The sequence below is a fragment of the Streptomyces sp. A0592 genome, from assembly GCF_004795115.1.
GTDB classification, from domain to species: Bacteria; Actinomycetota; Actinomycetes; order Streptomycetales; family Streptomycetaceae; genus Streptomyces; species Streptomyces erythrochromogenes.
In genome coordinates, this window is sequence record NZ_SSBM01000033.1 from 1 (window position 1) to 57173 (window position 57173).

The following is a 57173-nucleotide window of genomic DNA, read 5'->3' on the forward strand; positions in this document are numbered from 1 at the left end:
CCACCGCGCAGGCCGGCGGCGGGCAGATGCGCCTCAAGCCGCACCCACTCCGCATTCGTCAGATCACCCCGCCCCATGCCCGACCTAACGACCGGACAAGCAGACAGTCACAAGATCCGCCGGACAGACCCTAGCGGCTGTCATCGGCGTCAGCCCGTGGGCCCGGCACCCGGGCCGAGCCGGGCTGGGCCCATCGCCAATTGGCTACAAAGGCCTCGCCCCCCAACCCCCCGCTCGCATGAAGGCGACGCCCTCAGGCTCGAAGCCTGATGATCCCGGTCCGCAGTTCGAAAATCCCTGTAAGTCGGCCTGATGCTGTGACTGCACCAGGCGGAGAGCATGGTTCGCCCAGCCCCCCGGGATGGCCCCGCCGGGCTCCGCGGCACCGCAAATATGGGTGTCAGCATGTATTGACGGGTAAGTTCCGCCCGCACAGACTCAGGCCGATTAGTTTTCGCAGGTCACCAGGGCTTGCGGCTATGGGGGGCAAGGGGGGATCCGCTGTGTCATGGGGCTGGCGGATCGTCGCGCAGGGTCTCGGCGACCCGTTGCGCTTCCGGCCCGGTCCGGCCGCGCCTCCAGGTTTCCGCCAGGCCGCGAACTTGGTCGCCGTCGTGGCCGCAGATGGCGGCTCGAGGTTATCTTTCGCACCCTGGACTGGCCGAAGCTGCTGACCCAGGTGCAGGCGATGCCTCACTCCTGTCCTGCCACTCCGAACATCCTGATCACAGATGACACGGCAATGAGTGCCGACGCAGGGCCAGGATCCCTCCATGCGACGTCACTGAGGTGTCCTCTCTGCAAGAGGGGCAGTTCGTACGCGGCCGCACCCGTAGGGGAGTGGCGGCCAGTACCCAGCGGACGTCGGGGCGCCCGGTAGTCCCACGCGCGTCCGCAGCGGTCCGGCAAGGCCGGACAAAGCCTCTCCATCCCTGAAAGCCCCCGGTCGTTGCTCGCCGGGAGGTGAATTCGGCCTGCCCACGCCCAGGAGGCGTCGAGTAGGCCGCCCACAGACCGTGTCGCTCTCACCCCACCGGCGGGAGCGGCGCCGGGACCGGACGCATGTGCGGTCCCACCAGCACCACCCGTACACGTATTAGGGGAGAAACGTGACACGCCAGATACCGGGGCCCGCATCAGGGTTCCGTGCCCGGCCAAGACGCGACCAGCGCACAGGACCGCGGACCGTCGCGGCCGGCGTCGCACTGCTGATGTCGGTGTCGATGCTCTACGGCGCCGAGTCCGCCATTGCCGCACCTTCCGGAACGGCGGCCGCTCAGGCCCCGAAGCCGCAGGCTGCGACCACTGCCGCGGACATCGCATCGGCCCGTGTGGCGGCCCGCCTGTCCGGGCAACGGGTCGAGGCGCTCTCGGAGCGCACCGAGACGTCGACCACCTGGGCGAACAAGGACGGTTCGCTGACCTCCGAGGTCGCGGCCGGGCCGATCCGATACCGCGACCCGGCCACGGGCCAGTGGCGTGACGTGGACGTCGACCTCGCCACGACGGCTGACGGTTCCGTGACCTCGAAGGCCCACCCCCAGGGGCTTCGGCTGTCCGGGAAGAAGGGGACGAAGGCGCAATCACTGGGCGCCGCCCAGTCCACTCCCGGTACCGACCTGGTCACGCTCGGCCAGGGTGACGAGGCGATCACCCTGCAGTGGCGCGGTGGCCTGCCCGCCCCGGTACTGCATGGCACGCGGGCGACGTACCCCGAGGCCGTACCGGGCGCGGACGTGGTGGTCGAAGCCACCCGTACCGGTTTCGAGCAGTTCGTCGAGGTCAAAGCCAAGCCGGCCGCCGGCTTCTCCTACACCCTGCCGTTGAAGACCAAGGGGTTGAAGGTCGAGCAGCAGCCCGACGGTAGCGTGCTCTTCACCGACAAGAAGTCGAAGAAGACGGCCACGATGCCCGCCCCCGTCATGTGGGACTCCACCGTCGACGAGGCTTCGGGTGAACACACCCGCCGCGCGAAGGTCGGCCTGAAGGTCGTCAGGACCAAGGACGGAGCCGACCTCGTCATCACACCCGACGCGGGCTTCCTCGCCGACCCGGCGACGAAGTACCCCGTGACGGTCGACCCGTCGACCTCGTCACTCGGCAACCTCTTCGACACCTACGTCCAGCAGGGCGAGACGGTCGACTGGTCCAACGACACCGAGCTCGACCTCGGCAACCCGGGCACCAAGAACGCCGACGGCACCTGGCGCACCGCGCGGTCCTTCATCACCTGGAACACCGCGCCCGTCGCCGACGCGCTGATTTCGAACGCCAAGCTCAGCCTGTGGAACTTCCACTCCGGCAACACCGACTGCACCGCCCAGCCCTGGGAGGTGTGGACCTCCAACGGCCCCACCACGGCCTCCCGCTGGACCAACCAGCCGGCGATGGTCACCAAGATGGCCACCTCCACCCAGACCAAGGGCAACCCGGGCTGCACCTCCCAGCCCGACGGCTGGATCGACGCCGATGTCACGAGCCTGGTCCAGCACTGGTCCAACAACAAGTGGACGTTCTCCAGCATGGGCCTGCGGGCCACCGACGAGAACAACATCAAGCAGTGGAAGCGGGTCAACTCCGCCAACGCGGCGACCAATGTCCCCAAGCTGACCGTCACCTACAACTACCGTCCCCGCACGGGAACGAATCAGGAGGCCGGACCGCCGTTCTTCTCCTACGGCGGCGCCTACACGGTCAACACGCTGACCCCGACCCTGCGTGACACCTTCGTCGACGCCAACGGCGACAAGGTCAACGGAACCTTCCAGATCTTCGACTCGGTCACCGACACCCAGGTCGGCAACGTCATCGTCTCCCCCTGGGTGCCCTCCGGACAGGCCGCCTCGGTCACCGTCCCCGCGGGTGTGCTGACGAACGGCAAGACGTACAAGTTCCGCACGAGCCCCTACGACGGCACCCACTACAACCTGGGCTGGTCCGCCTGGAAGACCTTCACGGTCGACACCTCCGCCCCTTCCGCCCCCACCGGCCTGACCTCGACGGACTACCCGTCGAACGCCTGGGTCAAGGGCAAGGGCAAGCCGGGCAACTTCACCGTCACCCCACCCGCGGGCGACCACAACTGGCTCGAATGGTCGCTGGACGGCACCACGTGGACGAAGGTCCACACCGGCGGTGCCGCCGGCGCCAAGACACTCTCGGTCACCCCGCCCACGGACGGCACCCAGACCCTCTCGGTGCGCGCAGTGGACAAGGCGGACAACAAGTCCGAGACCGCCGACTACACCTTCCACGCGGGCCCCGGCGGCTTCGTCCAGCCCTCTGAGGGAACACGCACCGTACGCCGTCTGCCCCTGCTGGCCGAGAGCGACGCAGCCAAGTACGACAAGGCCTCCTTCTCATGGCGGCGTTCCGACGCGGACGCCTGGACCCAGATCCCGGCCGGCCACGTCACCGCGAACGGCACGGCGCTGACGGCCTGGCCCATCCCGCTCACCGCCGGCAAGAGCGCCCCACTCGTGTGGAACACCACCGACACCGTCACCCCCGACGGCAGCATCCAGATCAAGGCCGACTTCACCGGACCGGCCGGAGCCACAGGAGCGACCGACCCCCTGGCCGTCGTGGTCGACCGCAACGCGGACGGCGCAGCCACCACCGAAGTCGGCCCCGGCAACGCCAACCTGCTCACCGGTGACTACCGGATAGCCGGTACCGAAGAGACCTTCTTCGGCGTCGGAGCCACCCGTACGGCATCCTCCCGCCGCCCCGGCGCGGGCGCGACGGCCAAGGGCCAGGTGCCGATCTTCGGCAATGAATGGGTATCAGGCGCTGTCGCGGAGACCAGCCAGACGGGCTTCACACACATTCGCAAGACGTCCGACACCTCGCTCGACGTGGTCATGGAAGACGGCAGCGCGATCCACTTCACCGCACAGACCGCTGCCGCCACGACATGGGTCCCGGAACCGGGCGCCGAGATGTGGACGCTGACCGGCTCCTTCGCCTCGACCTTCTCCCTGACCGGCGCAGACGGCACCGAGTCCGAATTCGGCAAGGTCGCCCCCACCGCAGAGACCTGGCAGGTCACCTCCTCCGGCAAGGCCGGAGTCGTCGACACCACCACCGAGGTCATCTCCGAAGCGGTCACAGTGGGCACGGAAGTCCTCGCCCGCCCGAAGATGCTCATCGCCCCGGGCAACAAGGTCCCGGCCCAGACGTGCGCCGCCACCCCGTCGACCAAGGGCTGCCGCCTGCTGGAGTTCGTCTACCCGCAGACCACCACGGCCACGACCCTGGTGTTCGGCGACTACAAGGACCGCGTTGCGCAGATCCGCCTGTGGGCCACCGAGCCCGGCGCCGCCAACTCCGTCGCCAAGACGGTGGGGCAGTACCTCTACGACAACAACGGCCGCTTGCGGCAGACCTGGGACCCGCGCATCAGCCCCGCGCTGAAGACGGCCTACGACTACGACTCGGCGGGCCGGGTCACGTCGCTGACCCCGCCGGGCGAGCTCGGATGGACCTTCACCTACGGCAACGTCGGAGGTGCCGCAGGCGGTGACGGCATGCTGCTCAAGGCCAGCCGCCCCACCCTCAAGCAGGGCAGCAAGACCGAGACCGACGGCACGGCATCGACCTCCTTCGTCTACAACATCCCCCTGACCGGGGCAGCCGCACCCAAGGCCATGGGCAGCGCAGACGTCGCCGCCTGGGGCCAGAGCACCGCCCCTACCGACGCCACCGCAGTCTTTCCCTCCGACAGCGTGCCCGCCTCCCACAACGGGGCGAGCCTGACAGCCGGCTCCTACGGCCGGGCCACCGTGCGCTACCTCAACGCCTCCGGCCTCCAGGTCAACACCCGCGACGAGGCCGGCAACATCGAGACGACGGAGTACGACCGCTTCGGCAACACCGTGCGCCGGCTGTCCGCCGGAAACCGCGCACTGGCACTCGGCGGCACACAGGAGGACACCGAGCGCCTCACCCGCCTGGGCATCACGGCCCTGAACCCCGCCGAGCGCGCCGAGCTGCTCTCCGAGCGTTCGATCTTCAGCGCTGACGGGACCCGCACGCTGGAGACACTGGGTTCGCTGAAGGAGGTGACCCTGGCAAAGGCGCTGACGGAGGGCTCCACGACGCTCGTCGCAGCCGGCAGCACAGTCTCGGCCCGTCCGTGGACGGTCAACACCTACGACGAGGGCCGTCCCACCGACGGCTCGGCCGTCGTCCGCAACCAGCTCACCAGCACGGTCAAGTCCGCCCAGCTGCGTGACCTTCCCGCCAAGCAGGCGGATGCCCGGCTGACCAGGAGCACCTACGACTGGGCCAAGGGCGTGGGAACCGCCACGATCGAGGACCCTGCCGGGCTCGCGATCACCACGAGCACCCAGTACGACAGCCGGGGCCGCGCGGTCAAGGCCGTACTCCCCGGCTCCAACGGCAACGACGCCGCCACCACCACGACCGAGTACTACACCGCGGACGGCACCGGCGCCTGCTCCGGCCGGCCCGAGTGGGTGGACCTGATCTGCCGCACCGGCCCGGCCGGTGCGATCACGGGCGGCGGTTCCAACCCGTCGGCCCTGCCCACCAAGACGTACGAGTACAACGTCTTCGCTCAGATCACCAAGATCACAGAGGTGTCCGGCGGAACAACGCGCACCACGAGCAGCACCTACGACAGCGCCGGCCGCCTGGTCAGCGTGACCGTCACCGGCGGTCTCGGCACCGCGGCACCCGTCTCGACAACCGAACACGACCCAGCCAACGGACGCGTCTCCAAGATCGTCTCGAACTCGGCCGGGACGGTTACCAAGCAGTACGACATGCTCGGTCGCATCGTCTCCTACGCAGATGCCGACGCCGGCGTCACCGCCACCGAGTACGACAGCCTCAACCGCCCGATCAAGGTCGCAGACTCCGTCCCCTCCACGGCAACCATCACCTACGACCACACCAAGGAACCCCGCGGCCTGGCCACTGCCATGGCCGACTCCGTCGCAGGCTCCTTCACCGCCGCCTACGACGCCGACGGCGCAGTGGTGAAGGAGACCCTCCCCGGCGGCTTCACCATGCGCCAGAACCTCGGCCGCGCCGGCGCGCTCCAGGAGCGCACCTACACCCGCGACTCCGACGGCATACTCCTGCTCGGCGACTCGGTCACCGAGTCCGTCCACGGGCAGCGCCTGACCCACACGGGCGGCGCCGGACACAGCGAACGACAGGAATACACCTACGACGCGATCGGACGCCTGACGAAGGTCGCCGACACCTACTCAGACGTGTGCACCGTCCGCGGCTACGGCTTCGACAGCCGTTCCAACCGGACCTCGCTCACGACGTCGGCCGGCACCCCCGGCGCGGACTGCCCCGCCACCGGCGGCACCACGAAGACCTCGGCCTTCGACTCGGCCGACCGGATCGTCGACGCGGGCTACGCGTACGACAAGTTCGGCCGCACCACCACCATGCCGGGCGGCGCAACACTCAGCTACTACAACAGCGACCTGGTCGAGCAGCAGACCCTGGGCACCTCCCGGCAGACCTGGAGCCTGGACCCCGCACAGCGGACCCGGACGTTCAAGACCGAGTCCAACTCCGGCGGCAGCTGGACACAGACCGCGTCGAGGACGAACCACTACGCGAGCGACGCCGACAGCCCCCGATGGATCACCGAGGACGCCGCCGGCCGCGTCACCCGCATGGTCCAGGGCCTGGCAGGCGGCCTCGCAGCCACCACCTCGGCCTCCGGGGACGTCGTCCTGCAGCTGTCGAACCTGCACGGCGACGTCAGCCTGGCCCTCCCGCTGGACGTCTCCAAGCCGCCGACCGCGCTGAGCTCCGACGAGTACGGCAAGGTCCGCGGGGACTCCCCGGCCACCCGCTACCAGTGGCTCGGCGCAGCCCAACGGTCCTCCGAAACCCTCGGTGGAACCATGCTGATGGGCGCCCGTGTCTACAACCCCGATTCGGGCCGCTTCCTGCAGGTGGACCCGGTTCAGGGCGGCTCGCGCAACGCCTACGAGTACGTCGGAGCTGACCCGGCCAACGCCTACGACCTCGACGGCCGCTGGACCTGGTCGCGTACCTTCTACCGCTCCTGGGGCAAGCTGGTCGCCCAGGTCTACATCCCCGGATGGGGCAGGAGCGCCGGCTACGTCGTGGCGACCGGATACTTCAACTACCGCTGGACCTGGCGCATCAAGGAATACTCGCACTACGCCTACGGCGTGGCTGCTGCCCTGTCCTCCGGCATCCCAACGGTCGGCTGGCTGATCGCTGTGGCCATCGGTGGCATGGGCGCGTGGATCCAGTACACGGCGCACAACGCGATCAACCGAGGAGGTCGTTGCCTGGCCGTTTCGGCGGGTGCGAGCATCTGGTTCCACAAGTACTGGAAGTACGTGCAGAACTACAACACGTCCTTCTTCCCGTGGCAGTACCGCTGCTGATCCAACACGAGGACGCCCGATGAAATACGACAAACGAGCGGCCCTGGGCCTGTTCCTCTGCGGAGTGATCAGCACCGTGGTTGCCGTGATCGTTGCTGTCCAGGACGGCCGCGGATCCAACACGGCCTTCCTGGAAGCCGCGGTCTTCTTCTTCGCCGCCTCCTGGATTGTTGAACGCTTCCACGGACGCAAGCACCCGTAGTCCCCTCTGGAGTTACGTCGGGGCCACAGCTTTCGGGCTGTGGCCCCGACGCCGTAGGCGAAGCTGCTGATTTTATGCAGAAGGCGAAATGAGTAGGTATCGGCTAACCCTGTTCTTCGTCATCCTCGTTCCCTTCATGACGGCAAGTGCGATGGACCGAGTTCCCGAAAGCGGGTGGCCCCAAGTGTGGGGGTTGATAGAAGCTGCCCTGGCCGTCGCCATCACGATCGGTGCCGCGAAGGAGATCAAGGACGGCTGGAAGCGCCGCCGCAGGGCTTCGGCCTAACGGGCAATTGCGGCTGCCCGCCACCGTGGAGGCTGGCCGCTTCGGTCATCCGTCTCCGAGAGCCACTGCAGACGGGTCTCGCGTATGGGGGGCGCGAGTCTGGATGTCCGCGGCCCCGCGCTCTCTCCGCGGGCGCCGTAGGCGGTAAACGCCGCCGGGGCGACGCACATCAGCGTCGGCCCGGCGTACTCGCGTAGCAGTAGAGAGCCAAACCAGGACGTGGGCCTCGAGAGCGTGCACGGTTTGGTGAGGGGGAGTGGCTGACGCGGCGGGGGTGCTGTGGCGTTTCGCCAGTGAACTGTGTGCCCGGGCGGGTGAACCCGGGCGCACAGGCCTGTTGGTGACGGTGTGAGGGCCGTTAGAAACGGTCCATGATGATCATGAAGCGGTCCGCTGTCGCCGCCGCCTTCGCTCTGACCCTCGCCGTGCCCATGCTCGCGCCCGCGGCCGCACACCCCGCCACCCCGGTGCAGCTCGGGGCATCGGGAGACGGGCACCACGCTGCTGCAGTCGTGCTGGTTTCATACGCACCCCCGCATACGAGATGTCATGGCGGACTGCCCCGCCTGCGCGCCTTGGACTGGCGGTGTCGCGTAGGCCAGCTCAGGCGGCGGCTTGGGCGAGGCTGCGGGCGCCGTGGCGGGTGAGGCACTGGCAGACGGTCATGGCGGTTTCCTGGGCGTCGGGGCCGGTGTGGTGGGCTTCGATCAGGACGTTGCCGTCGGGGGTGAAGGCGGCGGCGCGGACGGTGATCTGTTCTCCGTCGGTGGTGGCGTAGCCGGCCAGCGGGGCGTTGCAGAAGCCGCCCATCTCGCGCAGCACGGTGCGTTCGGCGGCTGCCAGGGTCTCGGCCGTTGGGTCGCTGAGGCCGGTGGCGATGTTCAGCGGGATCTCGTCGTCCTCGCGGCACTGCAGGACGACGGCGGCGGCTCCGAGGGGAGGGCAGACCAGCTCTGGCGGGATGCGGTGGCTGATGCGGTGGGCGAGGCCGAGGCGGTCCATGCCGGAGGAGGCGACGATCAGACCGTCGATCTTCCCCGCATCCAGGGCTGCAAGCCTTTCGTCTACGGGGCCGCGAAGGGGCGTGATCTCCAGTTCCGGCCGCAGGCGTCGGAGGTAGGCCCGGCGTCGGACGGAGGCGGTGCCGATGCGGGCGCCCTCGGGGAGCGTTTCGAGGGTCATGCCGGGGTCGCGGTGCACGAGAGCGTCGCGGAGGTCTCCCCGCGGCCGGAAGCCGCCGAGAACCAGGCCAGGGGTGTCGTGGGTCGGGGTGTCCTTCAGGCAGTGCACCGCGATGTCGATGTCACCGGCCAACAATGCCTTCTCGATCTCGTCCGTGAACACTCCGTCGGATTCGAGGGCGGTCCGCGCACCGCCTTCACGGTCTCCGCCAGCGTCGTAGAACGGGACCAGGACGGTCTTCGTCGGGGCGAGGGCGGACAGCAGGGGGGCGGTCTGGGTGAGGGACATGACCGAGGCGCGTGCGCCGATTCGGAGACGGGACATCATCCGGCCCTTCCATGGTGACAATCTGTCGGAATCTGCATTGTTCTGGTGCAAGTAGGATCCAGTGTCAACCCGCCTAAAGACGCGAGGAGTTGATCCGATGAGCACCGTCGTGACGATCGGTTCGAGAGCGAGCAAGCTGGCGAGGACGCAGGTCACGGAGTGGCTGACACCCCTTGCAGCGCAGTTCCCGGGCCTACGGTTCAAGCGGGAGATCATCCTGGAAGGCGGGGACCAGGACCGGATCACACCGACCCTCGCCGAGGTCGCGAAGACGGCGGGCGGCTCGGCTTTCTCCACCAACCAGGAGGCCGCCCTGGTGACCGGCCGGGTGGACGTCATCGTGCACTCGCTCAAAGACCTCCCAACCACCGTCCATGAGGGCACGATGCTGCTCACCACACCCGGCCCCCGCGAGGACGTACGGGACGTACTGTGCGGCGCGACGCTGGCGGAACTACCCCAGGGGGCCCGCGTCGGTACCGGGGCACCGCGCCGGGTCGCGCAGCTCCTCGCGCTGCGGCCAGACCTGGAGGTCCTGCCGATCCGCGGCAACGTCCCCGGGCGCCTGGCCCGGGTCAAGGGCAGGGACCGCCTGGACGCCGTGGTTCTGGCGGCGGCCGGCCTGAGCCGGCTCGGCATGATGCCCGAGGTCCACGAGGTATTCGACCCCGCCATCTTCCCCCCGTCGCCCGGTCAGGGCGCCCTCGGCATCCAGGTCCGCACCGGCTCCGAGGCCGCCCGGCTCCTCGCCGGAACCGGCGACGCCCAGGTGGACGCGTGCGTGCGGGCCGAACGCGCCCTTCTGGCCGAGCTGCACGGCGGATGCTCCGTCCCGGTCGGGGCGTGGGGCCGGATGGAGGAGGACGGACTGCTGCACCTGTCGGCGGCCGTCACCTCGCTTGACGGCTCCCAGCAGGTGACTGCGGCCGGAGCCGGGCCGGCGGACGACCCCGAGAAGCTCGGGGCGTGCCTGGCCGCCGAACTCCTCGCCCAGGGCGCGGCGGGCATCCTCGCGGAGATCAGGAAGCCTTGAGGACACGGGCGATGTCCAAGGCGCCATAGGTGATGATCCGGTCGGCCCCGGACCGCTTGAGAACCGTGTACGCCTCCATGAGACCCTTCACCTCCCGGCCGCCGTCGGGGGCCGGATCGGTCAGCCGCAGGTACTCGCCCGATACGGAGAACGGGACCACAGGCACCGGCACCTTGTCCTTGAGGTGCAGCAGGGTGTCGACTGTGTGCAGCGCCGGTTCGGTGAGGATCATGTCCGCACCCTCGTCCACCATCCGTCGGGCGGCGTGCACGGCCTGCTCCGGGCGACGGGGGCTGATCTGGAAAGCCCGGGTGCCTGAACGCGGGACCGCCCCCATCGTCGCCCGGTAGCCCTCGTACAGGGACGACTCGAAGATGAGGTGCGGCATGATCGCCACGTCTGCGAAGCCGCCCGCGTTCAGAGCCTCCCGTACCGCCCGGATGGAGCCGGGGATCATCGCCGCGGGGCCCACGATGTCAGCTCCGGCCTCGGCCTGCACGACGGCCTGGTCGGCCAGGACCTCCATGGTCTCCGACAGGTCCATCCGGCCCTGTGTATCCGCGAGCCAGCACTCCCCGGAGTCGTTGTGCGGGCACACGCACGTCTCGGTCATGACCGCCATGTCCGGCCGGGCCTTCTTCGCGGCGCGAATAGAGCGGGCCATGAGCCCGGTCGGAGAAGCGCTCTGGGAAGCACGGGCATCGCGCATCCGGGATCCGGCGAAGATCTTCACGCTCCGCACTCCCACGTCGTCCAGCGCGGCGACGATGCCGGCGATCTCGCTCACGACGAACGTCGGCATGGGATGTGGGGAGTCGTCGGCGTCCTCCCGCATCAGCAGCACCATGGTCAGGTCGGCGGGGGCCAGGGCGGGGCCTCCGAGGTAGTTCCGAACGGCTAAGCGGTGGTTCAGCACTTCGGTCTCCTTGAAGGTCAGCGGGCATCTGCCTGGCGTGGCACTTCGGGGGCGACGATCCACTCCACGCCGCCGCCCTCGGGCCGGAGGAACACGGCGCAAGGCATGACACGACGGGTCTGGGGGTCTTCGAACGGTCCGATGAACTGCACAATGGCCTCGCAGTCACGGCCGGGGTCGAAAACGCGGGCGCCCTCGTAGAGCCAGCCGGGGAGACCCCGGCGAGAGGTGGAGCGCGGTACGGGGGTCACTCTTCGGCCTCCTGCCGGATGCTGATTTCGCCGCGGCGCATGAACCGCCCCCACTCGTCGGCGGCCCTCATCCGAATGGACCAGCTCGGGTGCCCGGGCTGCGGCTCCGGCAGCGTGCAGGCGCGCTCGCATGCAGCAGGGGCGTTGCAGCGCAGTTCGGAGATGCTCATGCCGTTGCTCCTCTCCGACGGCAGCAGCGGGCCGCAGGTGCGACGTGGGGACGAGAGCCTGCGGCCCGCTGCGTAGGGGGAGCACTGCTCGGGCTTCGTGGCCCGAGGTGCGGTACCAACCTAGGAACGGGGGGTAGCCGGGCTCAACAAAGTTGCGCGATATTGCGCTCGCTCACCCCAGTGCGTCGACCGCCGCGTTGATCAGGGTGCGGGCGTGGTCGCCGTGGACGGCCATCTTCGACAGACCGGTGAACGCCTTCAGGTAGTCGGCGACTTCCCGGGGCTGGGTGACGTTGATCTCGGCCGTGAGCGTCTCCACTGAGGCATGCCGGTCGTCGAAGACGTAGAAGCCCTCCAACGGCCAGATGATGCGCTTGGCGGAAAAGGGGATTACGCCGAGAGAAACCGACGGCAGCGGCATCACTGTCAACAGGTGCCGAAGCTGCCCCCTCATCGCTTCCGCACCGCCGATACGGGCACGCAGCACCCACTCCTCAATGAGGACGACGAAGCGGTGCCCGCCCTCGTACAGGAACCGGCTGCGTGCAACGCGAGCAGCGACAGCCACGGCGATGTCATTGGGGGTGCCCTGGAAATCGGTGATCGACTGCATCAGAGCCGTGGCATAGGCAGGGGTCTGCAGGAAGCCAGGCACGGCATTGGAGACGTAAGAGCGACACAGAGCAGTCTGCTCGTGCCGGGTCGTCCAACTCTCCTGAGCCCTGCGCATCCCGTTGCGATGGAGCCGACGCCACTCGAGGTACATGGACTCGACCGCGCGGGACGCGGCGATCAGGTCGCCCGCCTGCTCCTCGGCGCCACAGGCCACACACCAGGCCCTGATATCGGAGTCCGAGGGGAGAGCCTCGCCCTTCTGGATACGGGTCGTCTTGGCGGGGTGCCATCCACACCGGGCGGACAGCTCCCGCCCAGTGAGACCGGCGTCCTTGCGAAGATGCGTCAGGCGTACGGCGAGCGCCACACGTGCCGCCTGGGCGCTGGACGACGGTGAAGACGGCATGAGCTGTCTGCCCGGCGTCAGACGGTGTACTGATCATGCGGGATGGCTCGCGCCCACACCGTCTCGAACGCCGCCGAGACCATCTTGACGACATCCGGATCCTCGTTGAACTGGTGGCCGGCCCAGGCGCCGTCACCGGTGAACCAGTGGAAGAGGACCAAGCGGTCGTCGATCAGCCACAGGTCGTTGCCCGGCAATGCGATGTCGGATGCGAGACGGCGGGGAAGCCACCGGACCTTCTCGCCCACAGCGACGTTGACGGCCGTCATGGCGTGCTCGTATCGGATGTAGTCCGTCACCGGCTCGGAGACGATCCGGGCCCGCCGCAGCTCGACGCCGCGGCCGACCGCCTCGCGGGCGATGGGAGTCCAGGCGATCCACTGCCTGGACACCGGATCGAGGTCGGCTTCCCCGGTCCGCAGGAAGTGCTCGAATGTCGCGGCCTCGTCACCCACACTGTAAAGATCGCGCATCTCCAGGTGGACGGCCGTGCGCTCGGCCCCTCGCAGCAGCTCAGCGAAGTCCGGAACGTTCTGCGACATCACACGCCTCCCTCAGCAACGGCACCATCCGGACCGGGACACGGACGACGGTCTCGTGAGCGGGGATACCGGCATCGTGTCCCTCCACCCAGACGGTGCTCGCAACCTCGGCGGTCTGTGCCTCGCCCAGCTTCCAGCCCTGGATGACGATCTCCTGCTTCTCCGCGTCCACCCACACCGTGGGCGAACCGCCTCCGGTGGTGTTGGGGTCCATCCCGATGAACCGTAGCGTCATGACGATCTCCCCTGTCGAGCCAGTTGCGGACTTTTGCACGACGATTTCGCTGGGTGCGGACAGCGTCAAGGTGCCCTTCGGCCAGACCTGTTGCGGTGCACATCCGCAGAGTGCAGTGGCGTTTCGCCGGTGAACCGGCTGGCTCGGGCGGGTGAACCCGGCTTGCAGGGACTATTGCTGATGGTGGCCGGCCAGTAGAAACAGCCCATGATGATCATGAAGCAGTTCGCCGTGGCGGCCGCCGCCCTTGCCCTGACCCTGTCTCTGCCCCCGGCCGTGCACGCGGCCGCAGAACCCGCGGCCCCAGCTTCGTCCGTCGTGCCGCAGGTCCTGCCGATCGGAGCCGCGGTCTCCGCGCTCCCGCTCGCGGTCGAGGACCGGACCGGCTACCAGCGCACCTCCTTCCGGCACTGGAACGCCGGCGACGTCCCGGCCGACGGCTGCAACACCCGCGCCGAGGTCCTCCTGGCCGAGGCGATCGTGTATCCGGAGATCGGCCCGGGCTGCACCCTGACCGGCGGGACCTGGTGGTCGTACTACGACGAGCGGGAGGTCACGCCGGCCGGGGCGCTGGACATCGACCACATGGTCCCGCTTGCCGAGGCCTGGGATTCGGGAGCTGCGGAATGGACGGCGGCGCGGCGTGAGGCGTACGCGAACGACCAGGGCCAGCCCACCTCCCTGGTTGCGGTGACGGCCCGTTCGAACCGGTCCAAGGCCGACCAGGATCCGGCGGAGTGGCTGCCGCCGTCGGCGGATGCGCTGTGCCGGTACGGAGCGGAGTGGACTGCGACGAAGCTCCGCTGGGGCCTTGCGGTCGACGAGGCGGAGCGGGACCGGCTGCTGGACATCGCGGCCGGCTGTGGCGGCACCGACGTGGAGTTCACCCCCGCGCCGTAGCCCGGGTGTCGCGGTAGAAGGAGCCGCCACCGTGTCAGGCCCTGCCTCGCGGTGGCGGTCTCATTGCGGTCAGCGGGTCGCCTGGGAGGTCTCCGTACGCGCCAGGATGGACCGGCAGACGTGCTGGATCTCCAGGTCAACGGAGACGTTCCATCCCCATGCGGTGCCCCCGCGGCGTGGCTGGGCGAGCGCAGACCGGATCTGGGGGAGGGCGGGGTGCGCTGCCTGGCCCATGCGGTCGAGGCAGGCGACGGCGTGGCGGGCGGTGGAGTCGTTGTCCTTCCACGCGGCGAGCAGCGCCGGGACGACGACGTCGGCTTCTTCGTTGCCACCGATGTCCCAGAGCGCTGAAGCCACATGGACCAGGGTCCAGGAGTCGTTCAGTACGGCCGAGCCGTTCTGCTCGTTGCGCGCGTTCTGTGCGAGTTGGTCGTTCAGTATCTGGCGCAGGCGCGGCAGCACGGCTGCGGCGGGAGGGCCGATCCGGCCGGCGAGGTCGACCGCGTCGAAGTTCCGCTTGTCGTCGAGGAGGCGCTGCAGCAGCGGAACTACGTGTTCGGGGCGGCGTTCGAGTTCCCAGAGGGTGCTGGTTGCGGCGGTACGGGTTCCCTGGTCTTCCACCTCGGCGAGAGGGCGGACGGTCTCTAGGGCGGTGATGGCGCGGGGACCGAACGACGCCAGCGCCTCCAACACGGGCTCGGCTGTGCGCCACTGTCCCCGCTGGACTGCGGCAGCGATGGCGTCGGTGAGCGCGGGCACGGCGGTCGGGTCGCCGAGCGCGGCGAGGGCGGAGGCGAGCGAGGTGGGGCTGACGTCGGGCCATTCGCGGGAGTGGTCGATGTCGGCGAGGAGCCGGATGAGCCGGGGCGTGAGTTCCGCGGCGGCCTGGGGCAGCTGGCCCGCCGCGTTCACGGCGCGCCATGCATCGACGCCTGTGTCCAGGGCGATCAGCAGCCCGGGAAGCGCCCGCTCGTCTCCGAGCTCGGCGAGGGCCAGGACGGCCTGCTGGTGGGCGCGGCGCAGCTCGGCGTGAGGGCTCGCCCAGGCATCGGGCCTGTGTGTGGTGCGCTGGGTGATCACGTAGGCGGCGAGGGCTTCCCGGGCCGGTTCGGCGAGCCGGCCCAGGGAACCGAGCACTTCGGCCGCAGCCGCAGACGTGTAGGAGTCGTGCGGCAGCAGGCACTCGGCGAGGAGCCGTACCAGGCGAGTGTGGTCTCCCCGCCAGGCGGTGATCAGACCGCGTGCCATGTCGATCGCGTCGTACCGGGTGGCCGCGTCCGTGCTGCTCAGCTGTTCGCAGAGCAGCACGGTCCGGTCCTCGACACGTGCGTCGAGGACTTCGTGGAAGGTCTTCAGCAGGGATGTCGTGGGTGCGTGGACACGGTTGCGGCGGTCGAGGTCGGCGAAGGCGGCAGCGACATGCCCGGGAACACCGGAGTCAGGCTCGGCCTCAAGAGCACATGTGCACGGTCCCGCCGCCCCCCGGCTCAAGTCGGCTTCCCTGCTGTCCTCGGGCCGGGGTATCGGCGCGGTCCGGCGGAGGAGCGCGATCGCGGTGGGCACCGTGGTGTCGTCGACGGACTCGGGGACACAGCGGGCCCGCTGGACGAGCGCCGCAAGACGTACATCGGCATCCACCGCCACATCGCTGGCGAGGAGGTCGAACCAGGCCCGCGCCGGTTCCTGCGCCGCCGGGAGCCGCAGCGCCAGATCGCCCATCGTCCGGATCACCAGCAACCGCTCCACGACGCCGTCCTCGGCGTCGAGCCGGTCCCGAAGGACCCCTACCGCCCGCTCGGCGTCCTCCAGGAACAGTCCCACGCCCGGGATCGCGGCCGAACGTACCCGCGCGTCCGCGTCGCAGGCGTAGCCGGTGAACACGTCGCCGCGCCCGCAGATCAGCGCTGCGGCGTCGTGGTAGGCCGTGGTCTCCTCACCATCGATGCCGATCCAGATGCCGCCGATCTTGTCCCGGTCGACGGCTTCACGGCCGATGCTCACGATCAGCGCGACCACCGACGCCCGATCCGGCGTGGAAGGGGAGTCTGCCATGGAGAACAGGAACGGCAGACTGGCCACCGTGCACGGGTACACGTCCCCCTGGTGATGGGCCGCGCCGTAGAAGCTGCTGAAGGCCTGCTCCCGGACCTCGGTGTCGGGGGAAGCCATGTCGCGCAGCCATTGCGGAACATCCCCGGCCGGCCCATAGGCGTGTCCCAGAAACGTCCAGTCGATGCTGTCCAAGTCGTTGATCATGCCGGGCACTATGCCGGGCAGCACTGACACCCACGACAGCACCGGCTACGAACTCGGTTCACGATCGCCACGGCTGCTGCCGAGGGCATCTGGAATACCGCTCACCTGGAATGATGCTCCCTGCCAGCTGGGGCGGCGGAATGGACGCCCGCGCGGCGGGAGGCGTACGTGAACGACCAAGGGCAGCAGGCGTCGCTGGTGGCGGTGACGGCGCGTTCGAACCGGTCGAAGGCGGATCAGGATCCGGCCGAATGGCTGCCGCCGGCGCCGGATGCGTTGTGCCGGTACGGCGCGGAGTGGACCGCGACGAAACTCCGCTGGGGCCTCGCGGTCGACGAGATGGAGCGGGACCGGCTGTTGGACATCACGGCCGGCTGCGGCGGCACCGATGTGGAGTTCACCCCCGCCGCTAGCGGGGCGGCCGAGCCCGGGCCGAGGCGTGTTGTCGGTGGTGGCGGTGACCATGGGGAGATGAGCGCCGGTATAGCGCCCGACGGCCCGCACACGGGGACCGAAGGGCTGTGCGAGCAGATCCGGGGCGCCCTGGCAGGGTGGGCGCCCCGGCTGCTCGGCGTTCACATCCACCAGACGGCGTCCGGCCCGGCGGAGCTGGCGCGGCTGATGGCGACGATCGCGGAAGCGGCCGAGGTCACGGTGCTCCCTGGTGATGGTGCGGCCGCGCGGGCAGAACTGCACGCGGCAGCCGATCGGGCGTCTGCGGCCGCCGACGAGCGGCGGGGGGCGGACGTACGGGCGGACCTGGCCGCCGTCCGGGCGGGGTGCAGGCGTGCGGCTGTCGCGGTCGGCGAGCGCGTCGCCGTCGGCTTCTGACCCAGGGCCTGCGCCGAGGCCGTCGACCGGGTTCATCGGCGCGCGCGCCAGGTTCCGTAGAGGGCGGCGACGGCGCTGATGACGCCGGCGAAGCCGGCTTCGCCGACGGTGAGGTAGATGCCGGCGCAGGTGGCGAGGAGCGCGACAAGGACCACGGCGTCGGGGACACGGCGCGTCCCGGGGTTGGGTTCGCGGGGGGCTGGGAGGGCTCGGGTGTCTGCGGGGTGGTTCCGGTGTCGGTCATGACTCCAGGAGAGCGCCCCGCGGCCCTGGTTCCCAGTGATCCGTACGGGCTCGCCCGGACCCGGATGATCTTGTGCTTGGGCCGTTGGGAAGCGGGCTGTTCTCGGACGGGGCGGAGCGGCCGGAAGCGTTCGGCGCAATCCGCATACGTACGGCTTCACCGCCCTCTGGCGTGGCTTTTCCGCACAGGCAGGGGGGTTTGATGGCAACCGAAGCACCCGGGGTCGAGCAGCAGGACCGTGAGGCGATCGACGCCTACGAGGCCGCGCTGGAGGCGTTCGCAGAGAGGCTGAACCTGGTCCACATATCCGGTGGGACCCCCTCCTACGCCACGGTCGCCGCCGCGTCGGTGCGGCCGCGCCTGACCACGACCGGACTGAACGAAATGCTCACCGGCAAGCGTCTGCCAACCCTTGAGGCGCTCCTGGAGTACCTCCGGGTCGTCACCACCCCCAGTGGCCTGGAAGGGTCTGGTCCCGCTGGCGGATGCCGGGGCGGGCCGGTGGTCGCGTGCGGTGTGTCCTGGAGACCACCCTCGTCCACCTCGCCCTGGTCGCCGAGGTCAGCGCGGATCGCGCCATCGACCACGGCGGCGTCTTCCGCCACCCGTTCCGCTTTCAGCGCCTGCGCCTGGACGTCGGGCTCGAGGACGTATCCCGGTTCGGCGAGGGCCCGGCCGCGGCCGCCGGGTGACGGAAGCGGGAGTGTGCAATGGCGTTTCGCCGGTGAACCGGCGTGCTCGGCCGGGTGAACCCGGCCTGCACGGCCTGTTGCTGACAGGGTGGCGGCCGGTAGAACCGGCCCATGATGATCACGAAGCGCTACGCTGTCGCGGCCGCCGCCTTCGCTATGACCCTGTCTCTGCCCACGGCCGCGCACGCGGCCACACAGCCCGCCACCCCTGCTTCGGCCGCGGCCGTCGTGCCGCAAGTGCTGCCGATCGGGGTCGCGGTCTCCGCGCTCCCGCTGGCGGTGGAGGACCGGACCGGCTACAAGCGCACCTCCTTCCGGCACTGGAACGCCGGCGACGTTGCGGCCAACACCCGTCAGGAGGTCCTCCTGGCAGAGGCGGTCGTGTATCCGGAGATCGGCCCGGGCTGCACCCCTGAGCGTTGTCTTGGCCCGCGTGAGCGGGCCGGGCCCACGAGGTAGCGGGCGAGGTCCTGTCCGTGAGAGCGGCCGAGTGCTCGTGATCTAGCGCACATTGTGCGGACGGATGACTTTGCTGGTTCCCGCCGGTCGAATGAGCGACAACACCATGCGAGGAGGGCTCGTTCATGACCCACACGCTCAACGCGTCCCAGCACGTCGCTCCCGTAACGTCCGCGTCCCGCGCGCTACGCCGATGGCTGACGGGCGGCATGGCGGCGGGTCCCGTGTTCCTCGCGGTCGGTGCCGCGCAAGGGCTCGCCCCTGACGGCTTCGACTTCAGCCGGAACGCGCTCAGCCAGCTCGCGCTCGGCCACGCGGGCTGGATCCAGACCGTCAACTGCCTGCTCACCGGCGCCCTGCTGGTCATGGGTGCGGTCGGTCTGCGCCAGGTGTTGGGCGGGGGCGCGGGCGGCACCTGGGGTCCGGTTCTGGTCGGTGTCTTTGGTGTCTCGTTCTGGGCCGCGGCAGCCTTCCCGGCCGACGCCGGCGCGGGGTTCCCCGCCGGAGCCCCCGACAGGACCGTGATCAGCGGGCACGGTGCTGTCCACATGATCGCCGGAATGGTCGGCTACCTCGCTCTGTGCGCCGCCTTCGTCGTCCTGGCCGACTCGCTCGCCGCCCGGGGCCACGGCAGATGGGCCATGGCCTCTCGTCTCGTCCCGGTCGCTGTCCTCGCCGGTTTCATGGCCTCGGCCGTCTCCGTCCTGGCCTTCACTGCCGGCGCGGGTCTCGGCCTGCTGTGGCTGGCCGCGGTGACGACCCGCCTGGCCGGCGCCCCGGCCGACCGCTGACCGCAGGGGGTCATCGACAACATCGAGATCATCCAGACAGGAAACGAGGACACCCATGGCCACCGTGAAGCCTCCTGTCAGCTACTTCCCCTCCATCGAGAAGCACGGCCGCCCGATCGCCGAGTGGAAGGAGCTCATCCGCACCTGCCCGCTCGCCAAGCACATGCAGCTCGTCAACTGGCTCGGGTCCGAACACGGGGGTGGGGCACGGCCACGCCAACGCCCTCGTCGCCCACACCCTCGCCGAGGACGCCGGCAAATAGTCAGGCACGAGCGCCGAATCGCGCCTCCTCGCCCAGGCGGCGCGGCAGGCCGAAGAGCGGGAAGAGGCGCTCGGTGTCACGGAAGGCCGTGATGCCAGTGATCCGGTCGCCGGAGAACTCGACGACCTGAAGGGCCCACGGCTCGTAGCCGGTACCGTCCGGGCGGGGGCGGTACTGGCCGAAGGCGGGGGACCCGTTCGCGGCGGTCGGAACCAGACGCGAGCCCCGGCAGCCGATCGCGGGGCCGGTGAGCCATGCCTGGATGTCGGGGACACCGCGCATCCACTTCGAGTACGGGGGCAGGCACAGCGTGGCGTCGACATGGAGGAGCATGTTCAGCTCCTCCATGTCGTAGCGGGAGAAGGCCGTGGCGTACCGCTCGGCCAGCACCCGGCGGACGCTGTCGTCGGACGGCCGTACGGCCAGCCCGTCCTTTCCCTGGTGGTCGGCCAGTGTGGCTCGGGCCCGCTGCAGGGCGCTGTTGGCTGAGGCGACGGTGGAGCCGTGCAGTTCGGCGACCTCGCGCGCCGAGAAGCCAAGGACATCGCGCAGGATCAGCGTGGCTCGCTGCCTGGGTGGCAGGTGCTGCAGCGCGGCGACGAACGCCAGCCGCACTGACTCGCCCGTCGCCGCGGCCGCCTCCGGATCGCCGGAAGGGCAGGGCTCCACCCACAGAGCGGCGTCCTCCGGGGGCGTCGGCGGTGTGCCGCCCGCGCTCGGGCCGGACAAGTCCATCGGCAGCGCCCGCCGCTTACCCGAGGCGAGGGCGTCCAGACAGACGTTGGTTGCGATGCGGTACACCCACGACCGCAGCGCTGACCGGCCCTCGAAGCGTTCGATGCTCCGCCACGCCCGGACCAGCGTCTCCTGTACGGCGTCCTCAGCCTCGGCGTACGACCCCAACATCCGGTAGCAGTACCGGGTCAGCTCCCCCCGGTACTCCTCCAGCCCCTCCACCGCTGCATCGGCCGCCCCGACATCCCCCATGCCGCATTCCTTCCAAGAGAGCGTTCCAGGTAGCTGATCTGGTCTTTCACTGTAGGCCGGGTCCGTGTGGCTTTGTTGGTCAGGAGCGGCTCTGGTCCACTCTTGTGGTGCCTCACGGACCGTGATGTCAGTGGCGTGTGGTGGGATGGCGGACTCTGTCGTTGATCTTCTGGGAGCCCAGTGGACCAGAGCCTCAGGAGCGAGAGCGTTTGTCACCCAAGGGCAATAACACCCCGTGGACAAGGCAGACGATGTAGCCGAAGGGTCTGATGCAGGTTCGGGTGACAGGTTGAGTCACGCGGCCTGGAGGGCCGGTGTGGTCATGACGGGCGAGCGGCTTCGCGGCGGAGCAAAAGTTGTGGACGGGGTGAGGTGCAGTCCGTTGTCCCCGGCTACCCGGGACCATGTCGCCGAACGGCGGGCGCTGTCGCTGGTCACGGTGTCCGAGCCCGTCTGCCGGCCGGTGGCGGACCTGCGGAGCGTCACACCCAAGCGCGCAGCCACCGGTACGGCCTGGGCGTCCCTCGAGGTCGGCGACACGTCAGCGGGGGCGAGCGTCGTGCTGACCAGCTACCCGGGGGCGAGGCGAAGACGGCGATGAAGGAGCTGAAGGCGGCCGTCACCGAGTGCAAGGGCTTCACGCCCTCCTTCCCGCGCGGCTGGTCGGAGCGCAACACCTCGAGGCGCTGCCGCCGGTCGGAATCGGAGACGAATCCGTCTCCTTCTCCGTCGTTTGCCCCCAAGACCCCAGCAAAGGGCAGACGATAGCGATCGTGCGCACGGGCGGGGCGCTCGCCGTCTACCTCACCGACACAGCGGGGGACCCGATCCCGGCTGCTCTGATGAAGCAGCAGCACGAGCAGTTGCAGAAGGCCGGATAGTCCAAGGGCGCCTACACCGACGCCGTCGGCAAGCCGCACTTGGCCGGCTGACCCCCGTCGAATTCGAGACCGTCATGACCACGCCGGCCCTCCAGGCCGCGTGACTGACCCTGTCACCCGAACCTGCACCAGACCCGACGTACCGGGTGTGGACCCGACTGAAATGCCCCCACTGTTCGGCCGTCACCACGCTCTGCGCGAGCGGCAGGGCCACTGATTCCTCGTGGTCGAGGTGCCCGGCCAGACCACGGGTCAGGGTGTCCACGAGCTGACCCAGCGGCAGGCAATTGACGCCGAGCTCACCCAAAGCGTCATCGACGGCTTCGATCACCGGGCCGGTGGCGGCATGCTCGGCCTCCATCACCTCCAGGAGCGCCAGGTCCCTCGGGCGGCCGGTGAGGGGCAGCCGCAGCGACGGCCACAGTGCCTCGGCCGTGTACCGCGCGCATGACGGTCCCGAGTCCGGCCGCCAAGGTCGCGGAAGCGAGGACGGCTAGCACCGGGTTCACGTAGCCGGGGACCAGGTCGCTATCCGCGTTGCACGTCTTCGAAAGCGGGAGCAGTGTCTCCATGTGCTCGTCAGGATCGAAGCGGGTGTGCAAGGTGAGTTCACACCTCTCGCGAACGTCCAAGACCAGAAGGTGAGTCAGGCCCCACAGGTATAGCCCACAGGTCAGGGCGGACAGCAGCAGGGTCCAGCGCGCCCGCCGGTCACCGCTAGCCGCGCGCCTGACAGTCGCCACGAGGCACCAGAGTCCGGCCACGATGACGCCCACCTGCAGGAATTCACTCAGCATGTGGGCACGATATGCGGGCCGCTCAAGCATCACTCGGGCATACCGTCAGTTTATGTCCAGCGTCGTGCCATCGGTTACCGGATCAGTGCATGGCGGGCGCCGTTCGTGACACAGGCGGTACCAGGCCAGCGACCCGCGTCCATGAGGCGCCCACCAGCAGGGCGCAATTGTGTTGGACACGGTGATCACGGTGGCCGTAACCTCGATCGGTCCCAGCCTTCATACGTTCGAAGAGGTGTATTTGATGACGGTCCAGGTTCTTGCGGTCAGTTCCCGTCGGCCGCTCAGCCCCACCGTTGTGACCTCAACGAACCGAAGGAACCCCTGTCATGGATCTGCCGCGTAGCTTCACCATCCGCGAGAGCAGTCACCGCATCTGCAACCCGTTCACCAGCGACAAACTGGCTCTCCTGGGCCAGGCCATCGGCCCGGCGCCGGGCACGCGCATGCTCGACCTCGCCTCCGGCAAAGGCGAGATGCTGTGCACCTGGGCCCGGGACCACGGTGTCTCCGGCACCGGGGTGGACATCAGCACCGTGTTCATCGACGCCGCCCGTGAGCGGGCTGCGGAGCTGGGCGTTGCGGACCGGGTCGACTTCGTGCATGCGGATGCCTCGGGCCATGTCGCCGACGATCCCGTCGGAATCGCTGCCTGCATTGGCGCGACCTGGATCGGCTCCGGCGTCGCCGGCACGGTCGAACTCCTGCGGCGCAGCCTCGCTCCTGGAGGCATGCTGCTGATCGGCGAGCCGTACTGGCGCCGCGAGCCCGAGGATCAGACGGTCGTCGAGGGCTGCCACATGGCCCGCAAGGACGACCTGCTCACCCTGCCGGAACTGCTCCAGCAGTTCGGTGACCTGGGCTGTGACGTGGTTGAGATGGTCCTCGCCGACCAGGACAGCTGGGACAGGTACGTCGCGGCTCAGTGGCTCAACATCCGGCGCTGGCTCGACGCCAACCCCCACGACCCGCTCGCCGACGAGATGCGGGCGGAACTGACCACGGCACCCGTCCAGCACGTCAGGTACCAGCGGGAATACCTCGGGTGGGGCGTTTTCGTCCTGATGGACCGCTGACAAGCCACTTCGTATGAGCCCCGGCGCTACCTGCCGGGGCTCACCCTCGGGGAGCCACATTGGTCTTGCGCTCGTCGATCGTGGGCGGCAGGGTTTCCCAGTGCGTACTGATCTTGTTCCGGACGGCCTGTGGGAGCGGGTGGCCCCGCTGCTGCCGCCCGCTCCCGAACGACGACACCGGCATCCTGGAGGGTGTCGTGTTCCGGACCGGGCAGCTCTCGCCGGCATCTTGTACGTCCTGACCGGCGTTGCCAACGTGCCCCGGTTCGGCGGGGGCCCCGCTGCGGCCGCGGGGTGACCACGACGGCCGGATGGTCAGCCGCCTGGGGGTGGAGACGACCCTGCCTCGGGGTGGTGGAGCCAGGGCCGTCTCGCGCGGGCCGCCCCGGATGATGGGGTCCGGGGGGTCCGCGTCGGACCGTTCAACGCCTGCGCTCGGCTTCGGGACACGGGTCGGGGCGCGGGCCCCCGTCGCGGCCTTCCGGTGGCCAGAGCCGCACCCCTTGCCTGCGAACGTACCTGCCGCCCGGGGGCCGCCGTCAGCCGGTCACCTCCTGCGCGGCCGCAGCCCCGCGCTTCCACCGCTGACCCGATGTCGAAGCGCCCCGGCCGTATGGCGGGCCTCTACGCTCCCGCGCATGGAAGATCACGAGGACGAGCTTGTGCTGCGCGTGCGGGCGGTACTGGCCGAGGCGGGCTTCGAGGAGACCGCGCCCGGTGAGGAAGGCGTGCACTTGATCCGGCACGCCCGCGGGGTCTTGATCGGCTGGCTGCCCGTGCGGATCACCCCGTCCGAGCAGGTCGTACCCCGCAGCACGGACGACCTCGCGGGTCATGAGGCGCTGCGGCATGACTTCATGCTCGCGGCGGCGGCCCTGCAGACGGCCGGCTTCGTCCTCGACCCGCGCCCTCCGTGCACCGCCAGTTCCTCACGCGCTGCCAGCCGCTCGACGGCGGCCCGCGATCCCGGCCCAGCGCAAGGCCCGCCGCGAGTACGAGAACCGCGTCAGCATCCTCACACCCGAGCCATGATCGTTCTCAGCGCCAACAGCTGTACTGATACTCCCGAGGCCAGGACCATGATCACCGGCTTAGCGTTAACCGCTGTACCGAATGTTCCCCGAGGCCGGTGTTGCCTTGGCCGTGCCGGACAGTTGCGCCCTTGGTCGGGTGCGGTGCGGTTCGCCGACTATTCGCCAGCCGCCATGATCGCGTTGATGAGGTCGCCGCCGCTCTCTTGCAAGGCCCTGACCGCCTTCGCTCTTGACGCACCAGTCTGCGCCATAACCAATTCGATGTCCTTGGGGTCAACCCCGGTCTCGTCGATGGGCTCGTCAACGGTGTCCTCGTACGGCTCAGGGACGTCTTCGAAATCTTCTGGCATGGAGTCCTCCAAGGAGCGAAGAAGTACTGCTCAGCCCTTCCACTGCTCAGGCACCGTGAAACAGGTGCCCCACGCCGTCACGGGCGGCGTTCGCTGCTGACCATGATCAATCTCAGCGCCCCTTGTACTTCCTGCCCGGCCGCGGAGACGCTGTACTAGCCGGAGTCGTAGCCCGCGCCCCCGCTCACGTCGAGGTAGGACGGGGCACACCAGGCGAGTGCCGGGACGGCCGTACCCAGGCCGCCGGGCTGAACGCCGACGCGGTCTCGTTCCACGACCCTGGGAGTGTCCGACCGGTGGCGTTCGCTGCTGAGCCAGCGGCCTGGATCACTGTTCCCGCGGGGCATCCGCTGCTTCGCGGCTTCCCGACGCCGTCCACCTCCTCCACGACGGGGGAGTCGCCGACGCCGGACACCTCCCCGACACCGGAGGTGTCGCCGACGCCGAGCCCGTTTACCACCCCGACACACCCGTGCCGAGCCGGTCGGCCCGCTGCAAGAACAGCAGCGGCTGACGCACCTCACCCCGTCTTACGAGCGTCATCGCGCGGGCGCGATCCTGGCACCGAGGCCCGGCTGCCGACCGGGTGACTCCGGCCTGCGGCGTGGCGTCGGTGTCTGCATAGACGAGATGTTGGACGTGCTCCTCGACGGGGTGACCGAGCCGCGCCTGAAGCTGATCAGCGGGGACGAGGCCCGGGCCTTGATGGTGCTCCTCGGTGCGCTGGAGGACGACACGCAGTCCGAGGAGATCCGCTACGCGGCCGGCGAGATGCGTTTCCGCCTCGGTTCCCGACTGGCCCTGCCCCTATAGACCAGCGCCTCCTCGGTGCTGCCGGGACGGTGTCGCAGGCTGGCGGTGAGGGCGGGGTTCAGGGGTGGAGGTAGCTGTTGAGTTAGGTGCGGGCCGCGGTCGCGCTGGTGCCGAGCCCGGTCGCGATCTCCGCGGTCGGCACCTGCTGGGCGGCGATTTCGCAGGCCGCGTCCTGGCCGACCTCGGCGATGATGTACCGCAGGTCCGCGAGCGCCTTCAACGCCACCAGCGGCGCCTCGGCGGCGAGGCCGCCGAGCCGGCCGACGAGCTTGGTGAGGATCCCGGTGAGCTCTGCGGGGAGTTGCACCGCGGCGTCCCGGATCACCGCCAGGTGGGCGCCGTAGTCCGCGATGGGCCCGGACAGGTCGACGTCCTCCTCGTACAGCGGCCGGTCGCCGGGCAGGACGGTCCAGTCGAGCGGGTACTCGGCCATCCCCCGCCACCCGCATGTGCGGCACCCGCACCCGCACCCTGCCCGAAGCCACCGCCCACACCCGGCCCATCGCCACCACCACCCACGACCTCTACGCCCAGCTCGGCCTCCAACGCGCCCGCGTCCGCGCCATCAGCCTGCGCGCACACGACCTCCGCCCCGCCCACGAAGCCACCCAGCAACTCACCCTCGACCCCGCAGACGACCGCGCCCTCGCCCTCGAAGCGGTCACCGACCGCGCCCGCGCCCGCTACGGCCCCGGAACATTCCGCCCCGCCACCCTCACAAACAGGCCAGCCCGGCGCTAAAAAAACGTTCAAGCCCCACTGTCACCCGCTGAAAGGACCCTCAGCAGCTCACCGGCAGCCCCACCAGAACCCCCGCACTCACCTGCGCCCCCTCCCAGATCGGCCCCTGCGCGAAGTACCGGCAGCCCTGCTTGCTCGCGCCCGTGGTCGGGTCGGCGGGCATCCGACCGCGATCAGCGATGAGCTCAATCGCGCCGTCCGGAACCCCGCCCCCCCGTCATTCGTATCGCGAAGCGCATCTACCGGTTGCTGGGGCGTCCGCCCGAGCGTGACGATGAAGGGGGCGGACTTTGCTCTCGACGAGGAGGACCTCGTGACCACTGGCAGGCAAAGACGTTTGCTGCTGCTCTCGGTCCCAGTGACGCTGACGGCCGTACTTGCGACGGCCGGGAGCGGCACCTCGACGGCTGCGGGCGCCGGACATCAGCAGGTCACTGCTGATGTCGCCGCCCCGTCACCGCAGCCCACTGCCGACATGTCGGCCGCGGCGGAGCTCTACCTGACCCACGTCCTGGATTTGCTCCAGAACAACTCCATCGACAAGAAGAAGGTCGAATGGCCGGAGGTGCGGCGTCAGGCGTTCGCCAAAGCCGCCGGGGCGAAGACCACCGCCGACACCTACGACGCTATCGACCTCGCCGTCAAAGCACTCGACAACCCCCACACCTCCTTCCTGAGGCCGGACCAGGCCCGGGCGTTCAGGCCGTCCCCCGAGGTTCCCGGGGGCGGGGCACTGCCGCAGGTGCCCCACGGCCGCCTCGTCGGAGAGAAGATCGGTTACGTGTCGCTCCCCACCACCGAGAAGATCCCGGGCTACGCGCGGGCCGGCGCCAAGGTCGTCCGTACGGTCGACGCCTCAGGTCCGTGCGGGTGGATCGTTGACCTGCGCGGGGACAGTGGGGGAGCGGTCTGGCCCAAACTGGACGTCCTGGCGCCCTTGCTGGGAGACGGCCGCCTCGGCGGCTTTGTGGACGCGGACGGCAACCAGGCCGAGTGGGCGCTGAACAAGGGGCAGCTGTCCATCGGCGGTGAGGTCATCCCCAAGGACCTCCCGCCGAACATCGAAACGGGCGATTCCGGCATCGACGACTACGTGACGCAGAACGCGTACGTGCTGAAGCGGCCCCGGCCGCCAGTCGCGGTCCTTACGGGACCCGACACGGCGAGCGCCGGCGAAGCAGCCTTGATCGCCTTCCGCGGGCGGCCGGAGAGCCGTAGCTTCGGACTGCCCACGGCCGGGCTGGCGACGGGGAACGTCTCGTACCCGCTCAACGACGGCGCGCTCCTGCTCCTCACCGAAGCGGCCGATGTGGACCGGACCGGCCGCCGATACGTCAACACCCCCATCGCCCCTGACGTTTCCGTGGCCTTCACCGACCGAGACATGGTCCGAGGTACCGGTGATCCGGTTGTCGCCGCCGCCCGGAAGTGGCTGGAATCCCAGTCGGCTTGCCAGCAGTGACGAGGCAGTGGGCCTCAGGCGCGGGCGTGGGCCCACGCAGTCAGCAGGGATTTCCCGCACTGCCGGCACGGGCCTGCCTTCCACGGCATCTGCGCGGGCGGCGCCGGTGACTCTTCAGAGAGGAGGGAGCGGATGGCGGGAAGGGGCGTACGAGGCGTCAGGACGACGTCCCGCGATCGGGGTCGGACTGCCGGCGCGCGCACGCACCGGGTCGCCACACAACCGTGCCCGAGTGCGCGCTGCGCCCGGCCTGCCGACCGCAACCTACCGCCGGGGGAGCAGGATCCGTCCCGGCGCCGACCGTTTCGCGGGTAAGCACGGCGGGGGAGCAGGCCGGATTCGAACCGGCGTCCTCCCTCTGAGCAAGAGGGCACGTCGACCTCTGCGCTACAGCTCCCCCGCCGCAGTACGCACCCTACGCGCTCCCTCCAGGACCCCCGATAGCGGTTTTCGCGCCCCCGTTCGCGGCCGTCCGGCGCGGGTCGGCCCGACCGCGACGGAGCGACCGTATGGGCGGAGCCGTACGCGACGGCCGCATACGAGAGGGTGGGAGACGTGTGCCGAGGTGGGCGCGGCGGAGCGGTCGTGGTCTTGCGGTGTGCATGGCGAGAGCGGGGAAGAGGCCGAGGCGGACCGCCGCGTCGTCTGGTGGGTCGAGGCCGGTTCCGATGGGCAGTGGCGCTCGGTCTCCGAGCCCTGCGACGAGCGGGACATGGCACTGGAACGACTTCGGTGGTGCCGGGTGCATGCCCCGCCCGCGGTGTCCTACGGCCTCGTCCGTAGGACGACCCGGGTGACCATGGCCGTCGAGGACATCTGAGCCCGTGCCGCCCTCGATCCGGAAGGGCCGCGATGGCCACCGGGGAGGACCGGCTGTGAGGCCCGCTGCGGGTTTGCGTCCGTGCAGCGGACGGCGTCCGCCGCCCGGCCGCAGGCCCCCGGGCCTGGCCTGGCGCCCCGGCTGGCCTCACGGGAGCCGGCCGGGGCGGCCAGGGTCAGCTGCGCCCGGTCAGCGCTGCTGGATCCACCAGATGATCCATCCCATCAGGAGACAGGTCGTAACCTGCCTCCCATGCCCACCCCTGTGCACGCGCTGGCCCACTGCCCTGTGATCCCGGCCGCCGTGGCGGAGTTCCTCGCCCTGCCGCAGCAACCGGCGGCTGCGGATGACTTCGACGCGCTCGACGCCGTTCTGCGCGCTCGGGGCTGGAGTTGGGAACACGAATGCCTGACGGACTCCTACCGCACGGGCTATGGGCATCCGTTGTGCACCGAGGGCGACACCCCTTTCGGGGACCCGACAGCGCGACGGTTCCTGGTGTTCGGACAGCTGTATCCCGTCGACCCGCACGACGACGACCTCGACAACATGCCCTGGCTGGGCGAACTAGTGGACGACTGGGGCGGGGCCCCGGGCTGGACGGTCCGCCGCCCGTCCACAGTGGAGGCGTGCACCGAGGTACTCAACCAAGCCGCGGACGCCGTCACCGCCCATTTCGGCGCCGCTCCGGAGCGGTCGGTCACCAGCGATGCGGCCGTGGTGACGGGCCCGCCGATGCTTCACCGGATCTGGCGCACCGACACGCAGGCTGTGATCGTGGGGCCACACGCGGACAACGGTCCTTATGGCTACCTCACCCATCTGCAACTCTCTGCTTCTCCCCTCAGTCTGGCCCGCGAATTGCCCCCCGAGGGCGACACGGCGGCACTGGAACGCTGGATCGAGGCGCACGTTGACTGGTGATATGAACTACGCCTGACGGTCTGATGGTGATCGACGGCTGCTGCCCAGGGGCGCTGTTGTCCCCGGACCCCGGGCGGGGTGTCTGCGTTGCTCAGTGTGCGGTGTTCTGATTTTTCATCAGCTGTGCGGCTTCGATGGTGGCCTCGAGCTTGGCGGTGCGGCGCAGGAGTTCGGTGACGTACTGGGATAGGCGGGTCACGTCGCCCGATGTGGACCTCGTCGCGGACGGCGGGTTGTCGGCGATGCGGGCTGCCAGTTCGGCGACGCGTCGGGCGTCGATGGCGAGGGCGTCCTGCTCGTGAGTGATCAGGCGGTCGAGGAGGGCGTCGGCTGTGGTCATCGTCGGATCTCCTTCGAGCAGGCGGGGCAGAATCGGTAGAAGTGTGCGAACGGCGTCGCTTCGATGGTTGTGCGGGTCCGCAGGGTCATGTACGGCTGGCGGAAGTCGTCGTCGGGCTGGGTGCTGCTGTAGGTGCGGATGGCCGGGTCGCAGAGGGCCTGCTTGTTGGCGGGGAACCGGTGCAGGTCGTATTCGTCGGTCGTGGTGCCCGCCCAGTCCTTGGGTTCCATGTCAGTGCTCCTTCTGGTGGTACTTGCGGACGTGGCTGGTGACGCTGTTCGGGGCCCCGGCGTAGCCGCAGCCGCGCGGGCAGAGGTCCCAGCCGCCGCGGTCGAGGGCGGCCTCCTGGATGGTCTCCCGCCCGCCGGGGCCGAAGCCTGTGTCTGCGAGGAGTCTGGCGACGGACCCTTCGTAGTGGACGGCCATGTAGGCGGCTTCGGCGGTCTTGTCGTGGCCTGAGGCGAAGAACTTGCCCAAGCCGATTTCGCGGCCGCAGCCGCACCAGCAGGTGCCGGTGGGGATGAGGCGCTCAGGTTCATGTTCATCTCTTGGCATACACCCAAGATGTCAATCCAAGGATTCAAGTCAAGGATTCAGCTGGACTGGCCGCATCCCAGGACGGGTTGACGGCCCACGGATTACGATCACGACAGGACGAGCACCCGTGAGGCTCCTGCCGGGCTGTGGTTGATCTCCCCGGAGATCACTGGCCGCTGCCGGCTCACCTGCCCGTCGCTGTGCTACGCCGCCTCAGGGCCGCGATGGACCGTCTCGACACAGCCGGGATCGACGTCGCCCGGATCCTCGCCGACGCTCACCAAGCGGGCAGGGGTCGGCGAGGCCGTCGCAGGGCTGCCGCCGTCCGCGGACGCGTTGTGCCGGTACGGCGCGGAGTGGACCGCGACGAAGCTGCGCTGGGGCCTCGCGGTCGACGAGGCCGAGCGGGACCGGCTGCTGGACATCGCGGCCGGCTGCGGCGGCACCGACGTGGAGTTCACCCCCGCTCCGTAGGCACCTACTGCGGAAGGGGGAAGGGCGCTGCCGCTTGCGTGTCGGTGCCGGGGGCGTTGTCCGTGGTGGTGGGTGGGTGCGTGGTTGCCCACGAGGCCGGGAAGTCGAGGCTGTCGTGGCTGGGGGTGCCGGGTGTGGCTGTCCAGACGACGAGTTGCTGGTCGGGGTCGGCGGCGACGGCGAGGGTCTCCCAGTCGAGGGTGAGTTCGCCGACGAGCGGGTGGCGGAGGGTTTTGACCCCCGTGGTCTGGGCGGCGACGTTGTGGGCGGCCCACCACTGCCGGAAGTGGGGGTCCTTGATCGACAGTTCGCCGACCAGTTCCGTCAGGCTCGGGTCGTCGGGGTGGCGGGCGTCTTCCATGCGGAGGAAGGTGACGCAGTCGGGGGCCACCTTCTCCCAGTTCGGGTAGCGGCGCCGCATTTCCGGGTCGGAGAAGATCAGGCGGGCGTAGTTGCGCTGCTTGTCGGTGAGCTGGGAGAAGTCTGTGAGGAGGGCTGCGGCGAGGGGGTTCCAGGCCAGGATGTCCATGCGGCGACGGCCGGCTCGGCCGGGTGGTGCCCGGACGGTGTCCTCGTCCCTGCCGGTGATGTCCAGGACCGCCAGGCCGGGCTCCGCGATGTGCTGCTCGGGGCGCCACGAAGGGGGGCGGCGGGCGCGGGGCACCCACCCCCGGCACGGACGGATCCGCGGCGGACGGGTCCGGGCGGGGGCGGGGCCCGGTTGCGGTGCGGACGGATCCGGGTTCGATTCCGGCGCGGCGGGCACAGGCGTGGGCGCGGGCGAGGTCGCTCGGCGGCGGGCGCGGTCCGCGTCCAGGCCGCCTCCCGGGCCTGCTGTTCCTCCTCGTACGCCCCGTACAGCAGGGCGAGGCGGTCGACCACGGCGAACACCTCCGGGACGGTCGCGCCCGAGCAGTAGCGGTGGAGGGTGGAAGCGCTGACGCTCAGCCGCCGGCCCAGCGCCTCGTAACTCCTCCCGTCCCGCGCCTTCAGCGCGCGCACGAGCCCCGCGAACTCCTCGACGGCGGCGTCCTTCGGCATTCCACCCCCCTCGACTCTGTTCCACCCCCCTTGACCCTGCGTCCCACCCTTCACGTCCTTGCACGTCAGCGGGGGTGGAACGATTCCGGGACGGCTGATGGGCGCGTGATCGTTGCAGTCGGCGGGCGCCGGCCCCACGCTGATTGAGCACCGACCGAACGAACGACCCGACGGGGGACCCACCACCATGAACAAGCTCCGCACCGCACTCGCCACCGCAGCGGCTGCCGCACTGGGCCTCGCGGCCCTCGCCACAGCCCCGGCGCAGGCCGCTGCCCAGCCCGCCTTCCTCGCCGCCTCCCAGATGCCGCCGTCGTCGACGCCGTGGACCGCCACCCAGGTCTTCACCGGCGTCCCGGAGAACGGCGGCGTCCTCTGCGCCCCGTACAAGATCCCGGCGCAGAACACCCGCTACCGCGAGTTCAGCACCGAGCTCGACACCAACGGCGTCCAGGTCACCACCGTCGCCCGTACCGAGGCCGACGCCGTGAAGCTGGTCGACACCCTCCGCGGGGCCCTCGCCGACTGCGGCCCCCTGCTGGAGCAGCAGAACCCGGGCCTGCAGGCCGTCAGCGCCTCCCACGGCAAGCTCGCCGTCGAGGAGGGCGCCTGGGTCTACAGCCTGGACACAGCCGACCCGCAGATCGGCATCTCCGACATCCACCTGTTCTCCGTCGGCCGCGACGGCCGCACCGTCACCCTCGTCCGCTGGGGCCAGATGGGCGACCTCGAGGACGCCCCGCTGACCGCCTTCCGCACTACCACGAAGACCGCCGTCAACAAGCTCCACTGACCCGGGGGCTCCCCCGAGGGCTGACCACAGTTCGACAGCGGCGCGGCCGGAACCCGGGCGCGCCGCTGTCGAGCCCACCTGCTCCGCCGGCGGCGCTGAGATGGCCAGGAACACCGGCAAGCCGATATCCCGGCCGCTCATGCAGTCCGTGAGCTCAGGCACCGAGACGAAGGCCAACAAGCCCATGTAGGCGACGCCGAAGACGTCTGGGACAACAACTCCGACACCGCCACCCTGCGCGACGACCGCGGGCCGCACCGTCGACACCGAAACCTGGGGCCGCCGCCGCTGACACTCGTCCTTCGCAGGTCCTGCGGTGATGCCGGGATCCTGCGAGACGGAACCCCTTGCGGGCCGTCGCCTTACCGGGCGACGGCCCGCACGCTGCGGCATCGAGGTGGGCTTGTCGATGGTGGCGGCGACCATGAGGAGGTGAGCGCCGGTACCGCGCCCGAGGCCCGCACGCGGCTGTCGACTCACCTGCGGGCCTGTGACGTTCCCGAAGTCCGCCAGGACCTGCTCCGGTGGGCCGACGAGAACGTGGTGCGCGGCCAGCGCGGCTCGGGCGCCGTGCAGGTACGCGGCTTCACCGACCCGTTCCTGATGCAGTCGGCCGTGCGGGGCGCGGAGGGGTGACTGTCCCGGGGCCGTACCCGCACTCGGCGGCCGCCTCTGACCGGCCGCGCGTACGCCGTGGTTGGTGAAGGGGCGAGCGTCGTGCGTCTGGCCTCTTGGGCCTCGTTACGCGCCGCAGGGTGTGGTGTTGTTCTTCAGGGAGTGGGTGGTGTCGTTGAGTTGGTAGGAGCGTAGGTCTGCGATGGTGCCGCCGTCGGCCCCGACGCATACGTGTCGGCCGAAGTAGTTGTCCTTTTGGTAGACCCTCGCGGTGCGGCTGCTGTTGTTGATGACCGAGCTGCCCTTGCCGCGGATGTAGTCCGGCAGGTGCCGGACCGAGCCGTCGGTGGCGCGTTTGACGTAGGGCTGGCCCTCGAAGTGGATCTCGGGGTAAATGCACACGAATCCGCGGGGGCACTGGATCTGGTCCTGCGGGGCGGTGACGGCTAAATGCGTACTGGCCGGTGCGGGCCGGGCCTGGGCGGCAGTGACACCGGCCAGTGTCGCCGTCAGCGCTAAGGCCGAACTGGCGAGCGCGAGAATCCTGGGAGCGTGCATGTACTGACTCCTTCGGTTGGTTCGTGTCGGGCAGAGCAGCAGGCGTCGCACGGCCGGTCCGTCGGCCCCCAGCCCGTGCAGCCGACAGCCCCGGATACGTCCACACATCCACGCCCACCCTGCCAGCGCGACTACCCAAAGCGACAGGCCCCTCACGTATAGTCCCAGCCTGACTGGATCGCAGGGGAGCGCACCGCTTCACCACCGCGCGCCGCGAGTGCCCCAGCGCCGCCGCCCGCTGCTCTGCGGATATCGGCGTGGGTGGAGATGGCGGTGCGGCAGAGGCTGCGTGAGGTGACTCACCCGTGGTCGGACCCATGCGGCCACGCCGCTGACCGGTACGCGTGCACGGGCAGTCGCCCCACCGGGCGACGGCCCGCACTGCTGCCCGCGCAACGGGCGCTCCCTCCGTCCGGCGCCGTGCCCCGGGCGGGTCCTGACGGCTTGGGGTGTGCGGTGCGGGGGAGCCGGGGTGTGGCCGGGGTCCCGTCCTTCTGGCCTGCCGGGCCCGCTCTGCGCTCTGATTCTTTCCGCTCTTGTGCCGGTTGCGGGCGTGCCGTGATGCGGGTCGGGAGGTGCTCTGGCCAGGAGGGTTTCCGCCGGGCGTGCGCCGGTGCGTGGGCCGCGCAGGGAAGCGGACTTGACCGCTCCGGAAAGTTTTCGAAAGTGCCCTGAACGTTTGGGGGTTGTTTTCGCTTGGCTGATGAGTAGGAGCCGGTTTTCGGGCCGGGTCCTGGCTGCCGGACCCGGGGGGTGGCACGGCTGTCTGTCTACTTCATTTGCTTGGAAGGACTCCGTTCGACGTGAACAGCACCGAGCCCCTCGTCCTCGCGCTGATAGCCGCGACTGCTGTGCGGGTCTTCGCGCCCGACGTGGTGAGAGGTCTGCGGCGCCTGCTGGGCGCCGGTGTCCGGGTCGGCGCGGCGGAGCTGTCCGCGAGCCGCCCCGTGTACGGCCCCGCGGCCCGTCAGCAGGAGATCCCGTCCGCCGGCCTGGACGGGCCTGGGGAACAGCCGTGGGGGAGCTCATGACCGACGCCGAGTACGACCCCTTCGGGGAACAGGCCGTCTCCAGCGAGCTCGCCGGAGTCATGCCGGTGGACTTCGTCGCCTTCCACTCGCAGAACCATGTGGCCTACCTCGAGTACGCCCACCTGGAACTCGGCGGTGAAGCCGCCCCGGTGGTGGTGGAGGACGTGTTCACCTTCCTCCTGGCGGTGTGGCCCGACGCCCTGCAGGAGGCCAATCTCCAGGCGTTCGCCTGGGCGCAGTTGCGCGAGCACGTCGAGCGCTACCGCGCCCGCCAGGTCGTCCCCGTCGCCCTGGTGGACACCGCCCGCTACGCGGCCCTGCGCCGCGGCTCACGCCGGAGGCTGGAGCTCATCGAGTCCCGCTCTGGTGTGTACGAGGCGATCGCGGAGCTGCCCGACCGGCACTACGACGTGGTGCTGCTGACCTATGTGATGGGGCTGGAGACCCCGGAGGTGGCGCAGCGGATGGGTATCGCTGTGGGGACGGTCCGCTCCCACCTGCATACGGCCCGCCGCATGCTCGCGAAGAAGATCGGAATCGACTTGAATCCCGGAGAGGAGAAAGACCTGTGAATGACATGATCCGCAACGATGCGGACGCCGGCAGCGAACTGGACGAGGCTCTCCAGGACACCCAAGTCTTCACCGACGAGTACGCCTTCTACGACGAGGACGCTGCCCGCCGCCGTATCGCCCGCCGTATCGCCGCTGCCCGCACCAGCCGCGCTCTGACCGCCCCGAGGGCCTCGGACGCCACCTTGGCGCTGCCGGCCGCGGCCCGGCCCGGCAGCCCGGCCGACCGCAAGCACGTCCTGGACGCGGCCTCCAACGTGAGGGCCGCGCGCACCCTGGACACCATGGCCCGCGCCCTGGTCGACAGCCCCTCCTTCACCCGCATCGCCCTCGACGCCGAAGCCTGGCCCCACAGCCAGCCCTCCGCACTCCTCTATGCGAGCCTCCTGCACCTGTCCGGGCGGATGGAGGCCGCCCAGTTCTGGTTCCAGTACGCCGCCGGCGCCGGATCCGACACCGCCGCCCGCGCCCTCTACCTCCTGCACCTCTCCCGAGCGGAGATCACCACCGCTCACCACTGGCGCAACCAGCCCCAAGGTACCGGCCCCGACTCGCGGGAAGAGCTGCCGCCCCTGCCGTCCCTCGACACCGTCGAGGACACCCTTCACGCCTCCATCATCTGGGCCTCCCCACCCGTCTCCACCACCGAGATCACCCCCACCCCGCCCGCCGAACCCCTCCTGCGCAACCTCCCCGCCCCCATCCGCTACGCCCTCGACGCCACCGCACCCGAGGACCACGAAGAACTCGGCGACATCTACACCCCCACCCCCCGCCTTGCCTCCGCCCTGGCCCGCTGCGCACGCCTGGACCCCGCAGGCCTTGCCGCGGAAGCCAAGCCCGGCGCCCGCCTGGCCAGGCGCTCCAAGCGGCAGCAGCCCGTCAACACCCACCTGGAATCCGCGCAGCGGGCCCTGCGCGTCCTGGAGGTCATCCACCGCCACCCCGAGGGGGTGTCCCGGACACAGATCGCCCGGGAGACCGGACTGCCCCAGCTCTACCTCGCCCACGCCATCGAGCACCTGGTCCGCACCCAGCTCGCCACCCCCATCGCCCCGCGCGTCTACGCCGCCGGCACCTCCCTCAAGCTCGCCGAGAACGGCCGCAGCGGCGGCGCCCTGCTGCGCGAGACACTCGCGTTCCTGCGCGACGAGGTCGGCGCCGCCGTCTACGTGGCCGGCTACACCGACGGCGAGGTCTCCATCACCCAGTACGCCGACAGCCCCACTGCCCCCGCCGTCCACGAATGGGTCGACTTCCGCGAAGCCGCCCACGCCTCCGCAGTCGGCAAAGCCCTCCTCGCCCAGCTCCACCCCGACGACCGCCGCGAACACCTCGACCGCCACCGCATGGAGGCCTTCACCCCCCACACCATCACCAACCCCCAGATCCTCTTCACCGAACTCGACACCCGCCACCCGGGCGAACCGCTCCTGGACCTGCAGGAGTACGCACTCGGCACCGTGTGCGCCGCCGTCCCCATCCCGACAGGCACCGAACCGGAATGCGTGGCCCTCTCCCTGCCCACCCCCGACCCCCACAAGCTCCAGCAGGCCGCCCGCGTCCTGCGCAACGAAGCCATCGCCGTCCTCCTGGCCCTCCTCGTCGGCGGAACCACCCCCACCCCACCCCGCGAGACCACAGCTCCCCAAGCAGTGATCCACCGCTAGCCGCGCTGAGGCGGCACCGATGTGAAGATCACCCCGGTCCCGTAGGACAGCCCGGTGGTGAGGGCCGCCACCTCGACAGGTGGCGGCCCTTTGCCGTGCCAGGCCAACGACGCGCGTTGTTGGGCCGGCGGGGGTGTGGGTGGCCGTGCGGGCTGGGCAGGGTGGCCAGCGGGAACGTTCGGGAGAAGGCGGTGTGCTGGTGGAATGGGACTGGTGGACGGTGGAGTTCGGGGACGCGCACGCCGGCGCGGTGGGCGTCCTCGTCGCAGGTGGTGAGCCGGGCCCGGTGTACTTCGACGTCGGGAGCGGTTCGGACGTGCCCTCGACCTCGCACTGGTCGGCCTACGACGGCCGGGCCGGCCGCCCGCGCGTCGAGGCGCTCCGGGCGGGGTGCGCGTGCGGATGGCGCGGCGCCGCCGAGTACCCGCTGAACTGGGCGACGGTCGGGGACCGGCCGCTGTACGAGGCGGACGTCGACCTCACCGGACCTCTCGTGGACTGGAACGCCCACCTGTCCCTCGTCCGTGACACTGCGGCCCACTGCCCGAGCCCTTGGCCGCCCTGCTGGTCGAGATCACCGAGCAGCTGACCGTCACGACCGCGGACGCACCGCTGGCCGCCCTGCGCGCCGCCGGGATCCTGGAGCGGATCACCACCCGGGTCGGGCGGGAAGCGGCGGGCGCGCTGGCGGAAGACGGCGTGTCGGCCGTGACGGTGGCTGCCGGGCTCGGGACCACCCGCTCCAAGGCCTTGATGCTGCTCCTGACCGCGCAGAACGGGTAGCGGCACAGGTTTGGTCTGCACCCCGTTTGGCTTCGCTCACGAGACCGTTCGCGTGAGCGAAGCCAATGGGACAACGTCCTGCTGGGGGTGCTGTAGAGCGGGCTGTCACGCCGAAGCCTTCCCCCAGGAGACCGCCGCCTCCCGCGAGCATCGATAGCACGTCAAATGTCCACTGTAAGTGTCCAGGGGAAACTTGATTTCGCTCTTCTCAAAGGCGGAAACGGCACTCTCACCCTCCTTGGCGTGCCAAAGCTTCGTGACGACGGAAATACAGTTGGCCCAGGTCTTCTTGGAAGTGCCATCAAACGATCTGCTGCCGCCGGAGGACGATGAAGGCCTGGGGAACTTGCGCGGGAGGCGGGTGCTGTGCGGAGCGGTGGGCTGAAACTTCCCGCACGGGCGATCGAAGGCGAGAGCAGCGGGGACGGGTGGACCGGACACTAAGGGACCTGGGCGCGACAGGCATCGGGTCGGTCGGGGTGCTGTTGGAGGACGGCACCGAGCCGGGGCTGGCGTACTTCGACGTGGGCAGCGGCGCCCACATGCCGTTGTCGACGGAGTGGCATGCGTACGACTGCCGGTTCGGCCGATCACCAACGACGAGGGCCTGTCCCGCCTGGAGCACCAGATTGCCGCGCTTCTGCCGCGTGGAGGGTGGAACGCGTGGCGGGTTGCCGGGCCTGGCGGCGAGCGGGCCGGCTCGATCGTCTCCGGCCGGGGCCGGTCGGAGACGATCGCAAGGTGCTCGACATCGGTCGGATGGTCCAGGGTGGCGCGTGTTGCCCATAGGGTCAGGATCAATCTCAGGCGCGTGTCAGCGTGCCTGTCCGCGCCCTGGGCGGCCCGGCTTCGTGCTGGGGTGCCAGGAAGGACAGATTTCAGACGGGCAGGGGACCGGCATTCCCGTCCGCTTGATCTGTTGACGCCTCGTGCGGGGCTTCGTACCGCATGCGCAGTGCCGAGCTGTACCCGTACGACAGGGCCTCGTGCCCTGGACTGAGTTTCTGTGCCGGCGGAAGGTCGGTTCGACCATGTTGCGAACGTGGTCGAGCTGCTTCCCGCCGAAGGGCCGCGCTTCGACCACCCTCACGGAGAGATCGAAGCGTTGGGCGACACACTCATCGTCACCATCCTGGGCGCCGCCGGCGTCGTGGGCATGGCCATCTTCGTACTGAAGGACATCCTGGACCGGTTGCCCGAGCTCTTCGCCTCGTGGCGCCGGGTACAGCGAGCCTGGCGCGGAGATGCGGAAGAGGGCGGGGCGGGGGCCTGCGACGGTGAGGGGCCGGAGTGACGCGAGAGTGCGGGCTCACAGGACGCGTGGCAGGTCCGTCCTACAGCGGGACGCCTAGTGTTCGACGTCTGGAGCCCGGGCACGACAGTAGGATCACATCCCCTGCGTCATGGTGTGGGACCGGCAAGGCTTTCTGTCGGTTTAAGGGGAGGAACACGCATGCTTGAGGAGCACGAGTCGCTTGCGCCCTCGTTCGAGCGACTGCTGGTGATAGCGTTCGCCAACTTGGCGCCAGGTCCTGTGACAGTACTGACTCCCGCTTCGGCGGAGGACTCGCCGCGCTTTGAGCCCCCCGCAACATGGCGCGTTTCACGAGCGACTCGGCAGACGCTCGCAGGCGACGCAACCAAGCTCTTGGAACAGGGGCCCGTTCTCCTTGTACCACCGTGGCACCATCCCGTCGAAGTAGGGCAGAAGGCACGGCGTTCTTTCCCGCCCTCCTTCGCGTACGGCGACGTTCTGCGAGCCTGCCGCCCCGGGAACCCCGACAGCCGCATGGCCGTTCTGACTCCCGTCGACCTCTGGGTCTATGAATCGCCGCACGCCGTCGAGTTGCGCACGGCGCTGGCCGAACACTGGGACACCACCGCCTTGGTCATCAGCGAAGGGACCATGCCACATGTCCACCGCTCTCTTGTGGTGGCCCTGGCCTTCCTCCAGGCGAAGCAGGAACGTCAACTGCCGATGAAGATGTTCCAAGTGCCACGTGGTGCGGACGACGAAGCCGTCGAGAGGGATTTCGATGCCCTGCTGAAGCGTGGCGGGGGCAGCACCCAACACGGGTATGTGCTCCGGGAGCTCCCCTCGCCTGCGGAGAGCCTTGACTTCGACCGGCATCATCCGGACGTCACATCAGGACGAGCAGACCTTGCAGGCTTCGGCAGCCTCACCACCCTGAGTGAGCTCTACGAAGCCGTCCCCCGCGTGCACATGGCCGGTGACTCGCAGTGGATCACCAAGGATGAAGTGCCCGGTGCTGTACGGCTTCTGAGAGGTCGCGACATTCTGCGCGAGGGTTCTATTGCCCTCGTTTCAGATGACAGCTTGTGGGTTACCTCCCCGCCCCGCCACTTGCTGCAGCCGGGTGACCTCCTACTCCGCGAGATCCGAGGCAGACACGACCTGGGCGGCCTGATGTTTGCCGAGGTGACCGAGCAGGACCTCCCCGCAGCACCTGCACATACGACCATTGCTCTCAGACCCCGTTCCACCTCTACGCCGCAGCAGATCCGCCTCGTTGCTCAGTTCCTGCGCACGCCATTGGCCGACAGGCTGGTGGGCAGATCTGGCCTTCACCTCCTGACGAAACGGTTGATGGCGCTTCCCGTGCCGCAGCCGGACGACGCGCTGACTACGGCTCTGGACGATCTTGATGCCGCCCGCACCCGGCTTGAGAGCTGGACTAGAGAGGCGGACGCGCTCCTTGAATCAGCGTTTACACACAAAACCGCCGCTCAGGCCCGGGAGCGGATCATTGACCAGGGCCGCGGACTGAGACAGCGCGTGGAAGCAGCGACGCTGCTTGACGACCTCGGACACACTGTCCGTACGCGCTTTCCCCTGCCCGTGGCATACCGATGGCGGGAAGCCGAAACGCGTATGAGTGCAGGCGAACACCAGGCCACCTACAGCGCCATTCTGGAAACGGCCGAGATCCTGCTCTGCTACACCGCGCTGCTCACCCTTGCTCTTGCCTGGGAAGCAGGCATTTCGCTGGGCTCTACGATCGCGATCAGGGAGAAGCTTGTTGGAGGCCGAAGCGGTCCAGGCCTGGGGGATTGGGCCAACGTCCTGCTGGAGGCTGCCGGAAGCCGTAAGCTGCGGGCTCTCCCGCACCAGCACCCCATCCACGCGATACGAACACTCCTAGTGGGTCAGGATGCCGCCGCCGCGCGTGAGCGGTTGACCAAGCGACGCAACGACGATTCTCATCTCCGGCGTCTGGATCCCATCGACCTCCCGCCGGCCATTACGGAGGCGTTCGCCGACCTGACCGTCCTTGTCGATCGGGCCCGGTTTCTGGCTGACCTTCCGCTTTGGCACGTCACTGAGACACGTTGGGACAATTTGACTCAGGCCGTACACGTGTCCTACAGGGAGCTAACGGGAGACCACCCTGTCGTGCCGACCAAGTCGGCGGTCCTTCCAAGGAACGACCTGGAACCAGGCAGTCTCTATCTGCGTGATTCCATGCACCAGTTGCATTTGTTGCGGCCATTCCTGACAGGGCAGGTGTGCCGAGTCTGCCGTGCCTGGTCCACCTTCCATGCCGACATCGTTCCTGGGGATGTTGTTCAGCTTAAGAGCCTCGAACATGGTCATGTCCTGCACGAGACGGCAGTTGCCAGGCATGCTCTCTCGATTGTCGGATTGCTGTAAACGAAGACCCAGTTCACCGCACGCCTGCGGGGTGTAGCCGCGAAATCGGTGATACCCGCTTGCGGCTGCGAGGCCCTCAGGGCGGGGCCACACCCAGCCTGTCTCTCCATAGGGCATGTGGCTACTGAGGCCTGCGTCGCCTGGCAGGTGGTGACGAACAGGCGTGAGAACGCTGCCCGAGCGCGTCGTCTATCGGTCCTGCGGTTCAGCCTGGCGCAGCTCGACGCGATGGACGACCGGCGGTTCGAGTTCGCGCTGCGGGACTTGCTGATCCGGGACGGCTAGTCGGCCCGACAGCAGGGTGACCAGACTGCCGACGTGATCTCTGAACTCGCCGCGAACCTGGATCCGTCACGGCATGAGCGTCACCAGGCAAAGCTGGTCTCTCGGCCGCGGATGCGGGCCGTGGGCGCCAGTGCCGGCGCGAAGCGCCAGCTGGTGCTCATCGACCGGCTCCTGGTCACGCTCATCCATTCTGGAGTCCCCACGGCCGCGCCCGCCGGAGCCGCCCCTTCTCGCGGTTGGATCGATTGGAACCAGGACCACGACTGCCGTCTGCCGGACGCCCACGCCAGCAGTGATCGGCAGCCGGAGTGAGCGAGCGGCCGTGGACGCGGGCTGAGATTCTAAGGCCGTAGAGAACGAATGAAGGGTCAGGGCCCGCCCATCCAGAACAGGGCGATGTCGACGTCCCGAGCTGTCCATTCTTGCTCGGACAGCCGCCTTCGAGTGAGAATATCGTCAATAGTGTCCATGTATCGGCCGTATCATCCGGAATGATCGGTGAGGGCTATCCCGAGGCTTTCAAGTGCCCGCTGTGCGCGACTGTCGTAGACGGCCATGCGGAGCGGCGCTGCTGCCGTGAGAGCGGCAGAAGCCAGGGCGTCTCCCTTGCGGAAGCCCGGCAGTGAGACGAGAGCGGCCCGGCCGACTTGGGCGGCCATCCCGCGGGGCAGGAATGTATCCCGGACGGCATCCCACGCCTTGCCGGTTGCTGCGCGAACCTGAGTGTTCGGAAGGCCCATGAGTGCAGCTGCCCATCGGGTCCTCGGGCATGGTGGACTGCTGTACGGCTTGGTCTCTATCCGGCGAGGGCGAGGTTGTGCATGCGCGCGACCCCGACCATGGCTCGCTCGCGGTTCCTCGCTGCCCGTTGAAGCGGGGGCCGGGCATCCCTTCTCAGGGGCGTTGTCAGTGGCAACGTCTACGCTGGCTGACAGCTGCCCAATGCCTCCCGAACACGGACGAAGCCTCCCCAACAGGCGGCAGAACTCGGTGCGGAACCAGGGCTGGACACGCCAGATCGAGGAGGCATCATGCGGATCGACGAGGCGTTCGACGACTTCCAGAGAAGCGTCAACGAGGACGTGGGCCAGACCAGGCTCGCCCGGGACCGGCGTGACTTGTTCAAGAAGGCGCTGAACAGCGAGCCCGATGTCACCGAGGCGTTCGGCTCGGGCTCGCTGCGCCGCAGCACCCAGCTCAAGCCCATCAACGACGTCGACATCATCGCCGTCTACGACGCTTCCCAGCACCCCGATTGGGGCGGCGCCGGCCTCAGTGCCGAACACGCCCTGGACCACGCCAGCAGCCAGGTCACCCGGCTGCTGGGGAAGACCAACGGCCGCCACGGCAACGAAGTCCGGCTGGCACTGCCGAGGCACCACGCGGTCAAGTGTTTCCTGGACGACCCCGACGACGAGAACGCGTTCACCGTCGACGTGATGCCGGCCCTGCGGCAGGCCGACGGCACCCTCCTCATCCCCGAGAAGCTCACCCAGGCATGGGTGCCCGCCGACCCTGAGCACCTGATCAACCTCGTGGCCGACCGCCAGCGAGACTGGGAGCACTTCCGCCCTCTGGTCCGCGTCCTGAAGCAGTGGCGTCACGACGTCGCGGTCACAGGACGGATCAAGTCGCTCGTCATCGAGGTCCTCGCTCTCGACTGCATGCCTACGTCCGGTAACCGCCCCAACGGACTGCGCACCTTCTTCACCGCTGCTGCAGCACGCGTCAACGAGGGTGTAAGGGATCCGGCCGGTCTGTGCGGTGAGATCCAGCCCGACCTTGACTACGACGGTCTGCAGACCGCGCTCGCCGAAGCCGCCGAGCTCGCCGACCGGGCCTGCGCCGCGGCCGTGGCCGGTCACACCGACCAGGCCATGCGCCTGTGGCAGGAGATCCTGGGCGACTCCTTTCCCGCCCCGCCGAAGCCCGCAAGCCCCGTCACCGGAGCACCGGCCCTGATCACCGGCGCGCCCGCCCTCATCACCCCCCGGCCGATCAAGGACGCGCCTCAGGGATGACGGCCACCACCGATCCTCACAAGTCCGCGGCGCAGCCGGCCCCCCTCACATGGTGGGCCGCCGAGCCACGCCGTTTCGAACGGGACCAGCGCGAGATCACCGTAGCCTTCCCAGATCTCGTCTACGACGCGGAAGGCGCCGGGAGCTGGCACGGCATCCTGCCGCTGTGGCCGTTCGACCGGCCCCAGCCCACACACCTCACGGACTGGACAGGAACCACGGGGCTCCACGTCCTCATGGTCTACCGGCAGGCCTATCCCATGGTGCCGCCACACATCTTCCCTCTCGACCCGGTTCCCGAGCCGACCGAGTGGACGCAGTCGCGCTGGCATGTCAACGGCGACCGCACCCTGTGTCTCCTGCGCGCAGACTCGCTGTGGAGCGGCCGGGAGTCCGTGGTCGATCTGCTTCTGAAGGCCGCGGCATGGAAAGTGGAGTACGCGCTGATGAAGCACGGGGCCATCACGCAGATGTCCGACCGCGGCATTGTCGAGGACGATTGCTTCGACCACTTCCTCACCCATCCATCGGCCAAGGAGCCCACCCACCACAGCATCCTGGCGACTCCGCCCGACACGGCACGGGATCGTCAAGACGCCGTGAGTGAGCCCTCGTGCTGATCCTTGTTCCTCATCGCGCCGCAGCCACCATGCGCCAGGCCGGCCCCTGGGGTCTGATGACCCTGCGCGGCAACCACGAGGACCTGGCCGTCATCCGAGGCATCTCCGCTTCCGACGGCGTGATCCTGCCCGTCGACGCCTCACCGGGACCGCCCCTGCTCGTGGCCAGCGGCGATGTCCGCCTGTCCGGCTGCTGGTACCGCGTGGCTCCCGAGCTCCATCTCTACTGGCGCCAACTGAGCGGCAGAATCGGCACGGGCATACCCCTGTCCGTGTTCCAGGAGCACCTCACCAGCGGATACAAGAACCCCGGCGGCAATCCGTACATCGCCCTGACCTACGCACCAGATGCGAAGGAATCCTTTCCCGAGCACGAGGTGTCCGACATCGTCGCCTGGCGCATCGGACGCGACGGCGCGTACCCGCTCGCTTCCCTCGTCGAGCCGTCGATCACCGGCATCGGTCAACTCCAGGACCATTGGCCCGTCAGGGACCTTCAAAGCGCACGCGTCATGCTCGTCGGCACCGGCAGCATCGGATCCGCCGCCGCGCACGCTCTCGCCGGCTACGGCATCGGACACCTCACCCTGGTCGACCCCGACCGGCTTTCCTGGCACAACCTCGTACGCCACACCACCGGCCGCCGTCACGTCGGCCGCCCCAAAGCCACCGCCCTCGCCGAAGAACTCGCCTCCCTGCGCCCCGATGCCACGGTCGTCCCTCTGGTCCTCGACGTCATCGACGACGCCGACCGGATCAGACCGCTGCTCCAGGAAAGCGACCTTGTCGTCTGCACTGCCGACGGTGTCGCCGCTCGCCGTGTCACCGGCCACCTCGCCCGCCGTGCCGGCATCCCCGCCGTCATGGCCTGCGTCCTGCAGGACGGTGCCCTGGGCGAGATCCTGCGGCTGAGGCCCTGGCCCCGGCACGGATGCCTCACCTGTCGGCGCCAGACGCTCGCCGAGCGCGGCGGCATCGATCCCGAACCCGCACTCGATGCCGGATACGGCACCGGCGCCCGACACCGGCCGATGACAGCGGTTGGCCCCGACCTCCACCTCGTCGCCCATTTGCTCGCCAAGACCGCCGTCGCCACCCTCCTCGAGCGCCACGGCCACCCCGACCAGCGCCTGCCCGGCGAACACGGCCTCATCAGCCTGCGTCGGCAGCCCGATTGCGCACCGCCCTTCGACCTGAGCCGAACCGGCGAGACCCGATGGCTCCCCGCCACACCACCTCGCCCCGGCTGCCCCACCTGCGAAACCCCATGACCCCGCGCCCCGTCACCGCCGTCCACCTCACCGAAGAGGCCGTACGTGTCATCACCGACGAGCTCAGGACCGCCGACAACAACAGGGAGACCGGAGGCATCCTGCTCGGACACCACGTCCACGACACGGTGACCGTCCGGCACGCTGGAACCCCCAGACCCGATGCGGTTCAGACCCCCGCCTACTTTCTCCGCGACCTGGCCCACGCCCAGACCCTGGCCGACCATGCCTACGCCCAGGACCACAGCGTCTGGATCGGCGAGTGGCACACCCCCCACCAGCTGGCCCGTCCCCAGCGCCCGCGACGCAGCCACCTACCGCCAACTCCTCAACGACCCCGAACTCGCCTTCCACAGCTTCATCGCCGTCATCCTCGGCCCGCGAGCACCACACTGGGACATTGGCGCCTGGACCTGCCACGACAACACGATCACCTAGGTCGCCGTACACAGCCCGCCGCGCCAGCCGCAGCACCAATAGCTGCCGGATGCCAGCGCGATTCACACACAGCAGCGCCACACGCCCCTCACCCGGAGAGCGCCCATGGAACCTCTGCCCGCGCCGAGCTGGCCGAGCGGGGTCTTGTGGGGGAGCGGGAGCACTGGCAGGAGGCGATCGCCTCCCCGCCCGAGACGGCCGCCATCAGCGCGTGTGAGGACATTGACGCACCGGCAGGCTGACCGGGCCGGCGCCCGCCGCGTCCGTGCACGAGGGCGGCCGCCCGGCGATGCTCCGCAGACGGGTACGGGGACCTCGGCCATCGGTGGACCATCGCCCCGATCGGCCGGGGGAGAGCACTCTGTCCGGGTGGCGCTCACCCCTCGCCCCAGCGTGGCAACGCCCGGCCGCACGCCGGCAAGAGGTGCAATGGCGACTGCTGTGGAGCCGCCCTTCGGACGGACTGCTCCCGGCCCCCGTGGCGCTGTCGACCGCGGGCAGGCCCGGCTGCCGTCACACGTTGCCGTTACTGCCCCGGTCGGCAGCATCCACCACGCCGTGGCTGCGGCCTCTGCCCCCTCCACACGCCGACGCCGGCCACGCCCGGCCCCGGCGGCACCGCGCACCGACGCCCGCCCGTAAGACTCTCCGTAACTGTCCCGCGCTGTCTCGGCAGGCGTGTACAGAACTGGACAGGGCCCTTTCGGCGACGGGTTCGTTGAACACGTCGACGGGAGGGGAGCCTTGTGATGGAGAGCCGTGCGACCGCCATGACCACGGCGACGGGGCCGGAGTGGCAGCTGGCCGCCGCGGCGGGTGGGGCTCTGTGCGAGGTGGCCGCCCTCGCGGCCTCACTGCAGGAGGGCAGGTGGCAGGACGGCCCGCCACACGGTCGCCGGCTTGTGCGAGGGGCTCTCCCGCGACGGCGAGCAGCGGAGTACACGACCCGGGACGCGGGCGAGCCCGGCGTTCGGCTGCGCTGCTACCTGGACCTGCGTCAGCTCCGTTTCCTCGCCATCCTCAACCTGGAACCGACGCATGCCGCTGGCCAGAGACCTGAACGAGTGCCCGTGGCGCGCCATGGGTCCTCCTGCGAGTGTTGACGGCATAGCCCACAACCAGGGGCGCGCCGCCCGTGCAGGTGCGCGTCCTTCCCCAGCGTCGGTGGGCGTACGGAGGATGACGAAGTGGCCGCCGGAGGCACGTGACCTGTGGCAGGCTCATGACCCTGGGGGAGAGGAACGACTGATGACCCGTTACCAATGCGGATCGTGCTCGTATCAGAGTGACCATCTGGGCGAGGCTCAACAGCACTCGCACGAGACGGGCCACGTTTGCATCGGCAAGGACGGTGCCGGGCCAGCCGGAGGTAAGTTCGGCAAAGCCAGGGTCGCGGTTAAGGTCGGCGCCAGCGTTCTGGCCGCCACCACCATCGGGGTCCTCACCTGGAAGTACAAGGGGCTTCAGGAAGAGCACGAGGAACTCCAGACGAAGCACGAGGGGATCCTGTCCATGGCTGCCGGACTGGTCGTGCAGTTGGCGGAGTCGACGGCGGAGAACGAGAGCCTGAAGTCGGAGAACGACTACCTGAAGTCAGCCACCGGTGCCTCGAAGACGCTCAAGAGCTACGACTGCTGAGTGAGGGTGTACCACGGGTAGTGCCACTGGCGGACGGGTACCTCGGAGCTTGATGCCGTGATCAACGCTGTGGTGGCCGCCGCGCCGAAATCCGAACACCGCGACCTGTACGGCAAGGCCGATGACGACTGAGCGCCCCGATGGTCCACGCTCTTGAGCGGATCAGGGCTGGGGGACGCAACCCGTCTGGTTGCCCAGGGGGCGACGGTGCCGGTGGAAGAGGTTGCGGACAGCTTCGTTGCCTTCTGCACGGCGCCCGCGCCGGCAGTGGAGGACTGGCTGTTGCGGACTGACGACCTCCCCGAGGGGGGCACGGATCCCGCTGGGCCGGTACACCCTGCAGACCTTCTCCGTCTACGAACTGAGGCAGTTGGGTCCGATGCCCGCCCTTTACGGCCTTCTGCCGGGCGGGCTCGACCTCCGTCTCCTGGCTGGTGCGCCGTTCGTCCACGCCCCCGATCCGGAGCGTGCCTCGGACCGCAGTGGCGCGCCCTGGTTCGATTTCACCGGCCCGCGACCGGAGGCCGGGCACTGGAGGGCGCTGCTGCCGCTGATCCTGTGGAGTACCGAACTCCTGTATGCCGAAGCGGTGTTCGACGTTGAGCGCGGTCGCGAGTTCGGGCTCCACCCAACCACATGCCCACCACCCTCCAGATCTACGAGGACCATGACGGCAGGCAGGAGGAAGTGGAGGTCCGCGAGACTGGTACCTTCCACGTCACCCAGGCGCAACTCCCGCGCATGCAAGCCTTCTGCGCCGCCGTGACCGCAAAGATCGACGCCGTCATGGACGGCCCCACCAGCAGCCGAAGGCTGCCCAGGAGGCGCGCCCTGCGCTTGGAGCGCGCGGCCCGGCACCTGCTGCAGGCCCACCAGCGCACCCACAGCGACTACGGCGTGTGGGAGCAGGAGGCTGAGGAGCTGCACCTGGACTACGTCATCACGCTGGAAGCCCTGATGGCCAGCCCCGACGACAAGCACGAGGGTGTCAGCGAAAGGATCCGGTCCCGTGCAGCCGCCCTGTTCCTACCCCGTCCCTGCGCCAGCAGGTCGAGACGATTGTGCAGGAGGCGTACAGCGCGCGCTCCAAGTACGTGCACGGGGAAGTCCTCAGGGGACAGGAGGAGAGCGAGAAACTGGCCGCCCTGCGTGACCTCAGGCTGATCGTGCGGCAGGTTGTTCTGCGCTGGCTCGTCCTCACCCCCTGCGACACTGAAGACCTCGCACCCCTCCTCGACGCGGCTGCTGCCAGCACCGGCCGCGAACGCGCCATCGACGAACCCCTGCGTGCCTTCTTCCGCGCAACGCCGCCGCAGGGCCGCCTCGGGCTCTGAGCCGGACCACAGTGCCGGTCGTGAGCAGTGGCGACGTGGCCCGATGTTCCTCGGCAGGTGACTGGCAGCAGTGCGAGGGCAGTCGCCAGCGAGTGGTCCGAGTGCTGGGGCCGTACTCGGTTCTCCTCGCTGGCCAGGGCCAGGCCGGGAGGTGGCAGGCACCGGCACCGGGGGAGTCAGGTGGTGTTGAATTCCGCTACCGCCGCCGTGGCTCGCTGGTCTGCCTCTGCTTGCAGGGTCTCCCAGTCGGCGGCTGCCTGGCGTGTTCCCGCTGCGAGGACCGCGGCGCGTACGGCGGTGCGGACGTCGCCGGGGCCCACCCGCAGCCCGGCTCCCCTAAGGCCTTGGATTTCCGACAGCGCCTGCGCGGCGGCCTGGTCGAGGTCGGGTGCTGCCCCGGCAGACGTGCTGGCAGCGTCCCGGCATAGCACGATGACGTCGATGCGGTTGGGCTCCGCCGCTGCGGTCTTGGAGAGACTGGTCGCCACTTCGGCGACAACGGCGCGGGTGGTGGTGACGGTGAAGCCGGCGTCGGACAGCGACCGCATCAGAGCGCACCAGCCCGTGGTCTGCGACTGGTGGAAGCTGAACAGGAGGCGGCCGCCGGGCTTGAGGACGCGTCGGCACTCGCGCCAGACGCGGGCTGCGGTGGCTTGGAATCCATCAGGGGCGGCGTTCTGTACTTCTTGGACGGCCCGGGTGCTGGGCATGTCCGGGTAGCCCTGGTAGGGGCGCATGGCGCTGAGCCAGGCGTGGAAGAAGTCGGCCAGTTCCGAGTAGTGGACGTTGTCGACGTAGGGGGGGTCGGTGACGATGAGGTCCACGCTGTTGTCGGGGAGATCCGTTCGCGAGGCGTCGCCAGTGGTGGTGTAGGCCGTTGCGGGATTCCGCACGAACTGCTGCCACGTCGTGCTCAGGGGGCGGGCGACGGGCAGCGAGGACTGGTCGACGGCGAGGATCCGGTCGGCCTCGGCCTTGAAGTCTAGCGGGGTGCTCTTGTACTGGGCCGCTTTGTGCAGCCGGGTGAGCACCCCGGAGAACCCGGCCGATCCCCCCTGGGCGCCCCAGGGGTCTCCTTCGACGCTGCACCTCTCCGGTCGCAGTACGTGGTTGTGGAAGACCGAGCGGACCGGACCGGTACCCTCCCCCTTGTAGGAGCAGAACAGGTTGTGGTGTTCGACGGTTCTGCCGAACGATGCGATGAGCGCCTCGCGTTCCGCGGAAGCCCCGGGCAGATCGCGCAGCGCCGCGCCGATCAGTCCGAGGCTGTAGCGCTGGCGCTCGTTGAAGAACCGCTCCCAGGAGTCGTACCCCCAGCGCAGGGCCTGGATGGTGCTGACGCCTTCCTCCAGCTCGCCGAGCGGGTGGACGAGCTCATCGGGTGATGTGTCGGCGAGGGACTTTGCTGCCTTGTCGTACAGGCTGAGGTCGAAGTCGTCGATCGCCCGGTACTCGCGCTGGCCGTCGGCGCGCAGCACCAGCTTCGCGTACATGCGCCGCTCCGGGACGCCGCCGTTCAGCGCAGCAATGACAGGGGTGCGGTGGCCGTGACGACATGTCATGAATCTTCCGCGGGCGGCCCCTTGAAACGGGAAGGTCATGCCGCAGGCGGGGCAGTGCCCCCTCTCGTCCTTGCTCAGGTCGGTGACGCAGATGCCCCGGCAGCTCGGGCATATGGCCTGCGCGCGTGGGAATCGGCGCGGGTACGCATGGCGGGCGAAGATTCGGGTGGTGAAGAGCTCCACGTCCTCGCCGCACTCCGGGCAGTACGCTAGGGCCACCCAGAAATAGTGCAGGACCGGCTCGTTGGAAGCGGTGCGGTGCAGTTCCTGGACGGGACGGGCGCACTTCCTGACGACCTGCCCGAAGAGGTCCGCGAGCACCTCTAGATCCCATGGCTGCAGCGCCTGCCGCTGGGTGAGCGTCGCGACGGGATTGATGTCGCGGCCGACGACGGCGGCCCCGAGTTTGGCCGCCTCGACAAGGGTGGTGCCCGATCCGGCGAAGGGGTCATAGACGACGAGCCCCCGCAGCCTGGCCGCGACGTCCGCAACGGAGTCGTTTGGTCCGGACACGGCAGCCAACAGTAAGTGGCGTGCGACGCTGCCCAGGCGCCTCGCCCACCACTTGTGCACATAGGTCGCGGGCCGGTGCACCTCCTTGCGCCACGACTCGTGCTCGGCGATCCGGCTCCACTCCACTGGCGCCGGCCCGGCCTCGAGGAGTGAGACCGGGGGGAGGCCCGCCCCTGGCTTCTCGTTCATGTGTACGCCCCCGGTGGTCCGAACCCGGATCCACCGCCCTCGGATTGGGCAGGAGCAGGTGACGGCCTGTCAACATGCGTTACTGTAACGGCAGGTAGTGGGGGATACCAGATGGGTGATGGCGCGCGTGACGTATCTGGACTGTCTCGTCCCTCCCGACGCAGGCCCGGCCGACTTCTTCGAGCGCGTGCAGGCCCTTCGTATGACGGACCGCGGACGCACCGTCGATCTCGGCCCGCTGGACCGTGCCACCCTGACTCTGTTGTCCCGCGCATTATCGAGTGATCAACGCAGCGTGTACCTGAGCCTGCCCCGCGGGCGGCACGACCTGGCCGTGCTGGTCGGGATCTACCTCCAGCTCATACGGCTCGGGGCGGCACTGACCGGCGGACCATCCTGCCCGGTCCCTGACGGGCCGGTAGTCGTCGTCGGACTCCGCACCAACGTCACCGTACGGCTGGCACAGCTTGCGATCGGCAGGCAGAACCTCTCGCGAGCCCTGCGCATGCAGAGAATCCGTGGTGACGGCCGGGTCGTTGACCTCCAAGGAAAGATCACGAGGGCTGTCGACTCGCCCTCGGGACTGTTCTACCTCAACACCGCACTCGGCAGGCCCTCGCTGGGGACCAGCGTCGGCACCGTTGTCATCGACCGCACCAGCATGGCCAACGACCAGTCCTGGGAGTGCGCGTTGGCCTGGGCAAGCGAGCACGACGCCGCTCGCGTCGTGGCCGTGGCCGACCTGGGCACCCAGCCGGGCAGCAACCGGACCTGGACGCAATGGCCGTGGACCCCCGCGCTGCGCACTGACGTGCGCCACACCCTCGGGCACCGCCCCGCATACGGCCCCCTGACCAGTAACGCCCTCCTCGCCCACCGCCCGGCAGCCGCACCAAGCGCGGCGGTATACCGCCACGAGCAGCTCGCCGAGCTGTACCGGACGGTCGTGGCGGGTGTGGTCGCAGCACGGCGTATCCACACGCCGGAGCCCTGGCCGCAGCCGACCGCCGACGCCGTGCGCCTGCTAAACCTACTGTGGTGCAGCTGGGGTTCGATCGGGAGGCAAGATGCCTGGCAGGTACTGATGGGGCGCGGCACCGGCGCACGGGCGCTGGCCCGGTCGGTGTCCCGCGGGACATTGGAGGGGCGGACCGGGCCGTGGGGACTGTTCCGGGAGACCCAATGGCCCGACCTTCGGCGCGGTGTGCTGGACCTGTATGAACTGCTGTACGACGACAACCCGCGCCGGGACCTGCTGCTTGCGCTGATCGCTTGGGCACGGGCCAACCAGGCAGGTGCCCCCGTCATCGTCCGTACCCGCTCTCGCTCCGCCGCCGCCGCTGTCGCCGAGGAGCTGGCCGACACACTCGGCGGCGATGCTGACTCCCTGCTTCTCGCCCCCCAGCCCGGGCATGCCGCCAATGGGGGAGCCAGTGCGCTGCACGTGATGCCCTATACGGAACGCCTGGCCTGGGACGCCACGCCGAGGCTCGAGCTGCACCTCGGTGTCCCCTCGACCCTACGCACCGGCGTGCTGTTCTCCGGTGCTGCCGATGAACACGTCGCCGTTGTGGAGCAGAGCGAGTACACCTGGCTGGAGCGTTCGGCCGGCCGTGCACTGCATGGCTGGCACGAGCAGATTCGCCAGAGCGCCGCGGTGCTGAGGCTGGGCGAGGTACCAGAGTCGGCGACGCCCTCGCCCCCTGTCGCATACGGCCCCGTCGACCTCTCCGGCCCGTCCCCCGCACCAGACGCTTTACCCCAGCGCGACAGTCGGCTCACCCTCGACCTCTCGGCGCTCTTCGAGGACTACGACGCCTCGGCCAGGGCCATCGGCACCCCAGCGAACCCCGGCCACCGTGCCACGGCGGCAGCGGACGACCCGGTGCCGGCCACCGCCGTGCTCACCGAACCCGACGGGGCAGTGCTCTGGCTGCGCAGTGACGAGCAGGTCGATGTCCTCATCGGCCAGCGCTACGCCAGGGTGCCCGTGACCGCGCTCACCCCCGGCAGCCGATTCCTGCGCGCACGCGGCGACGGGCAGTCCAGACTCCACGACCGGCTCGTCATGGTGATGCACGACAGCGCCGAAGTGACCGCCATGGACACGATGATCGGCTTCTTCCGCCAGGCCGTCATCGCCGTGCACGAGCAGCGAGGGTCGTGGCCAAACGTACTCACCGCCCTGACGAACCTCGGGAGCGAGGTCTCGTCCTGGCAGACGGTGAGCAAATGGGCTGACGGCAGCGTCATCGCCCCGGAGGACCCGCAAGACATCCACCGGGTTGCCCTGCTGGCCCGGGACACGCGCCTGACCGCAGGAGGCACGTGGCAGCGCCTGGCTCGCATGGCGGAGGAACTACGCCGCTTACACCGGGCGCTGGGCCACACCGCGGCGGCGGCGATGACCGAGGCCGCACGGGGCAGGGAAGGGCCTGCGCTTCGCCAGCTGAAGGCACTGTGCTCCGGGATCGACGTCTCGGAGGTCCTCGAGGAGTTCGACCTGGTCGTCGTCCGTCGCGTCGGCGGCCAGAAGAGCGTGTCCGCGGCCGTCCTGGGCCGCGTGCCAGGCCCCCGCAGCGCAAGCAACTCACCACAGGAGGAGCCGTGAACGATGCCAGCAACAACCCCCTGGCGCTGCACCTCGACAGCGCTGTGGACAACCAGCGGGAGACGGTGCTGATCGACCACCTGACGCAGATCCTCGCCGACAGGCTCGCCGACCGCAGCGGCGCCCCGCACAAACCCCCGTGGACACCACGCGACCACGTGGTTGTCGGAGTGCTGCCCGCCGTCGCGGTCCCGCCGCGACACCTGTCGGCACCAGACGAGGCGACGGCCGACCCGATCCGCCGGCCCGTCGAGTCCCTGCGCGGCACACAGGCGCCCCCGGTCCTGGCACTCGACTTCCGGGTGCGCACCATCCCCGGCCGCAGGACCGCGCAGCTCGCCGTCCACTGCCGATTCGCCCTCTACCTGGAGGACATCGCCAGCTACGCCGAGCACATGGAGTACCTGCGCGGCGACGAGGCCCCCTCCGGCGCACAGGCCCGGCCGGGAGAGCTGCTGGGCGTCTGGCGCCGCCACGACGTTGACTTGCCGGACCTGGCAATTGAAGTGCCGCTCGGGGAAGGCGACCTCGATCCGCACGCGCTCAGCGAGGCCCAGCAGGTGCTGGACCGGGCGGTCCGCCGCGCGGTGGACGCGCACTTCGCCCGCCCCGAGGCGCGTCGCCCGCTTACCGCGGGGCCGCAGGGGCGCCAGGGGCGGCGCAGGCGCAACGTGCTCCCCGCGGAGGCCATGGCCGACGAGGATGCCTTCCACCGCCACGTCGCGGCACTGCTGGACCGCGACGCGGCCCCTTGCGCACCCCAGCTGGTGCTGTCGGCGCACGCCCAGGCCCTGGATGGCGGCGACCACCTCATACGCGTCTCCCTACACAACCAGAGCGACACGGCGCAGAGCGACTGGCAGGACCTCTCCGTGTACGACTGTCGCTTCGCGGTCCTGCCCGGGGACGGCATCAGCATCGTGCCTCAGCGCTTCCACCTCGCCCCCCGCGACTACCGGCTGGAGGAGCTGGCGGAGGTGATCGGTCGCGGCACCGGCTGCGCAGCAGTGCCCGACGGCAGCGGCCTGCGGACCGAGACCCTGCCCGTCCACGTCCAACGCACCGTCGTGCCTCGCCAAGCCGGGGTGCGGCACCCGCAGTGGCGTGAGCTCGCCGACGACCCGGCCCCGATTTTGGACTCCGTCGAGGTCGCGATGGCCCGCTACTCCCGGGAGTTCGCCGCCGCCTGCCGTGCCGCCCAGCAGCTGCCACACCACAAGGCCATCGAAGCCGACCGCGCTCAATTCGACGACGAGGCCAGGCGGTTCGGCCTCGGCCGCGAGTGCCTGGACCTGGACCCGGACCTCAAGCGCGCCTTCCAGCTCGCCAACGCGGTCTTCGCTCGTGTCAACGACGGCCGCACATACGACAGTTGGCGGCTATTCCAGTTGGTCTACATCGTCTCCCACCTGCCGGCCCTCGCCGCGCGCGAGCACCCACAGCGGGCAGACCTGCGCGCTGAACTCGACCACACCGACGTACTGTGGTTCCCCGCGGGCGGGGGGAAGACCGAGGCATACCTGGGGCTGATCCTCACGGCCCTGTTCTACGACCGGCTGCGGGGCAAGCACGCAGGGGTCACCGCCTGGCTGCGCTTCCCGCTGCGCATGCTCAGCGTGCAGCAACTCGACCGCACCCTGCGCATGCTGATTGCCGCCGAGGAGCTCCGCGTCGAACGCGGAATCGGATCCCCCCACGACGACCCCTTCGCGCTCGGCTACCTCGCGGGCGGGGCGGGCAGCCCCAACGACCTCCACTGGGAGCGGGGCTGGTGGCGCGGCTGGGAGACCGAGGCCGCCGCCACCCGGACGGGGACCTTCGCCGAAGACCACCAGCGCGACCGGCTCGTGATCACCTGCCCCTACTGCGAGCGCGACAGCGTACGGCTGCGCCTGGACACTGACGCGGTCCGCCTGCACCACGAGTGCGCCGCCTGCCAGCGGATCCTGCCCCTGCACGTGAGCGACGTCGAGGTCTACCGCACCCTGCCCGCGATCGTCATCTCCACCGTCGACAAACTCACCGGGCACAGCTGGTTCCCCGAGTTCACCGCGTTCCAGCACGGACCGAGACACCGCTGCGCCGAGCACGGCTACTTCTCCTTCCCGCGTTTTGGAGCCTGCCTGGCTGGACCGAGCCACTGCACCGCGCCGAGCCGAGGCTACCCGGCGGCCCGCCCGATCAAGGACCCGGTACCGGCACTGACGGTGCAGGACGAGATGCACCTCCTGAAGGAGGAGCTCGGCGCGTTCAACGCGCACTACGAAGGCCTGATCGCCGAACTCCAGTCAGGAGCAGGCAGCGGCCTGCCCAGCAAAGTACTGGGCGCTTCCGCCACCATCGAGCAGTACCAGGACCAGCTCCGCCAGCTCTACGGCCGCCGCCCCCGCGCCTTCCCCGCACCCGGATGGACACTCGGAGAGAGCTTCTACACCACGACCCGGCCCGACCTCCGGCGCGTTCACATCGGAGTGCTCCCGCACAAGCGCCGCAAAGCCGACGTCGCCGCGATCGTGCAGGGCGAGCTCCTCACCGAGATCGCCCGGCTCCAGGAGGAGCCCAAGACCCTGCGCGAGCGCCTCGCCCTGCACGGGCTACCCGACTCGGACCTCCCACGGCTCCTCTTCCCCTACGAAGTCTCCTTGGCCTATGTGAACAGCAAGCAGCACGGCACCCAGCTCGACGAGGAGCTCGGCCAGCTCT

52 protein-coding genes, 1 tRNA gene and 5 pseudogenes (1 of these 58 running past the window's edge) are annotated in these 57173 nt (G+C 69.5%); 37 read left to right on the forward strand and 21 right to left on the reverse strand.

Annotated features, from left to right (window positions below; all coding sequences use genetic code 11):
* Positions 1–1211 precede the first annotated feature (1211 nt).
* Positions 1212–7415, forward strand: a complete 6204-nt coding sequence (locus E6U81_RS31520) for a DNRLRE domain-containing protein (RefSeq protein ID WP_136233447.1) — start codon at positions 1212–1214, stop codon at positions 7413–7415.
* Between the two features lie 19 nt (positions 7416–7434).
* Positions 7435–7617, forward strand: coding sequence for a hypothetical protein (locus E6U81_RS31525; RefSeq protein WP_136233448.1), 183 nt, complete (start codon positions 7435–7437; stop codon positions 7615–7617).
* An 889-nt stretch (positions 7618–8506) separates the two neighbouring features.
* Here the strand turns inward: E6U81_RS31525 and hemC (E6U81_RS31530) are convergent.
* Complete coding sequence (gene hemC / locus E6U81_RS31530) at positions 8507–9409, reverse strand: hydroxymethylbilane synthase (protein WP_168714788.1); 903 nt, start codon at positions 9407–9409, stop codon at positions 8507–8509.
* 100 nt (positions 9410–9509) lie between these two features.
* On the opposite strand from hemC (E6U81_RS31530), the gene hemC (E6U81_RS31535) reads away from it, so the two are divergent.
* Positions 9510–10445 (forward strand): hydroxymethylbilane synthase, encoded by a 936-nt coding sequence (gene hemC / locus E6U81_RS31535; RefSeq protein ID WP_136233450.1) that lies wholly within the window; start codon positions 9510–9512, stop codon positions 10443–10445.
* Here hemC (E6U81_RS31535) and E6U81_RS31540 read toward each other — a convergent pair.
* The 6 genes from E6U81_RS31540 to E6U81_RS31560 form a co-directional block, all read right to left on the reverse strand.
* Complete coding sequence (locus E6U81_RS31540; protein WP_168714789.1) at positions 10432–11361, reverse strand: hypothetical protein; 930 nt, start codon at positions 11359–11361, stop codon at positions 10432–10434. The genes hemC (E6U81_RS31535) and E6U81_RS31540 overlap by 14 nt on opposite strands.
* 17 nt (positions 11362–11378) lie before the next feature.
* Positions 11379–11612, reverse strand: a complete 234-nt coding sequence (locus E6U81_RS31545) for a hypothetical protein (protein ID WP_136233452.1) — start codon at positions 11610–11612, stop codon at positions 11379–11381.
* The gene (locus E6U81_RS40135; RefSeq protein WP_168714790.1) at positions 11609–11782 is read right to left on the reverse strand and encodes a hypothetical protein; all 174 of its coding nucleotides are present in this window, start codon (positions 11780–11782) and stop codon (positions 11609–11611) included. The genes E6U81_RS31545 and E6U81_RS40135 overlap by 4 nt, the downstream gene beginning before the upstream one ends.
* A 172-nt stretch (positions 11783–11954) precedes the next feature.
* A complete protein-coding gene (locus E6U81_RS31550) occupies positions 11955–12803 on the reverse strand; it encodes a helix-turn-helix transcriptional regulator (RefSeq protein ID WP_136233453.1) in 849 nt (282 codons plus the stop codon).
* A 17-nt stretch (positions 12804–12820) separates the two neighbouring features.
* Positions 12821–13345 (reverse strand): DUF6879 family protein, encoded by a 525-nt coding sequence (locus E6U81_RS31555; RefSeq protein WP_136233454.1) that lies wholly within the window; start codon positions 13343–13345, stop codon positions 12821–12823.
* Positions 13317–13580, reverse strand: coding sequence for a hypothetical protein (locus E6U81_RS31560; RefSeq protein ID WP_136233455.1), 264 nt, complete (start codon positions 13578–13580; stop codon positions 13317–13319). Before E6U81_RS31560 ends, E6U81_RS31555 begins: the two co-directional genes overlap by 29 nt.
* A gap of 210 nt (positions 13581–13790) precedes the next feature.
* Between E6U81_RS31560 and E6U81_RS31565 the strand changes: the two genes are divergently transcribed.
* Positions 13791–14480, forward strand: coding sequence for an HNH endonuclease family protein (locus E6U81_RS31565; protein ID WP_136233494.1), 690 nt, complete (start codon positions 13791–13793; stop codon positions 14478–14480).
* A 69-nt stretch (positions 14481–14549) separates the two neighbouring features.
* Here E6U81_RS31565 and E6U81_RS31570 read toward each other — a convergent pair whose 3' ends face one another.
* The gene (locus E6U81_RS31570) at positions 14550–16736 is read right to left on the reverse strand and encodes a HEAT repeat domain-containing protein (RefSeq protein ID WP_136233456.1); all 2187 of its coding nucleotides are present in this window, start codon (positions 16734–16736) and stop codon (positions 14550–14552) included.
* Positions 16737–16862: 126 nt separating this feature from the next.
* Between E6U81_RS31570 and E6U81_RS31575 the strand changes: the two are divergent.
* Positions 16863–17114: pseudogene (locus E6U81_RS31575) on the forward strand (HNH endonuclease); the annotation flags it as partial.
* Positions 17115–17599: 485 nt separating this feature from the next.
* On the opposite strand, the gene E6U81_RS41790 reads toward E6U81_RS31575, so the two are convergent.
* Entirely contained in the window at positions 17600–17722 is a 123-nt protein-coding gene (locus E6U81_RS41790; RefSeq protein ID WP_276615832.1) for a hypothetical protein, read from the reverse strand.
* Positions 17723–18320: 598 nt separating this feature from the next.
* Between E6U81_RS41790 and E6U81_RS31580 the strand changes: the two genes are divergently transcribed.
* The 4 genes and pseudogenes from E6U81_RS31580 to E6U81_RS31595 all read left to right on the forward strand — a co-directional run bounded on the left by E6U81_RS31580 (position 18321) and on the right by E6U81_RS31595 (position 20016).
* The gene (locus E6U81_RS31580; protein ID WP_206310062.1) at positions 18321–18503 is read left to right on the forward strand and encodes a hypothetical protein; all 183 of its coding nucleotides are present in this window, start codon (positions 18321–18323) and stop codon (positions 18501–18503) included.
* 111 nt (positions 18504–18614) lie between these two features.
* On the forward strand, positions 18615–18962 hold the full coding sequence (locus tag E6U81_RS40580) for a hypothetical protein (protein ID WP_206310063.1): 348 nt from the start codon (positions 18615–18617) through the stop codon (positions 18960–18962).
* Between the two features lie 125 nt (positions 18963–19087).
* Positions 19088–19753 (forward strand): DUF998 domain-containing protein, encoded by a 666-nt coding sequence (locus E6U81_RS31590; RefSeq protein WP_136233457.1) that lies wholly within the window; start codon positions 19088–19090, stop codon positions 19751–19753.
* A 55-nt stretch (positions 19754–19808) separates the two neighbouring features.
* Positions 19809–20016: pseudogene (locus E6U81_RS31595) on the forward strand (DUF4287 domain-containing protein).
* Here the strand turns inward: E6U81_RS31595 and E6U81_RS31600 are convergent.
* Positions 20017–21003: a sigma-70 family RNA polymerase sigma factor gene (locus E6U81_RS31600; RefSeq protein ID WP_136233458.1), complete on the reverse strand. Its 987-nt coding sequence runs from the start codon at positions 21001–21003 to the stop codon at positions 20017–20019.
* Between the two features lie 2007 nt (positions 21004–23010).
* On the opposite strand from E6U81_RS31600, the gene E6U81_RS31615 reads away from it, so the two are divergent.
* Together E6U81_RS31615 and E6U81_RS40585 are read left to right on the forward strand one after the other, a co-directional pair.
* Positions 23011–23757: a methyltransferase domain-containing protein gene (locus E6U81_RS31615; protein WP_136233460.1), complete on the forward strand. Its 747-nt coding sequence runs from the start codon at positions 23011–23013 to the stop codon at positions 23755–23757.
* 100 nt (positions 23758–23857) lie between these two features.
* Positions 23858–24007: pseudogene (locus E6U81_RS40585) on the forward strand (transposase); the annotation flags it as partial.
* Between the two features lie 289 nt (positions 24008–24296).
* On the opposite strand, the gene E6U81_RS31625 reads toward E6U81_RS40585, so the two are convergent.
* The gene (locus E6U81_RS31625) at positions 24297–24608 is read right to left on the reverse strand and encodes a hypothetical protein (RefSeq protein WP_136233461.1); all 312 of its coding nucleotides are present in this window, start codon (positions 24606–24608) and stop codon (positions 24297–24299) included.
* A 338-nt stretch (positions 24609–24946) separates the two neighbouring features.
* Positions 24947–25141, reverse strand: coding sequence for a ubiquitin-like domain-containing protein (locus tag E6U81_RS40590; protein WP_206310064.1), 195 nt, complete (start codon positions 25139–25141; stop codon positions 24947–24949).
* A 630-nt stretch (positions 25142–25771) separates the two neighbouring features.
* Between E6U81_RS40590 and E6U81_RS31635 the strand changes: the two genes are divergently transcribed.
* On the forward strand, positions 25772–25954 hold the full coding sequence (locus tag E6U81_RS31635) for a hypothetical protein (protein ID WP_240804125.1): 183 nt from the start codon (positions 25772–25774) through the stop codon (positions 25952–25954).
* Positions 25955–26036: 82 nt separating this feature from the next.
* On the opposite strand, the gene E6U81_RS31640 is transcribed toward E6U81_RS31635, so the two are convergent.
* Positions 26037–26387 carry a hypothetical protein gene (locus tag E6U81_RS31640; protein ID WP_136233462.1) on the reverse strand — a complete coding sequence of 117 codons (351 nt, stop codon included), beginning with the start codon at positions 26385–26387 and terminating at the stop codon, positions 26037–26039.
* Positions 26388–26410: 23 nt separating this feature from the next.
* On the opposite strand from E6U81_RS31640, the pseudogene E6U81_RS41315 reads away from it, so the two are divergent.
* Both E6U81_RS41315 and E6U81_RS31650 read left to right on the forward strand, forming a co-directional pair.
* Positions 26411–26695, forward strand: a pseudogene (locus E6U81_RS41315) (hypothetical protein); the annotation flags it as partial.
* A 313-nt stretch (positions 26696–27008) separates the two neighbouring features.
* Positions 27009–28157 carry a S41 family peptidase gene (locus tag E6U81_RS31650; RefSeq protein WP_168714791.1) on the forward strand — a complete coding sequence of 383 codons (1149 nt, stop codon included), beginning with the start codon at positions 27009–27011 and terminating at the stop codon, positions 28155–28157.
* Between the two features lie 324 nt (positions 28158–28481).
* On the opposite strand, the gene E6U81_RS31655 is transcribed toward E6U81_RS31650, so the two are convergent.
* Positions 28482–28554: transfer RNA gene (locus E6U81_RS31655), tRNA-Ser, on the reverse strand.
* Between the two features lie 201 nt (positions 28555–28755).
* Between E6U81_RS31655 and E6U81_RS31660 the strand changes: the two genes are divergently transcribed.
* Complete coding sequence (locus tag E6U81_RS31660) at positions 28756–28977, forward strand: hypothetical protein (protein WP_136233464.1); 222 nt, start codon at positions 28756–28758, stop codon at positions 28975–28977.
* Positions 28978–29229: 252 nt separating this feature from the next.
* Complete coding sequence (locus E6U81_RS41320; RefSeq protein WP_240804126.1) at positions 29230–29901, forward strand: hypothetical protein; 672 nt, start codon at positions 29230–29232, stop codon at positions 29899–29901.
* 91 nt (positions 29902–29992) lie between these two features.
* Here the strand turns inward: E6U81_RS41320 and E6U81_RS31670 are convergent, their stop codons facing one another.
* From E6U81_RS31670 to E6U81_RS31680, 3 genes are read right to left on the reverse strand one after another with little or no spacing between them, the layout of a single operon-like run.
* Positions 29993–30241, reverse strand: a complete 249-nt coding sequence (locus E6U81_RS31670; protein ID WP_136233465.1) for a hypothetical protein — start codon at positions 30239–30241, stop codon at positions 29993–29995.
* Positions 30238–30471, reverse strand: a complete 234-nt coding sequence (locus E6U81_RS31675; protein ID WP_136233466.1) for a hypothetical protein — start codon at positions 30469–30471, stop codon at positions 30238–30240. Before E6U81_RS31675 ends, E6U81_RS31670 begins: the two co-directional genes overlap by 4 nt.
* A 1-nt stretch (position 30472) precedes the next feature.
* Positions 30473–30796 (reverse strand): hypothetical protein, encoded by a 324-nt coding sequence (locus tag E6U81_RS31680; RefSeq protein ID WP_136233467.1) that lies wholly within the window; start codon positions 30794–30796, stop codon positions 30473–30475.
* A gap of 132 nt (positions 30797–30928) precedes the next feature.
* Here E6U81_RS31680 and E6U81_RS40595 point away from each other — a divergent pair, with 132 nt between their 5' ends.
* Positions 30929–31252 (forward strand): hypothetical protein, encoded by a 324-nt coding sequence (locus tag E6U81_RS40595; RefSeq protein ID WP_206310065.1) that lies wholly within the window; start codon positions 30929–30931, stop codon positions 31250–31252.
* 4 nt (positions 31253–31256) lie between these two features.
* On the opposite strand, the gene E6U81_RS40140 is transcribed toward E6U81_RS40595, so the two are convergent.
* Both E6U81_RS40140 and E6U81_RS41995 read right to left on the reverse strand, forming a co-directional pair.
* The gene (locus tag E6U81_RS40140; protein WP_346766188.1) at positions 31257–31916 is read right to left on the reverse strand and encodes a hypothetical protein; all 660 of its coding nucleotides are present in this window, start codon (positions 31914–31916) and stop codon (positions 31257–31259) included.
* A gap of 233 nt (positions 31917–32149) precedes the next feature.
* Positions 32150–32482: pseudogene (locus E6U81_RS41995) on the reverse strand (helix-turn-helix transcriptional regulator); the annotation flags it as partial.
* Between E6U81_RS41995 and E6U81_RS31695 the strand changes: the two are divergent.
* Positions 32481–33086 (forward strand): hypothetical protein, encoded by a 606-nt coding sequence (locus E6U81_RS31695; protein WP_136233468.1) that lies wholly within the window; start codon positions 32481–32483, stop codon positions 33084–33086. The pseudogene E6U81_RS41995 and the gene E6U81_RS31695 sit on opposite strands and share 2 nt — an antisense overlap.
* Positions 33087–33518: 432 nt before the next feature.
* Entirely contained in the window at positions 33519–33722 is a 204-nt protein-coding gene (locus E6U81_RS31700; protein ID WP_136233469.1) for a hypothetical protein, read from the forward strand.
* A gap of 105 nt (positions 33723–33827) precedes the next feature.
* Here the strand turns inward: E6U81_RS31700 and E6U81_RS41330 are convergent, their stop codons facing one another.
* Positions 33828–34103 (reverse strand): peptidase inhibitor family I36 protein, encoded by a 276-nt coding sequence (locus tag E6U81_RS41330; protein WP_240804128.1) that lies wholly within the window; start codon positions 34101–34103, stop codon positions 33828–33830.
* Between the two features lie 959 nt (positions 34104–35062).
* Here E6U81_RS41330 and E6U81_RS31710 point away from each other — a divergent pair.
* From E6U81_RS31710 to E6U81_RS31790, 16 genes are all read left to right on the forward strand, one after another.
* Positions 35063–35290 carry a hypothetical protein gene (locus tag E6U81_RS31710; RefSeq protein ID WP_076046435.1) on the forward strand — a complete coding sequence of 76 codons (228 nt, stop codon included), beginning with the start codon at positions 35063–35065 and terminating at the stop codon, positions 35288–35290.
* Positions 35287–35862, forward strand: a complete 576-nt coding sequence (locus E6U81_RS31715; protein WP_240804129.1) for a sigma-70 family RNA polymerase sigma factor — start codon at positions 35287–35289, stop codon at positions 35860–35862. Before E6U81_RS31710 ends, E6U81_RS31715 begins: the two co-directional genes overlap by 4 nt.
* Positions 35863–35867: 5 nt before the next feature.
* Positions 35868–37532, forward strand: a complete 1665-nt coding sequence (locus tag E6U81_RS42000) for an IclR family transcriptional regulator C-terminal domain-containing protein (protein ID WP_346766190.1) — start codon at positions 35868–35870, stop codon at positions 37530–37532.
* A 193-nt stretch (positions 37533–37725) separates the two neighbouring features.
* The gene (locus tag E6U81_RS31725; RefSeq protein ID WP_136233472.1) at positions 37726–38121 is read left to right on the forward strand and encodes a hypothetical protein; all 396 of its coding nucleotides are present in this window, start codon (positions 37726–37728) and stop codon (positions 38119–38121) included.
* On the forward strand, positions 38085–38315 hold the full coding sequence (locus E6U81_RS31730; RefSeq protein ID WP_136233473.1) for a hypothetical protein: 231 nt from the start codon (positions 38085–38087) through the stop codon (positions 38313–38315). Before E6U81_RS31725 ends, E6U81_RS31730 begins: the two co-directional genes overlap by 37 nt.
* Before the next feature lie 1042 nt (positions 38316–39357).
* On the forward strand, positions 39358–39609 hold the full coding sequence (locus E6U81_RS31740; RefSeq protein WP_136233475.1) for a hypothetical protein: 252 nt from the start codon (positions 39358–39360) through the stop codon (positions 39607–39609).
* 495 nt (positions 39610–40104) lie between these two features.
* Positions 40105–41988, forward strand: a complete 1884-nt coding sequence (locus E6U81_RS31745) for a restriction endonuclease (RefSeq protein WP_136233476.1) — start codon at positions 40105–40107, stop codon at positions 41986–41988.
* A gap of 117 nt (positions 41989–42105) precedes the next feature.
* Entirely contained in the window at positions 42106–42273 is a 168-nt protein-coding gene (locus E6U81_RS42005; RefSeq protein WP_346766189.1) for a hypothetical protein, read from the forward strand.
* Between the two features lie 33 nt (positions 42274–42306).
* Entirely contained in the window at positions 42307–42585 is a 279-nt protein-coding gene (locus tag E6U81_RS31755; RefSeq protein WP_136233477.1) for a hypothetical protein, read from the forward strand.
* A 719-nt stretch (positions 42586–43304) separates the two neighbouring features.
* The gene (locus E6U81_RS31760; protein ID WP_136233478.1) at positions 43305–44294 is read left to right on the forward strand and encodes a hypothetical protein; all 990 of its coding nucleotides are present in this window, start codon (positions 43305–43307) and stop codon (positions 44292–44294) included.
* The gene (locus tag E6U81_RS31765) at positions 44291–44914 is read left to right on the forward strand and encodes a hypothetical protein (protein WP_206310066.1); all 624 of its coding nucleotides are present in this window, start codon (positions 44291–44293) and stop codon (positions 44912–44914) included. The genes E6U81_RS31760 and E6U81_RS31765 overlap by 4 nt, the downstream gene beginning before the upstream one ends.
* A complete protein-coding gene (locus E6U81_RS31770; protein ID WP_136233479.1) occupies positions 44908–46185 on the forward strand; it encodes a ThiF family adenylyltransferase in 1278 nt (425 codons plus the stop codon). Before E6U81_RS31765 ends, E6U81_RS31770 begins: the two co-directional genes overlap by 7 nt.
* A gap of 225 nt (positions 46186–46410) precedes the next feature.
* Positions 46411–46623: a hypothetical protein gene (locus E6U81_RS40600; RefSeq protein ID WP_206310067.1), complete on the forward strand. Its 213-nt coding sequence runs from the start codon at positions 46411–46413 to the stop codon at positions 46621–46623.
* Between the two features lie 770 nt (positions 46624–47393).
* Positions 47394–47726: a DUF6207 family protein gene (locus E6U81_RS41340; protein WP_240804131.1), complete on the forward strand. Its 333-nt coding sequence runs from the start codon at positions 47394–47396 to the stop codon at positions 47724–47726.
* A 145-nt stretch (positions 47727–47871) separates the two neighbouring features.
* On the forward strand, positions 47872–48261 hold the full coding sequence (locus E6U81_RS31785; RefSeq protein ID WP_136233481.1) for a hypothetical protein: 390 nt from the start codon (positions 47872–47874) through the stop codon (positions 48259–48261).
* A gap of 1061 nt (positions 48262–49322) precedes the next feature.
* Positions 49323–49595 (forward strand): hypothetical protein, encoded by a 273-nt coding sequence (locus E6U81_RS31790; protein ID WP_136233482.1) that lies wholly within the window; start codon positions 49323–49325, stop codon positions 49593–49595.
* Positions 49596–49771: 176 nt separating this feature from the next.
* Here the strand turns inward: E6U81_RS31790 and E6U81_RS31795 are convergent, their stop codons facing one another.
* Entirely contained in the window at positions 49772–51670 is a 1899-nt protein-coding gene (locus tag E6U81_RS31795; protein ID WP_168714792.1) for a DNA methyltransferase, read from the reverse strand.
* A gap of 307 nt (positions 51671–51977) precedes the next feature.
* Here E6U81_RS31795 and E6U81_RS31800 point away from each other — a divergent pair, with 307 nt between their 5' ends.
* Positions 51978–54470: a hypothetical protein gene (locus E6U81_RS31800; RefSeq protein ID WP_136233484.1), complete on the forward strand. Its 2493-nt coding sequence runs from the start codon at positions 51978–51980 to the stop codon at positions 54468–54470.
* On the forward strand, positions 54467–57173 hold the 5' portion of the coding sequence (locus tag E6U81_RS31805) for a helicase-related protein (RefSeq protein ID WP_136233485.1). The gene runs 854 nt beyond the window's last position; the window shows 2707 of its 3561 coding nt (coding positions 1–2707); its start codon is at positions 54467–54469; its stop codon lies off the right edge, out of view. Before E6U81_RS31800 ends, E6U81_RS31805 begins: the two co-directional genes overlap by 4 nt.

Coding starts and splice junctions, on each gene's coding strand:
- E6U81_RS31670 (WP_136233465.1), bottom strand. CDS start 30,241: ATGACCACAGCCGACGCCCTCCTCGACCGCCTGATCACTCACGAGCAG.
- E6U81_RS31625 (WP_136233461.1), bottom strand. CDS start 24,608: ATGCCGCAGCGCCTCATGACCCGCGAGGTCGTCCGTGCTGCGGGGTAC.
- E6U81_RS31550 (WP_136233453.1), bottom strand. CDS start 12,803: ATGCCGTCTTCACCGTCGTCCAGCGCCCAGGCGGCACGTGTGGCGCTC.
- hemC (WP_168714788.1), bottom strand. CDS start 9,409: ATGTCCCGTCTCCGAATCGGCGCACGCGCCTCGGTCATGTCCCTCACC.
- E6U81_RS42000 (WP_346766190.1), top strand. CDS start 35,868: ATGATCCGCAACGATGCGGACGCCGGCAGCGAACTGGACGAGGCTCTC.
- E6U81_RS40590 (WP_206310064.1), bottom strand. CDS start 25,141: ATGCCAGAAGATTTCGAAGACGTCCCTGAGCCGTACGAGGACACCGTT.
- E6U81_RS40600 (WP_206310067.1), top strand. CDS start 46,411: ATGCCTACGCCCAGGACCACAGCGTCTGGATCGGCGAGTGGCACACCC.
- E6U81_RS31760 (WP_136233478.1), top strand. CDS start 43,305: ATGCGGATCGACGAGGCGTTCGACGACTTCCAGAGAAGCGTCAACGAG.
- E6U81_RS31800 (WP_136233484.1), top strand. CDS start 51,978: ATGGCGCGCGTGACGTATCTGGACTGTCTCGTCCCTCCCGACGCAGGC.
- E6U81_RS31675 (WP_136233466.1), bottom strand. CDS start 30,471: ATGGAACCCAAGGACTGGGCGGGCACCACGACCGACGAATACGACCTG.
- E6U81_RS31635 (WP_240804125.1), top strand. CDS start 25,772: ATGTTGGACGTGCTCCTCGACGGGGTGACCGAGCCGCGCCTGAAGCTG.
- E6U81_RS31520 (WP_136233447.1), top strand. CDS start 1,212: ATGTCGGTGTCGATGCTCTACGGCGCCGAGTCCGCCATTGCCGCACCT.
- E6U81_RS31695 (WP_136233468.1), top strand. CDS start 32,481: ATGAACAAGCTCCGCACCGCACTCGCCACCGCAGCGGCTGCCGCACTG.
- E6U81_RS31590 (WP_136233457.1), top strand. CDS start 19,088: ATGACCCACACGCTCAACGCGTCCCAGCACGTCGCTCCCGTAACGTCC.
- E6U81_RS40135 (WP_168714790.1), bottom strand. CDS start 11,782: ATGAGCATCTCCGAACTGCGCTGCAACGCCCCTGCTGCATGCGAGCGC.
- E6U81_RS31555 (WP_136233454.1), bottom strand. CDS start 13,345: ATGTCGCAGAACGTTCCGGACTTCGCTGAGCTGCTGCGAGGGGCCGAG.
- E6U81_RS31680 (WP_136233467.1), bottom strand. CDS start 30,796: ATGCCAAGAGATGAACATGAACCTGAGCGCCTCATCCCCACCGGCACC.
- E6U81_RS31785 (WP_136233481.1), top strand. CDS start 47,872: ATGACCCGTTACCAATGCGGATCGTGCTCGTATCAGAGTGACCATCTG.
- E6U81_RS31715 (WP_240804129.1), top strand. CDS start 35,287: ATGACCGACGCCGAGTACGACCCCTTCGGGGAACAGGCCGTCTCCAGC.
- E6U81_RS31560 (WP_136233455.1), bottom strand. CDS start 13,580: ATGACGCTACGGTTCATCGGGATGGACCCCAACACCACCGGAGGCGGT.
- E6U81_RS31600 (WP_136233458.1), bottom strand. CDS start 21,003: ATGGGGGATGTCGGGGCGGCCGATGCAGCGGTGGAGGGGCTGGAGGAG.
- E6U81_RS31570 (WP_136233456.1), bottom strand. CDS start 16,736: ATGATCAACGACTTGGACAGCATCGACTGGACGTTTCTGGGACACGCC.
- E6U81_RS31765 (WP_206310066.1), top strand. CDS start 44,291: ATGACGGCCACCACCGATCCTCACAAGTCCGCGGCGCAGCCGGCCCCC.
- E6U81_RS31525 (WP_136233448.1), top strand. CDS start 7,435: ATGAAATACGACAAACGAGCGGCCCTGGGCCTGTTCCTCTGCGGAGTG.
- hemC (WP_136233450.1), top strand. CDS start 9,510: ATGAGCACCGTCGTGACGATCGGTTCGAGAGCGAGCAAGCTGGCGAGG.
- E6U81_RS31640 (WP_136233462.1), bottom strand. CDS start 26,387: ATGGCCGAGTACCCGCTCGACTGGACCGTCCTGCCCGGCGACCGGCCG.
- E6U81_RS31565 (WP_136233494.1), top strand. CDS start 13,791: ATGATCATGAAGCAGTTCGCCGTGGCGGCCGCCGCCCTTGCCCTGACC.
- E6U81_RS41320 (WP_240804126.1), top strand. CDS start 29,230: ATGCCCACCCCTGTGCACGCGCTGGCCCACTGCCCTGTGATCCCGGCC.
- E6U81_RS40580 (WP_206310063.1), top strand. CDS start 18,615: ATGATGATCACGAAGCGCTACGCTGTCGCGGCCGCCGCCTTCGCTATG.
- E6U81_RS31615 (WP_136233460.1), top strand. CDS start 23,011: ATGGATCTGCCGCGTAGCTTCACCATCCGCGAGAGCAGTCACCGCATC.
- E6U81_RS31745 (WP_136233476.1), top strand. CDS start 40,105: ATGGCCGTTCTGACTCCCGTCGACCTCTGGGTCTATGAATCGCCGCAC.
- E6U81_RS41340 (WP_240804131.1), top strand. CDS start 47,394: ATGACCACGGCGACGGGGCCGGAGTGGCAGCTGGCCGCCGCGGCGGGT.